Origin of the sequence: Frigidibacter sp. ROC022 (assembly GCF_024723735.1) — a bacterium.
GTDB lineage: Bacteria > Pseudomonadota > Alphaproteobacteria > Rhodobacterales > Rhodobacteraceae > SLM-1.
On record NZ_JANQDU010000004.1, the window covers coordinates 394,548 to 450,733 of the forward strand.

Annotated in this window: 49 protein-coding genes (2 of these 49 cut by a window edge); 23 read left to right on the forward strand and 26 right to left on the reverse strand. The window is 68.5% G+C overall.

The features are described 5' to 3' along the window. The 5 genes from NUW50_RS17865 to NUW50_RS17885 form a co-directional block, all read left to right on the forward strand. On the forward strand, positions 1 to 144 hold the end of the coding sequence (locus NUW50_RS17865; RefSeq protein WP_258290524.1) for a sugar ABC transporter ATP-binding protein. 1,395 nt of this gene lie to the left of the window's left edge; 144 of the gene's 1,539 nt are visible here — the last part of the coding sequence; its start codon lies beyond the left edge, outside the window; its stop codon occupies positions 142 to 144. 184 nt (positions 145 to 328) lie between these two features. Continuing rightward, complete coding sequence (locus NUW50_RS17870; protein WP_258290525.1) at positions 329 to 1,312, forward strand: ABC transporter permease; 984 nt, start codon at positions 329 to 331, stop codon at positions 1,310 to 1,312. Next, a complete protein-coding gene (locus tag NUW50_RS17875) occupies positions 1,309 to 2,310 on the forward strand; it encodes an ABC transporter permease (protein WP_258290526.1) in 1,002 nt (333 codons plus the stop codon). Before NUW50_RS17870 ends, NUW50_RS17875 begins: the two co-directional genes overlap by 4 nt. Next, complete coding sequence (gene rhaM / locus NUW50_RS17880; protein WP_258290527.1) at positions 2,310 to 2,624, forward strand: L-rhamnose mutarotase; 315 nt, start codon at positions 2,310 to 2,312, stop codon at positions 2,622 to 2,624. The genes NUW50_RS17875 and rhaM overlap by 1 nt, the downstream gene beginning before the upstream one ends. Continuing rightward, positions 2,621 to 3,997 carry an FGGY-family carbohydrate kinase gene (locus NUW50_RS17885; RefSeq protein WP_258290528.1) on the forward strand — a complete coding sequence of 459 codons (1,377 nt, stop codon included), beginning with the start codon at positions 2,621 to 2,623 and terminating at the stop codon, positions 3,995 to 3,997. Before rhaM ends, NUW50_RS17885 begins: the two co-directional genes overlap by 4 nt. Positions 3,998 to 4,042: 45 nt before the next feature. On the opposite strand, the gene NUW50_RS17890 is transcribed toward NUW50_RS17885, so the two are convergent. After that, the gene (locus tag NUW50_RS17890) at positions 4,043 to 4,816 is read right to left on the reverse strand and encodes a cyclase family protein (protein WP_258290529.1); all 774 of its coding nucleotides are present in this window, start codon (positions 4,814 to 4,816) and stop codon (positions 4,043 to 4,045) included. Positions 4,817 to 4,843: 27 nt separating this feature from the next. Continuing rightward, positions 4,844 to 5,593 carry an SDR family oxidoreductase gene (locus NUW50_RS17895; RefSeq protein WP_258290530.1) on the reverse strand — a complete coding sequence of 250 codons (750 nt, stop codon included), beginning with the start codon at positions 5,591 to 5,593 and terminating at the stop codon, positions 4,844 to 4,846. Positions 5,594 to 5,810: 217 nt separating this feature from the next. Between NUW50_RS17895 and NUW50_RS17900 the strand changes: the two genes are divergently transcribed. Beyond that, a complete protein-coding gene (locus NUW50_RS17900) occupies positions 5,811 to 10,583 on the forward strand; it encodes a CHAT domain-containing protein (RefSeq protein ID WP_258290531.1) in 4,773 nt (1,590 codons plus the stop codon). After that, entirely contained in the window at positions 10,583 to 11,269 is a 687-nt protein-coding gene (locus NUW50_RS17905; protein WP_258290532.1) for a peptidoglycan-binding protein, read from the forward strand. Before NUW50_RS17900 ends, NUW50_RS17905 begins: the two co-directional genes overlap by 1 nt. A 200-nt stretch (positions 11,270 to 11,469) precedes the next feature. Here NUW50_RS17905 and NUW50_RS17910 read toward each other — a convergent pair whose 3' ends face one another. The 8 genes from NUW50_RS17910 to NUW50_RS17945 all read right to left on the reverse strand — a co-directional run bounded on the left by NUW50_RS17910 (position 11,470) and on the right by NUW50_RS17945 (position 20,273). Then, positions 11,470 to 12,468 carry a P1 family peptidase gene (locus NUW50_RS17910; protein ID WP_258290628.1) on the reverse strand — a complete coding sequence of 333 codons (999 nt, stop codon included), beginning with the start codon at positions 12,466 to 12,468 and terminating at the stop codon, positions 11,470 to 11,472. A 162-nt stretch (positions 12,469 to 12,630) separates the two neighbouring features. Then, positions 12,631 to 13,377, reverse strand: coding sequence for an SDR family oxidoreductase (locus tag NUW50_RS17915; RefSeq protein WP_258290533.1), 747 nt, complete (start codon positions 13,375 to 13,377; stop codon positions 12,631 to 12,633). Positions 13,378 to 13,589: 212 nt separating this feature from the next. Then, positions 13,590 to 15,197 carry an ABC transporter ATP-binding protein gene (locus NUW50_RS17920; RefSeq protein WP_258290534.1) on the reverse strand — a complete coding sequence of 536 codons (1,608 nt, stop codon included), beginning with the start codon at positions 15,195 to 15,197 and terminating at the stop codon, positions 13,590 to 13,592. Further along, a complete protein-coding gene (locus NUW50_RS17925) occupies positions 15,194 to 16,054 on the reverse strand; it encodes an ABC transporter permease (RefSeq protein ID WP_258290535.1) in 861 nt (286 codons plus the stop codon). Before NUW50_RS17925 ends, NUW50_RS17920 begins: the two co-directional genes overlap by 4 nt. Continuing rightward, positions 16,051 to 16,992 carry an ABC transporter permease gene (locus tag NUW50_RS17930; RefSeq protein WP_258290536.1) on the reverse strand — a complete coding sequence of 314 codons (942 nt, stop codon included), beginning with the start codon at positions 16,990 to 16,992 and terminating at the stop codon, positions 16,051 to 16,053. The genes NUW50_RS17925 and NUW50_RS17930 overlap by 4 nt, the downstream gene beginning before the upstream one ends. A gap of 42 nt (positions 16,993 to 17,034) precedes the next feature. Next, positions 17,035 to 18,501 (reverse strand): ABC transporter substrate-binding protein, encoded by a 1,467-nt coding sequence (locus NUW50_RS17935; RefSeq protein WP_258290537.1) that lies wholly within the window; start codon positions 18,499 to 18,501, stop codon positions 17,035 to 17,037. A 112-nt stretch (positions 18,502 to 18,613) separates the two neighbouring features. Beyond that, a complete protein-coding gene (locus NUW50_RS17940; protein ID WP_258290538.1) occupies positions 18,614 to 18,991 on the reverse strand; it encodes a DUF488 domain-containing protein in 378 nt (125 codons plus the stop codon). Then, entirely contained in the window at positions 18,984 to 20,273 is a 1,290-nt protein-coding gene (locus tag NUW50_RS17945) for an acetylornithine deacetylase/succinyl-diaminopimelate desuccinylase family protein (protein ID WP_258290539.1), read from the reverse strand. Before NUW50_RS17945 ends, NUW50_RS17940 begins: the two co-directional genes overlap by 8 nt. 133 nt (positions 20,274 to 20,406) lie before the next feature. On the opposite strand from NUW50_RS17945, the gene NUW50_RS17950 reads away from it, so the two are divergent. Then, a complete protein-coding gene (locus tag NUW50_RS17950; RefSeq protein ID WP_258290540.1) occupies positions 20,407 to 21,465 on the forward strand; it encodes a YeeE/YedE family protein in 1,059 nt (352 codons plus the stop codon). A gap of 231 nt (positions 21,466 to 21,696) precedes the next feature. Here the strand turns inward: NUW50_RS17950 and NUW50_RS17955 are convergent, their stop codons facing one another. The 11 genes from NUW50_RS17955 to NUW50_RS18005 form a co-directional block, all read right to left on the reverse strand. Beyond that, on the reverse strand, positions 21,697 to 22,593 hold the full coding sequence (locus NUW50_RS17955; protein WP_258290541.1) for an MBL fold metallo-hydrolase: 897 nt from the start codon (positions 22,591 to 22,593) through the stop codon (positions 21,697 to 21,699). 31 nt (positions 22,594 to 22,624) lie between these two features. Next, positions 22,625 to 23,881, reverse strand: coding sequence for an NAD(P)/FAD-dependent oxidoreductase (locus tag NUW50_RS17960; protein WP_258290542.1), 1,257 nt, complete (start codon positions 23,879 to 23,881; stop codon positions 22,625 to 22,627). A gap of 52 nt (positions 23,882 to 23,933) precedes the next feature. After that, complete coding sequence (locus tag NUW50_RS17965; protein ID WP_258290543.1) at positions 23,934 to 24,986, reverse strand: c-type cytochrome; 1,053 nt, start codon at positions 24,984 to 24,986, stop codon at positions 23,934 to 23,936. Next, positions 24,970 to 26,256, reverse strand: a complete 1,287-nt coding sequence (gene soxC, locus NUW50_RS17970) for a sulfite dehydrogenase (RefSeq protein WP_258290544.1) — start codon at positions 26,254 to 26,256, stop codon at positions 24,970 to 24,972. Before soxC ends, NUW50_RS17965 begins: the two co-directional genes overlap by 17 nt. 40 nt (positions 26,257 to 26,296) lie before the next feature. Further along, entirely contained in the window at positions 26,297 to 27,988 is a 1,692-nt protein-coding gene (gene soxB, locus NUW50_RS17975; RefSeq protein WP_258290545.1) for a thiosulfohydrolase SoxB, read from the reverse strand. Between the two features lie 131 nt (positions 27,989 to 28,119). Further along, positions 28,120 to 28,977 carry a sulfur oxidation c-type cytochrome SoxA gene (gene soxA / locus NUW50_RS17980; RefSeq protein WP_258290546.1) on the reverse strand — a complete coding sequence of 286 codons (858 nt, stop codon included), beginning with the start codon at positions 28,975 to 28,977 and terminating at the stop codon, positions 28,120 to 28,122. A gap of 83 nt (positions 28,978 to 29,060) precedes the next feature. After that, a complete protein-coding gene (gene soxZ / locus NUW50_RS17985; RefSeq protein WP_258290547.1) occupies positions 29,061 to 29,390 on the reverse strand; it encodes a thiosulfate oxidation carrier complex protein SoxZ in 330 nt (109 codons plus the stop codon). A 21-nt stretch (positions 29,391 to 29,411) separates the two neighbouring features. Beyond that, positions 29,412 to 29,828 carry a thiosulfate oxidation carrier protein SoxY gene (gene soxY, locus NUW50_RS17990; protein ID WP_258290548.1) on the reverse strand — a complete coding sequence of 139 codons (417 nt, stop codon included), beginning with the start codon at positions 29,826 to 29,828 and terminating at the stop codon, positions 29,412 to 29,414. Between the two features lie 76 nt (positions 29,829 to 29,904). Next, positions 29,905 to 30,375 (reverse strand): sulfur oxidation c-type cytochrome SoxX, encoded by a 471-nt coding sequence (gene soxX, locus NUW50_RS17995; RefSeq protein ID WP_258290549.1) that lies wholly within the window; start codon positions 30,373 to 30,375, stop codon positions 29,905 to 29,907. 109 nt (positions 30,376 to 30,484) lie between these two features. Then, complete coding sequence (locus tag NUW50_RS18000) at positions 30,485 to 31,045, reverse strand: SoxW family protein (RefSeq protein WP_258290550.1); 561 nt, start codon at positions 31,043 to 31,045, stop codon at positions 30,485 to 30,487. Between the two features lie 10 nt (positions 31,046 to 31,055). Continuing rightward, complete coding sequence (locus tag NUW50_RS18005; protein ID WP_258290551.1) at positions 31,056 to 31,793, reverse strand: cytochrome c biogenesis CcdA family protein; 738 nt, start codon at positions 31,791 to 31,793, stop codon at positions 31,056 to 31,058. Positions 31,794 to 31,867: 74 nt separating this feature from the next. Here NUW50_RS18005 and NUW50_RS18010 point away from each other — a divergent pair, with 74 nt between their 5' ends. The 3 genes from NUW50_RS18010 to NUW50_RS18020 all read left to right on the forward strand — a co-directional run bounded on the left by NUW50_RS18010 (position 31,868) and on the right by NUW50_RS18020 (position 33,855). Continuing rightward, positions 31,868 to 32,284, forward strand: coding sequence for a thioredoxin family protein (locus NUW50_RS18010; RefSeq protein WP_338001367.1), 417 nt, complete (start codon positions 31,868 to 31,870; stop codon positions 32,282 to 32,284). Positions 32,285 to 32,385: 101 nt separating this feature from the next. Further along, entirely contained in the window at positions 32,386 to 32,781 is a 396-nt protein-coding gene (locus tag NUW50_RS18015) for an ArsR/SmtB family transcription factor (protein ID WP_258290630.1), read from the forward strand. A 27-nt stretch (positions 32,782 to 32,808) separates the two neighbouring features. After that, the gene (locus NUW50_RS18020; protein ID WP_258290552.1) at positions 32,809 to 33,855 is read left to right on the forward strand and encodes a YeeE/YedE family protein; all 1,047 of its coding nucleotides are present in this window, start codon (positions 32,809 to 32,811) and stop codon (positions 33,853 to 33,855) included. Between the two features lie 3 nt (positions 33,856 to 33,858). Here NUW50_RS18020 and NUW50_RS18025 read toward each other — a convergent pair whose 3' ends face one another. Next, on the reverse strand, positions 33,859 to 34,722 hold the full coding sequence (locus tag NUW50_RS18025) for a LysR substrate-binding domain-containing protein (protein WP_258290553.1): 864 nt from the start codon (positions 34,720 to 34,722) through the stop codon (positions 33,859 to 33,861). A 122-nt stretch (positions 34,723 to 34,844) separates the two neighbouring features. Here NUW50_RS18025 and NUW50_RS18030 point away from each other — a divergent pair, with 122 nt between their 5' ends. The 8 genes from NUW50_RS18030 (at position 34,845) to NUW50_RS18065 (ending at position 45,324) form a co-directional block, all read left to right on the forward strand. Continuing rightward, the gene (locus tag NUW50_RS18030; protein ID WP_258290554.1) at positions 34,845 to 36,032 is read left to right on the forward strand and encodes a 2-aminoethylphosphonate--pyruvate transaminase; all 1,188 of its coding nucleotides are present in this window, start codon (positions 34,845 to 34,847) and stop codon (positions 36,030 to 36,032) included. Positions 36,033 to 36,102: 70 nt separating this feature from the next. Then, positions 36,103 to 37,347: a phosphonoacetate hydrolase gene (gene phnA, locus NUW50_RS18035; protein ID WP_258290555.1), complete on the forward strand. Its 1,245-nt coding sequence runs from the start codon at positions 36,103 to 36,105 to the stop codon at positions 37,345 to 37,347. Beyond that, a complete protein-coding gene (gene phnY, locus NUW50_RS18040) occupies positions 37,344 to 38,792 on the forward strand; it encodes a phosphonoacetaldehyde dehydrogenase (protein ID WP_258290556.1) in 1,449 nt (482 codons plus the stop codon). Before phnA ends, phnY begins: the two co-directional genes overlap by 4 nt. Before the next feature lie 110 nt (positions 38,793 to 38,902). Beyond that, complete coding sequence (pbfA, locus tag NUW50_RS18045) at positions 38,903 to 40,264, forward strand: (R)-1-hydroxy-2-aminoethylphosphonate ammonia-lyase (protein WP_258290557.1); 1,362 nt, start codon at positions 38,903 to 38,905, stop codon at positions 40,262 to 40,264. A 203-nt stretch (positions 40,265 to 40,467) separates the two neighbouring features. Further along, positions 40,468 to 41,487: a putative 2-aminoethylphosphonate ABC transporter substrate-binding protein gene (locus NUW50_RS18050; protein WP_258290558.1), complete on the forward strand. Its 1,020-nt coding sequence runs from the start codon at positions 40,468 to 40,470 to the stop codon at positions 41,485 to 41,487. A gap of 93 nt (positions 41,488 to 41,580) precedes the next feature. Next, a complete protein-coding gene (locus tag NUW50_RS18055; RefSeq protein WP_258290559.1) occupies positions 41,581 to 42,714 on the forward strand; it encodes a putative 2-aminoethylphosphonate ABC transporter ATP-binding protein in 1,134 nt (377 codons plus the stop codon). Beyond that, positions 42,711 to 44,723, forward strand: a complete 2,013-nt coding sequence (locus NUW50_RS18060; RefSeq protein WP_258290560.1) for a putative 2-aminoethylphosphonate ABC transporter permease subunit — start codon at positions 42,711 to 42,713, stop codon at positions 44,721 to 44,723. Before NUW50_RS18055 ends, NUW50_RS18060 begins: the two co-directional genes overlap by 4 nt. Before the next feature lie 76 nt (positions 44,724 to 44,799). Then, on the forward strand, positions 44,800 to 45,324 hold the full coding sequence (locus NUW50_RS18065) for a winged helix DNA-binding protein (RefSeq protein ID WP_258290561.1): 525 nt from the start codon (positions 44,800 to 44,802) through the stop codon (positions 45,322 to 45,324). A 100-nt stretch (positions 45,325 to 45,424) separates the two neighbouring features. On the opposite strand, the gene NUW50_RS18070 is transcribed toward NUW50_RS18065, so the two are convergent. From NUW50_RS18070 to NUW50_RS18080, 3 genes are read right to left on the reverse strand one after another with little or no spacing between them, the layout of a single operon-like run. After that, complete coding sequence (locus NUW50_RS18070; RefSeq protein ID WP_275982208.1) at positions 45,425 to 46,732, reverse strand: TRAP transporter large permease; 1,308 nt, start codon at positions 46,730 to 46,732, stop codon at positions 45,425 to 45,427. Continuing rightward, positions 46,729 to 47,253: a TRAP transporter small permease gene (locus NUW50_RS18075; protein WP_258290562.1), complete on the reverse strand. Its 525-nt coding sequence runs from the start codon at positions 47,251 to 47,253 to the stop codon at positions 46,729 to 46,731. Before NUW50_RS18075 ends, NUW50_RS18070 begins: the two co-directional genes overlap by 4 nt. A 51-nt stretch (positions 47,254 to 47,304) precedes the next feature. Further along, on the reverse strand, positions 47,305 to 48,261 hold the full coding sequence (locus tag NUW50_RS18080; RefSeq protein WP_258290563.1) for a TRAP transporter substrate-binding protein: 957 nt from the start codon (positions 48,259 to 48,261) through the stop codon (positions 47,305 to 47,307). A 66-nt stretch (positions 48,262 to 48,327) separates the two neighbouring features. On the opposite strand from NUW50_RS18080, the gene NUW50_RS18085 reads away from it, so the two are divergent. Together NUW50_RS18085 and NUW50_RS18090 are read left to right on the forward strand one after the other, a co-directional pair. Continuing rightward, positions 48,328 to 51,960 carry a hydantoinase B/oxoprolinase family protein gene (locus tag NUW50_RS18085; RefSeq protein ID WP_443135120.1) on the forward strand — a complete coding sequence of 1,211 codons (3,633 nt, stop codon included), beginning with the start codon at positions 48,328 to 48,330 and terminating at the stop codon, positions 51,958 to 51,960. Between the two features lie 105 nt (positions 51,961 to 52,065). Further along, positions 52,066 to 52,884 (forward strand): HpcH/HpaI aldolase/citrate lyase family protein, encoded by an 819-nt coding sequence (locus tag NUW50_RS18090; RefSeq protein ID WP_258290565.1) that lies wholly within the window; start codon positions 52,066 to 52,068, stop codon positions 52,882 to 52,884. Positions 52,885 to 52,899: 15 nt separating this feature from the next. Here the strand turns inward: NUW50_RS18090 and NUW50_RS18095 are convergent, their stop codons facing one another. Beyond that, positions 52,900 to 53,337 carry a globin domain-containing protein gene (locus NUW50_RS18095; protein ID WP_258290566.1) on the reverse strand — a complete coding sequence of 146 codons (438 nt, stop codon included), beginning with the start codon at positions 53,335 to 53,337 and terminating at the stop codon, positions 52,900 to 52,902. A gap of 279 nt (positions 53,338 to 53,616) precedes the next feature. Here NUW50_RS18095 and NUW50_RS18100 point away from each other — a divergent pair, with 279 nt between their 5' ends. Both NUW50_RS18100 and oppB read left to right on the forward strand, forming a co-directional pair. Further along, on the forward strand, positions 53,617 to 55,245 hold the full coding sequence (locus NUW50_RS18100) for a peptide ABC transporter substrate-binding protein (RefSeq protein ID WP_258290567.1): 1,629 nt from the start codon (positions 53,617 to 53,619) through the stop codon (positions 55,243 to 55,245). 74 nt (positions 55,246 to 55,319) lie between these two features. After that, positions 55,320 to 56,186 carry the 5' portion of an oligopeptide ABC transporter permease OppB gene (oppB, locus tag NUW50_RS18105; RefSeq protein ID WP_258290568.1) on the forward strand. It continues 57 nt past the right edge of the window, so the window shows 867 of its 924 coding nt (coding positions 1–867); the start codon lies at positions 55,320 to 55,322; its stop codon lies beyond the right edge, outside the window.

A 56,186-nucleotide genomic window follows, 5' to 3' on the forward strand; every position in this document is an offset into this window, starting at 1 on the left:
TCGGAAATCCCCGAGGTGCTGGGCATGTCCGACCGGGTGATCGTGATGCGCGAAGGCCGGATCGTGGCCGAGCTGGAAGGCGAGGAACTGACCCCGGAAACGCTGGTGCGCCATGCGGCGGGGATTTCGGAGGCGGCGGGATGAGCGACCATTTGGCAAGGGGGTCACTCGGAACAAGCGCCGCGCCTGCCCGGGCGGACGCGTCGCGCCTGCCGGGGGGCTGGCGGCCGCTATCGCGTCCTCCCCGTCGGGTCGGCCGTTGCCCCTCGCGCCGGGCGCGACCGGGATGCCGGCGCCATTGGACCCCTGACCAGACCGGACTCCGCCCATGCTGACCCGTTTCCTGAAGTCCCGCGAGGCGATCCTCACCGGCGTGTTGCTGGCCCTTCTGGCCCTCATCGCCATAAGGGCGCCGGAATTCGTCGCGCCCGGCAACCTTGCCAATGTGCTCAACGATTCCGCACCGCTGATCATCCTTGCCCTCGGCCAGATGGCGGTCATCGTGACCCGCTGCATCGACCTGTCGGTCGCCGCCAACCTGGCCCTCTGCGGCATGGTCGCGGCGATGCTGAACGCGGCGCTTCCGGGCGTGCCGATCATCGCCATCCTGCTGCTGGTGGTGGTGCTGGGCGCCGCCCTGGGCAGCATCAACGGGCTTCTGGTCTGGAAGCTCGACATCCCGCCGATCGTCGTCACCCTCGGCACGATGACCATCTTTCGCGGCGTGATCTTCCTGATCTCCAAGGGCCAGTGGGTAAACGCGCATGAGATGAGCGCCGTCTTCAAGGCCTTTCCGCGCGCCCAGATCCTCGGGCTGCCGGTGCTGACCTGGTGCGCGATCCTGACCGCCGGCGCCTTCCTGCTGCTGATCTCCCGCACACCGCTGGGCCGGGCCTTCTTCGCCACCGGCGGCAACCCGCGCGCCGCCGTCTATGCCGGGATCAATACCGGCCGCACCCAGTTCGCCGCCTTCACCCTGTCGGGCGCGCTGGCGGGGCTGACCGGCTACCTCTGGGTCTCGCGCTACGCGGTGGCCTATGTCGACATCGCCAGCGGTTTCGAGCTCGACGTGGTGGCGGCCTGCGTCATCGGCGGGGTCTCGATCGCCGGCGGCATCGGTTCGGTCGGCGGCGCGGTGCTGGGGGCGCTGTTCCTCGGCACCATCAAGAACGCCTTGCCGGTGGTGAACATCTCGCCCTTCTGGCAGATGGCGATTTCCGGCTCGGCGATCCTCATCGCCGTCGCCTTCAACGCCCGCGCCAACCGGCGCCAGGGCCGGGTGATCCTCAAATCCGCCGAGCATGCCGCATGACCGATACCGCCGCCACCGAGCGTCACATCCCCGATCGCCTGTCGCGCCCCGGTGTTCGGCTGCTGCGCAGCTGGGAGGCGCTCCTGCTGATCGTCGCGGTGCTGATCTTCACCGCCAACAGCTTTGCCTCGCCCTATTTCCTCGATGCCTGGAACCTCTCGGACGCCACCTTCAACTTCACCGAAAAGGCGATGATCGGCTTTGCCATGGCGCTTCTGATCGTCTCGGGCGAGATCGACCTCTCGGTCGCCGCGATCATCGCCCTGGCCTCCACCGCGATGGGCGCCGCCGTGCAGGCCGGGGCCGGCACGCCCGAACTGCTGGCGATCGGCCTTGGCGTGGGGCTTCTGTGCGGCACCTTCAACGCGGTCTTCGTCACCGTGCTGGGCCTGCCCTCGATCGTCGTCACCATCGGCACGATGAGCCTGTTCCGCGGCCTCTCCTCGATCGTCCTCGGCGACCAGGCCTATGGCGGCTATCCCGCGGATTTCGCCTGGTTCGGCCAGGGCTATGTCTGGTGGGTGTTCTCGGTCGAGCTGGTGCTCTTCGCCCTGCTGGCCGTCGGTTTCGGTGCGCTCCTGCACCTGACCAATTTCGGCCGCGCCGTCTATGCGATCGGCAACAACCAGACCGCGGCGCTGTTCTCCGGCATCCGGGTCCGGCGGGTGAAGTTCCTGCTGTTCCTGATGACCGGGCTGATGTCGGGACTGGCCGCGATCTGCCTGACCTCGCGGCTCGGCTCGACAAGGCCGACCATCGCGCTCGGCTGGGAGCTGGAAGTGGTCACCATGGTCGTCCTTGGCGGGGTCAACATCCTGGGCGGTTCGGGCACCATCCCCGGCGTGGTCATCGCCGCCTTTGTCATGGGGCTGGTGACCTTCGGGCTTGGCCTGCTGAACGTTCCGGGTATCGTCATGCAGGTCTTCATCGGCCTCTTGCTGATCGGAGTGATTGCCCTGCCGCGGCTCTGGTCGCGGATCGGCGCGCGGAGGAGATAATGCAGAAATACGCCTTTCGAATGCGGCTGAACCCCGGCCAGGCCGAGGAATACCGCCGCCGCCATGACGCGATCTGGCCCGAGCTCGTGGCACTGCTGAAAGAGGCCGGGGTCAGGGACTACTCGATCCATCTCGACCCCGAGACCAACCTGCTGTTCGGCGTCCTCTGGCGCAGCGACGGTCATGGCATGGACGATCTGCCGGCGCATCCGGTGATGCAGCGCTGGTGGGCACATATGGCCGACATCATGGAGGTCCGGCCGGACAACGAACCGGTCGCGGTGCCGCTGGAAACCCTGTTCCACATGCCATGAGCACCCCGCGCCATATCGCGGTGATCGACATCGGCAAGACCAATGCCAAGCTGGCGCTGGTCGATCTGGAGACGCTGACCGAATCCCAAGTCACCACCCGGCCGAACCATGTGCAGCCCGGCCCGCCCTATCCGCATTTCGACATCGAGGGGATATGGGGCTTCCTGCTCGACGGGCTGGCCACCATGCAGGCCCGGCAGGGGATCGAGGCGATTTCGGTCACCACGCATGGCGCGTCGGCGGCGCTGCTGGCCGCGGACGGGCGTCTGGCCGCGCCGGTGCTGGACTACGAATATGACGGCCCGGATGCCACGGCCGCGGCCTATGATCTGCTGCGCCCCGATTTCGCGCAGACCGGTTCGCCGCGATTGCCGGTCGGGCTGAACCTCGGCGCGCAGCTGCACTGGCAGGCCCAGCAGGACTCCGACCTCCTGCATCGGGTGGCCAGGATCGTCACCTACCCGCAATACTGGGCGGCCCGGCTGACCGGCGTGACGGCGACCGATGTGACCTCGCTCGGCTGCCATACCGATCTCTGGAGCCCGGGGGCGGGCGCGTTCTCGGATCTTGTGGACCGTCTCGGCATCGGCGCGAAACTGGCGCCGCCCGAACGTCCGGGGACGATCCTGGGCCCCGTCCTGCCCGATCTCGCGGCGCGGATCGGATTGCGCGGATCGGTGCCGGTGGTGGCCGGGATTCACGATTCCAACGCCTCGCTCTATCCGCATCTGCTGTCCCGCAAGCCGCCCTTCGCCGTGGTCTCGACCGGCACCTGGGTGGTCGCCATGGCGGTCGGCGGGGCGAAGCAACGGCTCGATCCCGCCCGCGACACGCTGGTCAATGTCGATGCCTTCGGCCAGCCGGTGCCCTCGGCGCGTTTCATGGGCGGACGGGAATACGACCTGATCCGGCAGGGCGCATCCGCCACCGATGCCGGGGCCGCCCTGGCCTCGGTCCTCTCCGACGGCCTGATGCTGTTGCCTGCGGTGGAGCCGGGCTCCGGTCCCTTCCCGGGCCGCAAGGCGCGTTGGATCGGGCAGGAACCACCCGTCGGATCGGCCCGGCGCGAGGCGGCGCTGAGCCTCTATCTGGCCATGATGACCGCCGAGTGCCTGGGCATGATCGGCGCCGAGGGGCCGGTGGTGGTCGAAGGGCCCTTTGCCCGCAACGCGCTGTTCCTGCGGATGCTCTCGGCGGAGACCGCGCGCCCGGTCATCCGCGCGGCTTCGGCCACCGGCACCGCATTGGGCGCCGCGCTGCTGTTCGCCGGCGAAGGGACCGGCGCCCTGCCGCCCGATCCGGCACCGGTGGTCGAGAGCGACCCGGCGATGCGGGCCTATGCCCGGGCCTGGCGCGAGCGCTGCCGCCCCTAGGGGTCTGTCCCGACTCCCGGCCGGCAAGCTCGATCCCGGCCGGGCTCAATCCAGGATCGCCACCGCGCGGCACCAGCCCGCCGAGGCGGCCTCGATCTTCACCGGCAGGCAGGAGATCGTGAAGCCGGTGGCGGGCAGCACTTCCAGGTTGTGCAGCTTCTCGATGTGGCAATAGGCCTGATGCCGTCCCGCCTTGTGCCCCTCCCAGATCAGGCTGGCATCGCCGGTCTCGGCAAAACGCTTCTGCGTGTGGACAAAGGGCGCATCCCAGCTCCAGCCATCGGTGCCGGTCACCCGCACCCCCTGTTCCAGCAGCCAGAGCGTCGCTTCGCGCCCCATGCCGCAGCCGCGCGATACATAGTCATCCCGGCCATAGGCCCGCCCGGCCGAGGTGTTCACCACGACGATCTCCAGCGGCGAGAGCCGATGCCCGATCCGCTCCAGCTCGGCCTGCACCTCGGCGGCGCTGACCACATGGCCGTCCGGCAACTGGCGGAAGTCCAGCTTGACCCCCGGCTGCAGGCACCAGTTCAGCGGCACCTCGTCAATGGTCCAGGCCCGCTCGCCCCCGTTCATCGTCGGGTGGAAATGCCAGGGCGCGTCGATATGGGTGCCGTTGTGGGTCGATAACCGGACCTGCTCGACCGCCCAGCCCTGACCGTCCGGCAGGTCCTCGGAGCGCAGGCCGGGAAAGCTGGCGACCAACCCGGCGACCCCTTCCTCGTGCCCGACATAGTCGATCGTCGGCTCCATTCCCGGCGGGTCGGCCTTGACCTCGTTCTGCAGCGGGACAGAAAGGTCGATGATCTGACGTGTCATTGCCGGCACTCTCCCCGGCCCCGTGGCCTATGCATTCATCCGGGCCAGAAAGGTCTCGTCGCGGATATCGACTTCCTGACCCGACAGGTCTTCCGGCGCCTCGGCAATCAGCCAGGCGATCCCCGCCGCGGGCACTTCGGGCGGTGCCAGCGATTCACGCGGCAACTGGCTGACCGGGTTGATTCCCGAGGCCCGGATCGAGACCTGCATCCCGGTATCGACCACCCCGGGCCGAAATCCATAGCACCGGACGCCCTCGGCGCCATATTCGTGATGCACCGAGCGGGTCAGCATCGCCATCCCGGCCTTCGAGGCGCAATAGGCGCTCCAGCCCTCCATCGGCGCGCTGGCCGCGCCGGACGAGATATTCACCACCGCGCCGCCCCGGGCCAGCCGGGGCAGGGCGGCGCGCAACCCGTGATAGGCACCGGTCAGGTTGACCTGGATCAGATGCGCCCAGGCGGCGGGGTCGGTCTCGGCCAGCCGGCCGATCGGCTCGATGATGCCGGCATTGTTGACCAGCCCGCCAAGCGCCCCCTTCCAGTCGCAGGTCGCGGCGACGGCGGCCTCGACGGCGGCAAAGTCGGTGACATCGACGGTCAGTGGCAGCGCCTGCGCCCCCGTTTCGGCCAGCCGCGCAGCGGCCGCTTGGGCATCCGCCGGTTTGCGGCAACCGAGCGCGACCGGGAACCCCCGGGCGGCCAGCGCCTCGGCTGCGGCCAGCCCGATGCCACGGCTGGCGCCAAGGATGAGGATGGGGCGGGATGTGTCGGGCATGGGATTGTCCTTCCGTTTTGCGCCGAACCTCGCCCAGCCGGCCCCGGGCCGCAACCCCTTGCCCGGCCGCTCCTGCGCCGGCCATGCGGCCCGGATCCCGCAACGCACTGTTTTCCAGACCGGACTTGATGGGCCGGGCCCGCTGCGAATACCCTTGCCCAAGGGTTAAGGGGGCGATCAGGCTTTGCGTTGGGGCGCGCCGATCAGGACGGTCTTGTTGGGCCTGGCACGGGTCTGTCTGCTTTCGGCGGCCGCTCCGGTCGTGGCGCAGGACGCTTCGGCGTCGGCGCCGCCCTCGCAGATCGATGCCTGGGCCTCGGTGATCGACTCCCAGACCTGCGGCTGGGACCTCGAACGATCCGACCTGGCCGGCGAATTCGACTATGAAGATCTGATGCTCTTCGCCCTGTCCTGGGGCGATCTCGGCGCCGAGCAGCTGGCCGGCTGGGTCGAGGCCGGGATGACCGACTACCTCCTGCGCGGCGGCCATGTCGGGCGGATGGAGAATGCCCGCGACTGGGTCGAGTATTTCCTGGCCCAGCTTGGACCCGCACGCGACCGGATGCAGGCCGAGGCCGAGGCCCTGGGGCCGGCGCTCTGCCCGATGCAGAACGCGATTGCCGCCGACAGCCTGGCGAGATTCGCCGCGGCCGACCGGGAGAAGCCGGGCCGCTACCGGACCCATTACCGGCTCGCGCAGGAAATCCTCGCCCAGCATGGCTGCCTGGAGGGCGAGATCGACGGCGCCTTCGGCCCGGTCAGCCGCACCGCCTGGAACAAGGCGATCCGGCAGGCATCCCGGACCCAGCAGGATGCGGCGCGCAAGCTGCGGATGCGCGGCACCGCCAAGCCGACTCCGGGAGAGGTGGTGCAGCTGGCGGCGTTGCAGGCCCGCGGCGGGCTCTGCGCCGAAGACCCCGAGGCGCCCCTTCAGGACAGCCGCGCGGCGCTGGCCCTGGCCGCCGAATGTGCTGCCGGGCGCGACCCGCGTGACGGCACGATGGCGCTGGTCCGCCCCTTCCTGATCGAGGCCGCCCGTTCCGGTCCGGCCCATTTCTCTTCGGCGCTGGCCAGCCTGCGCCGGTTCTGCGCCCGTCCCGATCTCTGGTCGGAACCCGGCGGCACCCTGCCTGCCTTTCTGGTCGAAGGCCTGCCGCCGGTTTCGGGTCTCCAGGCGCGGGATCGGGCGCGCCTGCTGGTCGAGGCGCTGATGCCCGATCCAGAGGCGCCGCCCCCGGCCAATCCGATCGAGCGGCGCGACATGGTTCTCGGTCTCGGCTGGGCCGCCGAGCAGGCCCTGCAACGGCCCGAGGTCGCCGCCCATCCCGATACCGCCGTCGCCCTGCTGGGGCTGGTGCTGGACCTGCCCGGGGAACTCTCGGTCGGTGAAGTCTCGGTGCAGCTCGACCTGATCGCCGCCGGGATCGACAGCTATCCGCTCGACCCCGAACTGCGGGCCGACATCATCCGGCGCTACAACGCCCGGGGGCTTGCCGCCCATAACCTGCGCTCACGTCAGGTCCGGGCGGCCCGGTTCCTGCAGGCCCGCGACGACGGCACCGGCGCCGGGGAACTGGCGGCGGGGCTGGTGGCGATGGCCAATGCCGGCGGCGACTCCTTTTTCGTCTCGCAGGCCTACGGCGGCTATGGCGATGTTCCCGACGGGCTGATCCGGGTCGAAGCGACGCTCACCTTCGACGGGCTTCTGGCGATGAACCAGCTGGCGACGCTCACCGCGCTCTGGCCCGAGGCGCGGCAAGCGGTGATCGACAAGGCCGACCCCTTCGTCGCCTTCGCCACCGCCAGCCTGATGCTGGAAGGCTATGCCGAGGCCCCGAAGAGCCCCGAGCTTGTCGCCAACGCGATCGGCCTGATCGCCCATGCCGCCGGGCAGGGGCTGGGGCTGGCGCAGTTGCGCTATGCTCAGGCGCTGGAACAGGGCTATGGCGTCGCCGCCGATCCGCAGGCCGCGCTGGCGCAGTATCGCGCCGCAGCGGACTCGGGCCAGCCCGCGGCGCATCTGGCGCTGGCCGGGTTCTACGAACGCGGCATCCATGTGCCGCAGGACTGGCTCGCCGCCGAACGGCATTGGCGCGCCGGGCTTGGCCTGGACCCCGAACCGGGCAGCCGGCCCTGGGTGGAGGGGCTGGCGCAGGTCCGCGCCGGTCGCGCTGCCGGCCGGCCGTTCTTCACCGAAGGGCCGGGGGCGGAACTCTCCGCCGCCGCCCGGGAAAGGTTGCGCGACTGGGTCGCGGAAGAGGACTATCGCGCCTTCGACGGCCAGGACACCGCCCGCAGGATGGGGCTGGCCTATATGGCGCCCGATGCCGGACTGGCGCCGGATTTCGCCGAAGCCGCCGAATGGTTCCGGCTGGCGCTCGAATTTGCCAGCGACCGCGAACAGGGCGCCCCGGCCAGCCGTGCCGGTCTGGCGCATATCCTGCTGGCCCGGCCCGATCTGAAACACCCCGACGAGGACCCGGTGGCCCTGCTCGACGGCACGCTGGAAGGCATGTGGCTGCGGCAGCACGATCCGCTGCGGCTGGCCCGGCATATCGAGTCCGGCTGCAGTTTCGAGATCGCCGATTGCGTCACCTTCCAGCACCGCGCCGCGGTGGGCGGCATCGACCCGGCGCTGATCGCCCCGGCCCATGACTGGCTGCGGGCTGCCGCCGCGGCCGAGGCCGAGGCCCGCAAGACGGTTCCGGAATTCGAGCCGATCCCGACCGCCGCCACCGAGGCCCTGCTCGACGTGCAGAGCTTCTTCGGGGATTTCGCCGGCGCCCGCGCCACTGTCGCCACGCTGCCGCGCCTGGCTCTGGCGCCCGGATACAATGGCGGCCTCGACCAGCCGCGTTTCGCGACCCGCAACGCCGCCTTCCGCCGCATCGTCTCGCGCATCGTCGGCGGCGGCACACCGCAGGACATGGACGGGTTCCGGGCCCTGCTGGCCGCGCTCGGCGCCCATGGCGACCGCAATGCCCGCGGATTCCTCGAACTGGTCGGCGATCCCGACCTCGCCCGCCGCCCCGAAACCTCGTCGCTGACGCTGGAGCAGGCCCGCCGCGCCTATGACATCGCCGAGCCGCTCGGCCGGGAGAGCCGGGGCCTGGCCTTCGCCGCCCGGCGGCTTTCGACGCTGGAAGCGGCGGCGGGGCAGGGCAGCCGGGCGCTGGAACTGGAACTCATCGCCATGGGCAGCGACCTCGCCAGGGCCGAGACCACGGCGGTTCTCGACGGCGCCCTGCCTGCCGATCTCACCCGGGTCTGCGCCTGGTCCACCGCTTCCGAGCGGCTGGCCGCGCTTGGCCAGGGAGAGATGGCGCTGAGCCTCGCCCGCCGCGCGGTGAACCGGCTGCAAGGTATCCGCGCCAGTCTCGCCGGGTTGCCCGAACATCTGCAGCTGTGCTTCCGCGACCAGGTCTCGGACCATTACCGCTGGCTTGCCGACCTGCTGATCCGCCAGGGCCACCCGGCCGAGGCCGACCGGGTGCTGATGATGCTGAAGAGCTTCGAGACCTATCGCTTTGCCGATCGTGACCCGGCGTTGCGCAGCGACAGTCTGGACCGGCTGCCGGAAACCGCCGAGGAGCAGGCGCTGGTGACCCGTCTCGGCGACATCGCGCCCACCGTCACCGGACAGGCGCTGCGGCGGCGCGAATTGCTGCTGCTGTCGCGCGATCGCGCCCTGAGCGAAGCCGAAACCGCCGAACTCTCGGCGCTCGACGCCGCACTGGCCGCCGGGGCGGCCGAACGCGATGCGCAACTGGCCAGCCTGGTCGCGGCGGTGAAGGCGCAGGGCCAGTCGAAGGATGCCCGGCAGCTGGCCGCCGGGGCGACGATCAAGCGGCATCTGCGGGCCCTCGCCGGGCGCCGGGCCGCGGCGCTGCAATATGTCGTCCTGCCCGACCGCATCGGCCTGATCCTGACCACCCCGGTCTCGCAACGCGCCTTCGTGCTGGACCGGATCGGCGGCGAACCGCTCTCGGCCGAGGCCCTCTCGGCCAGCGTCGACAGCCTGCGCGCCGCGCTCCGCGATCCGGCCAGCGACCCGCGCCCCGCCGCCCGGCAACTGGGCAACCTGCTGCTGCCTCCCGAAGCCGAGGCCGAATTGCAGGCGGCCGGGATCGACACGCTGATCCTCTCGCCCGACGGCCCGCTGCGCTATCTGCCCTTCGCGGCGCTGCGCAACGACGCCGGCTGGCTGGTCGAAAGCTATGCCCTCAGCCTGGCCACCGAGGCACGGATCGGCGGCCCCGGCCAGAGCCTCACGCGGATCGCCGCCTTCGGGGCCGCACAGGGCGGCGACGGCTTCGCGCCCCTGCCCGGGGTGCGCCGCGAACTGGCGGCGCTGGTCCGGACCCCGGACAGCGACACCGGCCTGCTCGACGGCGTCGCGCTGCTCGACGCCGCCTTCACCCGTGCCGCGCTGGCCCGCTCGCTGGTCTTCGGCGATGCCTTCGCGCCCGAGTTCGGCATCCTGCACATCGCCTCGCATTTCCATCTCGGTGCCAGCGAGGACGACTCCTTCCTGTTGCTCGGTGACGGCAGCCGTCTCACCGTCTCCGACCTGCGCGACGGATTCGGGGTCGATCTGGATTTCTCCGAGGTCGGCCTGCTGACGCTTTCGGCCTGCGACACCGGCTATGGCCTGCCCGGCGCCGACGGGTCCGAGCTGGAGAGCTTCGCCGCCATTGCCCAGGACGAAGGCGCCCGGGCGGTGCTGGCGACGCTCTGGCCGGTCGCCGACGGCGCCACCGCTGCCTTCATGGAGGGGCTCTATGCCCGTCAGCTCGCTTCGGATGCGCCGGCGCTCGACCTGGCCCTGGCCGAGACCCAGCGGAGCTTTCTTGACACCGACGCCGGGTCTGCGACCCTGACCCTGCGCGGCGGAATCGCCCTGAAGCCGCGCCCCTCGACCGCCCTCTTCCCCGGCTACAGCCACCCGTTCTTCTGGGCGCCGGTGATCTTGCTGCAAGGAGCTTCGTGATGCCCCCGTCCGGTTCCCGCGCCGCCCTGCGGTGGCCCGCGCTCCTCCTGGCGCTCGCCGGCCCGGCGCTGGCCCAGGACCCGGGCCGGGACGCCTGCTACAGCCTGCCCGATGCCGCCGATCCGGGTACCGTCGAAAGCCTGACCGTCACCGGCGCCGGCGAGATCGCCCTGACCCTGCCCGGTGCCCCCTATGTGCGATTCGAATTCACCTGCCCGCTGGATGACGAGGGCCATGCCTCCTGCGGCGTCGAATGCGACGGCGGCAACGTGACGCTCGACACCGAGGATGGACGGCTCACCGCCGATTTCGAACATCTGCGCTTCGAATCCGCCCGGATCGAAAGCCTCAGCTTCGGCCTGGTGCAGTTCGACGCCGACGGGCTGGGCTTCACCGGCCGCTATCAGCTCGACCCGGCCCCGCCCGAGGCCTGCGACGGCGCCGGGCAGGCGCAGCCCTATCTGCTCGAGCCGGGCGATTTCTACCCGGCGGTGGCGCGGATCGAATCCTATCTGGCGGCGGGCGGTTATCTCGCCGAGCCGCCCGACTGGTACTACACCGCCGAGACAGCCGCCGCCGTCGCAGCATTTCAGGCCGAGGTCGGCCTGCCGCAGACCGGCAAGTCCGATGCCGCCCTGCTGCGCCGTCTCGGGGTCTTCACGGGCTACGCTCTGGGGGGCTGCTAGGGTCGGCGTTCCCTCGCATCTACGGGTCTGCAAATACTCCCGCCGGAGGCTCCCGCCGCGTCCGGCCGGCGCTGCCGTCAGCCCCGATTCCGGGCCAGCACGGCCTCGGCCCGGGCCCGCGCCTCGGCGACCTCCGGCGACAGGCCGGCGGGCCGGCGCCTTCGCGCGCGTGCTGCGGCGAGCGCCCGTTGACCGCGATCTCAGGCACCGCCATTTCTCCAGCAGGGCAGACGGTCGTTCGGGGCGGGTTCGGCCAGATAGACGGCGCGGGCGATGGCGCGGGCCAGGCAGAGCGCGGCGGCATGGCCGATCCCGAACAGCGCCATCGGGTCATCGGCCGGCAGCGGCCGGGCGCCGGTCGAGACCGAGAACACCAGATCGCCGTCATGCGGGGTATGGGCCGGGACCACGGCGCGCGCGATCCCGTCATGCGCGGCGATCGCCAGGCGCTTGCATTCGGCCTTGCTCAGCGCCGCGTCGGTGGCGACGATGGCGATGGTGGTATTGGCGCGGGCAGAGCCCATCTTGCGGCTTTCGAACGCCGTGCCCAGGCCGGCACGGGGATCGGGGCCGAGCCCGCCGAACTCGTCGCCCTGCTCGAAGGGCGCCGCCCAGAAATGGCGTTCGCCCGGGGTGGTGACGCTGCCGACCGGGTTGGCCGCGACCAGCGCGCCGACGGTCACGCCCGAGGCCAGGCGGAACGAGGCCGAGCCGAGACCGCCCTTCAGCATCCCGGTCAGCGCCCCGGTTCCGGCGCCGGCGCTGCCGAGCCGGAACTCTTCCGCCGCCGCGGCGAAGGCGGCGCGGCCGAGCGCCGGGTAGGGGTTCGTCTGCCAGTCCTTGGCGCCGCCGTTCAGCAGATCGAAGAGGATCGCCGCCGGGACCAGCGGCACCCGCGCCGGGCCGACCTGAAAGCCGCGACCGGCCTCGCGCAGCGCATCCGAGACGCCGGAGGCGGCATCCAGACCAAAGGCCGAGCCGCCGGAGAGAACCAGCGCATCGACCGCGCCGACCGAGTTCTCCGGCGCCAGCAGATCGGTCTCGCGGGTGCCGGGCGCGCCGCCGAGAACCGCGACCGAGGCGGCGAAGGGCGTCGCCGAGGTCAGCACCGTGACGCCGGATTTCAACCCGGCATCCTCGGCATTGCCGACCAGAAGGCCGGGCACGTCGGTGATCAGATTGCGGGGTCCGGGCTGCATCTGGAGGCGCATCACAGGAGCTTTCCAGGGCGTCCCCATGGGGACGGGGGGTCAAGTTGTTGATATTGCAGGAGAACCGAAATACGGCCCCATCGTGGTAAACGGGTTCTCAAGATTCGGCCGGGCATTGTCAGGCCCCTGCCGACCGGGCCGGAGCGCGGCTCATATGCAGCGGCCCCCGTCCACTTCCATGGCGACGCCGGTGATCATGCCCGCCTCGTCCGAGCAGAGGAAACAGGCGGCATTGCCGAGGTCTTCCGGGGTCGAGAACCGGCCCAGCGGGATCGTCGCCAGGAACTTGGCCCGCATCTCCGGCGTATCCTCGCCCATGAAGCTCTTCAGCAGCGGCGTTTCCCCCGCCACCGGGTTCAGCGCGTTGACCCGGATGCCCTTCGGCGCCAGCTCCACCGCCATCGCCTTTGTCGCGGTGATGACCCAGCCCTTCGAGGCATTGTACCAGTTCAGGTTCGGCCGCGGGCTGACCCCGGCGGTCGAGGCGATGTTGAGAATCGCGCCGCTGCCGTTGGATTTCATATGCGGCACGATCTCGCGCGCGGTCAGGTAGATCGCCTTGACGTTGACCGCCAGCACCCGGTCGAAATCGGCCTCCGACACGGTCTCCATCGGCGCCGGAAGATGGGTGACGCCGGCATTGTTGACCAGGATGTCGAGCCGGCCGAAGGTCTCGAACGCGGCTTCGGCCATGGCCTTCACCTCGGCCCCGTCGGCGACATTCACCTGCCGCGCCAGCGCCCCGTTGCCGATCCCGGCCGCCGTGGCCCGGGCCCCGGCAAGGTTCAGGTCCACCACCATCACCCGGGCCCCCTCGGCGGCGAATTTGGCGGCGATCCCGGCGCCGAACCCCTGCGCCGCGCCGGTCACGATGGCGGTCTTTCCCTTCAGTCGCATGGCGTCCCCCGATTGTTCGGGGCCGAGTGTTCGACAGCCGGGGCGGAATGGCAAGACGTCGGGACGGAAGGAGAGGGCGGGAGCCTCCGGCGGGAGTATTTGAAACCCGAAGATGGGGGGCGTGCGCGGCGGCGGGAGCGGTGGGCGCCTTTGCCGGGGGGCGTGTGTGGCCGGGGGGCGGTGCGGCGCGATCCGGGGAGCTGCGGGCGCTGTCAGCCCCCGGCCCGCAGCATGTCCAGATCCGGCAATCTGGGCGCCGCCTCCAGCAGCGCCCGCGTATAGGGGTGTTCGGGATGTTCCAGCACCTGCGCGGTCGGCCCCTGTTCGACGATCTTGCCGCGCTGCATGACCAGCACCCGGTCGGTGACGCCGCGCACCACGCTGAGATCGTGGCTGATGAACAGATAGGCCAGGTTGTAGCGCCCCGAGAGATCGGCCAGCAGGTCGAGTATCTGCGCCCGGACCGAGACATCCAGCGCCGAGACCGCCTCGTCGAGCAGGATCAGCTCGGGCTTGATGATCAGGGCGCGGGCGATGGCGATCCGCTGTCGCTGGCCGCCGGAGAACTGGTGGATGTATTTCCCGGCATCCTCCGGGCTCAGCCCGACGGCGGTGAGCGCCTCGGCGATGGCGGCCCGGCGGGCGGCGCCCTGCGGCGGGCTGTCGAGCAGGTGGAACGGTTCGCAGATCAGCCGGGCGACCCGGTGCCGCGGGTTGAAGCTGCCGTAGGGGTCCTGGAACACCACCTGCATCTTGCGGCGCACGGCGCGGTTGGCGTGGTGGTCGATGAAGACCGGCTGGCCGTCGATGGTGATGCTGCCGGACCGGATCGGGTCCAGCCCCAGGATGGCGCGGGTCAGGGTGGACTTGCCGCAGCCGGATTCGCCGACCAGGCCGACGCGCTCTCCGGCCTGGATCCGGAACGAGACCCCGTCGACGGCGCGGATCGGCGGGGCGCGGCCGATCAGGCCCCTGCGCGGGCCGGGATAGTCGCGGGTGACGTCGCGCAGTTCCAGCAGCGGCGCCGGGCTGTCGGGGGCGGGGGGCATGGCCACCGCATGGTCCGAAGCCTCGAAGAGCATCCTCGTATAGGGGTGGGACATATGCGCCAGCAGCTGGCGGGTCGGGCCCTGTTCCACCACCTCGCCGGCGCGCATCACCGCGATCCGGTCGGCGAGGCCGGAGACCACGGCAAGGTCATGGGTGATCATCAGCAGGCCCATGCCGTCGGTTTCGACCAGCCGTTGCAGCAGCCGCAGGATCTGGGCCTGGGTGGTGACGTCGAGCGCGGTGGTCGGCTCGTCGGCGATCAGCAGGTCGGGGCGCAGGGCGATGGCCATGGCGATGACGACCCGCTGGCGCTGGCCGCCGGACAGTTCGTGCGGGTAGCGCGAGGCCGGGAAGCGGTCGGGCGGCAGCTCGGCGCGGGCCAGGGCGTCGCGGGCGCGGGCGGCGGCCTCGGCCCGCGAGGCGCCGGCGTGGATGCGGATCGTCTCGGCCACCTGGTCGCCGATCCGGTGGACCGGGTTGAGCGCCGTCATCGGCTCCTGGAACACCATCCCGACCCGGTTGCCGCGGATTTGGCAGAGCTCGGGCTCGGAGGCGGCGAGAATCTCGGTGCCGCCGAGCCGGATCGAGCCGCGGGCCTCGGCGCCCTGCGGCAACAGCCCCATCACCGCATAGGCGGTCATCGACTTGCCCGAGCCGCTTTCGCCGGTGACGGCGACGATCTCGCCGGGCGCGACGGTCAGGTCGATGCCCTTCAGGATCGGCTGGCCGTGGATCGAGACCCGGAGGTCCTGGATGGCAAGCAGGCTCATCTCTGCCGCCTCAGCCGCGGGTCGAGCAGGTCGCGCAGCCCGTCGCCCATCAGGTTCAGCCCCAGCACGGTGAGGACGATCGCCATGCCGGGCATCAGCGCCAGCCAGGGGGCGAAGGAGATCATCGTCTGGCTCTCGGCCAGCATCCGGCCCCAGGAGGGGGTGGGCGGCTGGGCGCCGAGACCGACATAGGACAGGCCCGCCTCGGCCAGGATGCCGAGCGAGAACTGGATCGTGCCCTGGACGATCAGCAGGTTGGCGAGGTTGGGCAGGATATGTTCGGCGGAAATCCGGGTGGCGCCCTTGCCGGCGACGCGGGCGGCGAGGATGAAGTCGCGTTTCCAGAGGCTGAGCGCCGCGCCGCGGGTCAGCCGGGCGAAGACCGGGACGTTGAAGATGCCGATGGCGAGGATGGCGTTGACGGCGCCGGGGCCGAAGACGGCGGTGATCAGGATCGCGATGACCAGCGAGGGGAAGGCGAAGACGAGGTCGTTGGCGCGCATGATCAGCTCGTCCAGCCAGCCGCCGCGGCGGGCGGCGGCGGCGAGGCCGAGCGGCACCCCGAGCCCGACGCCGATCCCGACCGCGACCACGGCCACGGCGATCGAGGTGCGGGCGCCGACCATGATCATCGACAGCACGTCGCGGCCGAAATGGTCGGTGCCCAGCCAATGCGCGGCGCCGGGGGGGCGGAGCTTGGCGGCGATGTCGAGCGCGGCGACGTCGTAGGGGGTCCAGAGGAACGACAGCAGGGCGGCGGCGAGGAATACCAGGCTGAGCAGGGCGCCGAGGATCAGCGACCGGGCGCGGAAGGCCTGGCGCCAGAGGCCGGGGCGGGGATCGGCCGGCAGGGTCATCGCCGCAGCCTCGGATCGACCCAGGCATAGGCCAGATCGACGGCGAAATTGACCACGATGACGGCGAAGACCAGCAGCATGACGACCGATTCGACCACGATCAGGTCGCGGCTGGAGATCGACTGGAAGATCAGCCGGCCGATGCCGGGCAGGAAGAAGACCTGCTCGATGATGATCGCGCCGGCCATCAGGAACGAGAACTGCAGGCCGATGATGGTGAGCACCGGGATCAGCGCGTTGCGCAGCGCGTGGCGCCAGAGCGCCTGGCGGCGGTTGAGACCCTTGGCGCGGGCGGTGCGGATGAAGTCCTCGGACAGGGTGTCGAGCAGCGAGGAGCGCATGACCCGGGTCAGGATGCTGGCCTGCGGCAGGGCCAGGGCGATGGCGGGCAGGGTCAGGGCCCTGAGCGCCGGCCAGAAGCCGTTCTCCCAGCCCGGGAAACCGCCGGCCGAGACCCATCGCAGCTTTACCGCGAAGAGCAGCACCATCAGCATGGCGAACCAGAAATTGGGGACCGCGACACCCAGCTGCGTGACCCCCATCACCCCCAGATCGGTGGCCGAGCCGCGTCGTGAGGCGGCCAGGATGCCGGCCGGAAAGGCGATCAGCGTCGAGAGGGTCAGCGCATAGAGCGCCAGCGGCAGCGATATCCACATCCGCTCGCCGATCATCTCGGCGACCTCGGTGCGATAGGTGTAGGAGGTGCCGAAGTCGCCGTGCAGCATTCCGCCGACCCAGGCCAGGTAGCGGGCGGTCTTCGAGACATCGAGCCCGAGTTCGCTGCGCAGTGCCGCCACGGTGTCGGGCTGGGCGTTGATCCCCAGCATGTAGCTGGCCGGGTCGCCGGGGATCACCTCGATGACCAGGAAGATCACCAGCGAGGCGACCACCAGCGAGACCGCCAGCGACAGCAGGCGTCGGAGTGCGTAGCGCAGCATGGCGTCAGCAGGGCGCCGAAGCCGGGTCCGGCGCCGGGCCCGTCACTCGTCCCAATAGACCGCCGTCAGGTCGGTGGCCTGGGTCGGCGCGTCCTTCCACAGGCCGCGGATATCGGCCTTGGCGACGGTGGCGACGGCCAGTTCGAAGAGGAAGCCGTTGACGTAGTCCTTGGCCATGATCTCTTGCGCCTGTCTCATCAGCTCGGTCCGTTTCGCCGGGTCGGTGGTCAGATCGAGAGTCTTGATCAGCTCCTGATAGGCGGGGTTGTCATAGCCGAAATAGTAGTCGGGATTGGCGTAGATGCCGAAATCCATCGGCTCGGTATGGCTGACGATGGTCAGGTCGAAGTCGTGGCCCTTGAACGTGTTTTCCAGCCATTGTGCCCATTCCTGGTTCTCGATCCGGGTCTCGATCCCGACCGCGCGCAGCTGGCTGGCGATGATTTCGCCGCCGCGCCGGGCATAGGAGGGCGGCGGCAGTTTCAGCGACAGGGTCAGGTTCTCGACCCCGGCCTCGGCCAGCAGCGCCTTTGATTTCTCGGGGTCATAGGCCGAGAGCGCGGTGAGATCGACATAGGCCGGATTGTGGGGCGCGAAATGGGCGCCGATCGGGGTGCCGAGGCCGAACATGGCGCCGTCGATGATCGCCTGCCGGTCGATGGCATGGGCGATGGCTTCGCGCACCCGCACGTCGTTCAGCGGTTCGCGGCGGTTGTTCATCGCCAGGATGGTCTCGCCCTCGGTATTGCCGATGATGACCTGGAAGCGCGGATCGGCCTCGAACTGGGGCAGGTTCTCGGGTGCCGGATAGCCGGCGAAGACATCCACGTCCTCAGCCATGACGGCGGCGAAGGCGGCCGTCGGGTCGGAGATGAAACGGAAGGTCACATGGTCCAGCCTGGCCGGCGTGCCCCAGTAATCCTCGTTCTTCGCCAGTTCGATCTTGTCGCCCTGGACCCAGTTGACGAAGCGGAAGGCGCCGGTGCCGACCGGGTTGGTCTTGATGTTCTCGATGCTTTCGGGGGCCACGATCACCGCGTCGCCCCAGGCGAGGTTGAAGGGCAAACTGCCGTTCGGCGCCGAGAGCGTGACCTTGACGGTCAGCGGATCGACCACCTCGACATCCGCGATGCCGGCGAAGAGCGCCTTCTGCGCATTGGTCGAATCCTCGGCCCGGGCCCGGTCGAGCGAGAATTTCACGTCCTCGGCGTCCATCGTGGTGCCGTCGTGGAACTTCACCCCGTCATGCAGATGGAAGGTATAGACCAGCCCGTCGTCCGAGATGTCCCAGCTCTTGGCCAGGCCGGGGACGATCGAGCCGTCCGAGGCAAAGCGGGTCAGCCCTTCGAAGACGTTGGAATAGAGCACCGAGTCGATGGCCCCGGCAGCGGCCGAGGTGGGGTCGAGATGCGGCGGCTCGAGCTGGATGGCCACGGTGAGATCGGCGGCAGCGGCGCCCGAGGCACCGATGGCCAGCGCGGCGAAGGCGAGTTTGAGGCGATCGAACATGAGGTATCTCCCGGTGATCCCTGTGCCCGCGTTCGGTCCGGCGGGCGGCGCGGTTGACGTTAACGGCAAGACCGCGACGGGGGAAGCACTTAGCGGGTCGGCGGCGCCGCGTTCAGGGCGTCAGCAGCAGCCCGCGCAGCACCACGGCCTGGTTGTGCGCCCGGTCGCGGGCGCCGAAGACCAGCGTCACCACGCCCTGCCGGGCGAGGCCGCGCAATTCCTCCAGCGCTGCGCCGTTGGGGCGCAGTTCCTCGGCATAGAGGCGCTGGAATTCCTCCCATTTCGCGGGGTCGTGACCGAACCATTTCCGCAACCGGGTCGAGGGGGCTAGTTCCTTCATCCAGTGGTCGATGGCGGCGGCCTCCTTGCGCACCCCGCGCGGCCAGAGCCGATCGACCAGAACCCGGGTGCCGTCGCCCGGTTCCGGCGGGTCATAGGCGCGCTTCAGCCGGACGCGGCCTTCCGGCCCGGGTTGCGCCGGCCTAGCCATTGCCCAGCAGGTCGATCAGGCCGCGGCCCATGACCCGGGCGGAATCGAGCATGTCCGCGACCCCGACATATTCGTCGGGCTTGTGCGCCAGTTCCAGAATGCCCGGCCCGTAGGCGATGCAGTTCTTCAGCTTGCCGATCCGGTCGATGTGCTTCTGATCATAGGTGCCGGGCGAGACGACGTAATGCGGCTCGTGGCCGAAGACCTGGAGGATCGCCCTGGCGACGGTGGCGACGACCGGGGCGTCGCGGTCGGTCATGGTCGGCAGGACCCGGTGCAGCTCGCGCAGGGAATAGTCGAAATCGGGGCGGGTGGCGCGGAGACCCTCCAGCAGGCCGCTGATTTCCGCCTCGACATCCTCGATCGACTCCTCGATCAGGAAACGGCGGTCGATCACCATGCGGCAGCTGTCGGGCACCACCGGCGAGGGCAGGCCGGTGTAGCCGTCTCCGGGTTCGGCCTGGCCGCCGTGGACCGAGTTGATGTTCAGCGTCGATTGCCGGGCGCCGGGTGGGATCACCGGCATCGCGGTGCGCTTGCGGGCCAGGGCGGGGAAGAGATCGGCCTCCATCGCCGAGATCACCGCGCCCATGTGGCGCACCGCGCAATCGCCGAGGAAGGGCATCGAGCCATGCGCGATTTCGCCCCTGGTCTCGATCTCGGCCCACCAGACTCCGCGGTGGCCGAGACAGATGTGATCCTTGTTCAGCGGCTCGGGGATGATGACATGCTGGACCCGCTCGGGGTTGAACCAGCCCTTTTCGGCCAGATAGGCGACGCCGCCGAAGCCGCCCGATTCCTCGTCCGCCGTGGCCGAAATCTCGACCGCGCCGGCATGGTCCGGGCAGACTTCCAGGAAAGCCTCTGCCGCGATGATCGAGGCGGCCAGCCCGCCCTTCATGTCGCAGCTGCCGCGGCCATAGACCCTGCCGTCCTTCAACTCGCCGCCGAACGGGTCGGTGGTCCAGCCCTGGCCGACCTCGACCACGTCGATATGGCTGTTGAAATGGACGCAGGGGCCGGGACGGGGGCCGTCGCGGCGGGCGATCAGGTTCCAGCGCGGATAGCGGTCGCTGTCGCCGGGGGTGTCGAAGGCGCGGACGAATTCGCAGGCAAAGCCGCTTGCGCCCAGACGGCGTTCGAGGAATTCGCAGATCTCGCGGTAGTTGTCGCCGGGCGGGTTCAGCGTCGGGATCCGGATCAGGTCACGGGTCAGCGTGACGAGGTCGTGTTCGCGCGCCGCGATGGCGCGGTCCAGCCGATCCGTCAGAGCTTCGCCCATATCCATCCGCCTTCCGCCGTCGGGGCGATCATGGCCCCTTGCCGGGCGGCGTGCAAGCCGGGCTGACATGGATCAAGGCATGGCTAGAGTGGGGCCGTAGGATCGGCGGAACGCCGATGGGCCGGGAGGTGGCATGGATATCGTGAGCTTGATCGACTGGCTGGGCGAGCGGCCGCTGGCGGCGCTGTTCGGGCTTCTGACCGGCGGGGTCTTCGGGGTGGCGGCGCAGCGTTCGGCCTTCTGCCTGCGGGCGGCTTCGGTGGAGTTCGCACGGGGCCGGCTGGGGCCGAAGGTCTCGGTCTGGTTCCTGACCTTCTCGACGGCGCTGGTCTGGGTGCAGGCGGCGCGGCTGGCGGGGCTGTTCCGGCCCGAGGAGGCGCGGATGATGGCGGTCACCGGCAGCCTGTCGGGTGCGGTGATCGGCGGGCTGATGTTCGGGGTCGGGATGGTCCTGGCGCGAGGCTGTTCGGGGCGGTTGCTGGTGCTGGCGGCGACCGGCAACCTCAGGGCGCTGATCGCCGGGCTGATCTTCGCGGTGGTGGCACAGATGAGCCTGCGCGGCTGGCTGTCGCCGCTGCGCGACTGGCTGGCGCAGCTCTGGGTGACGCCGGACGGGCGCAACCTGGACATCGCCGCGATGCTGCATCTGCCGGCATACAGCGGCCTGGCGGTCGGGCTGGCGACGGTGGTGCTGGCGCTGGTGCTGTCGCTGCGCAACCGGATCGGGCCGCGCACCCTGATCTTCGCCTCGGGGGTCGGCTTCTCGGTCGCGGTGGGCTGGGTGCTGACCTACATGCTGGCGCAGATGAGTTTCGAGCCGATGAGCGTCACCTCGGTCACCTTTACCGGACCCTCGGCCTCGACGCTGATGTTCTTCCTGGTTCCGGCGCCGGAGCTGGATTTCGACATCGGCCTGGTGCCCGGCGTCTTCATCGGCGCCTTCCTGTCGGCGGCGGCGGTGCGCGAGTTGCGGTTTCAGGGCTTCGAGGGCGAGAGCCAGTTGCGGCGTTCGATGACCGGGGCGGTGCTGATGGGCTTCGGCGGGATGCTGGCCGGGGGCTGTTCGATCGGCAACGGGGTGTCGGGCAGCTCGATCCTGGTGGCGACCGCCTGGCTGGCGCTGTTCTGCATCTGGGTCGGAGCGATGCTGACCGACTGGCTGGTCGATCAGCGCGGCGCCGTGGCGGGGTAGGGCGGGGCTGTCCGGCTTTGTGCCAAGGCGGATCGTGGTCAGGCTCCTTGTCCCGGAATGGCGGCTTGATGCCCTGAGCGCCGAGGGCAGCGGTCGGCTCGCCGGGGAGGTCGCGAAAGCGGCCGCCCCGGGGGGGCGGGACGGCCGCTGCCCGGCCCGGGGCCGGGCAAGAATCCGGGATGACGCGCCGACCCGTGTCCAGGGGCGATCGCGGGCAGTCCGGGACGATCCTCAGCCCTCGGGCACGAAGCGATAGGCGGCGCCGGCCGTCTCGACCCGGCCGATACCGCCCTCGGGCAGGTGGAAGCCGACCATGACCCGCCCCGACGCCGCCAGATCGGCCAGCAGCCGGGCCCGGGTCTCGCGGCCCGTCTCGGGGTCCTGATCGGTGCCCGAGATCGCCTGCGGCTGCTCGAAGGCGATATGGCCGTTGCCGATCGCGTCGCCGACCAGCAGCGGCCCGTCGGCGATGTCAAAGGCAATATGGCCCGGGGTGTGCCCATAGGTGGCGCGGGCGGTGATGCCGGGCAGCACCTCGGTCTCGGGATCGAACAGATCCACCATGTCGCCCAGCGTCTCCAGCCGCCGCGCCGCGCCGACGGCAAATGTGGTGCGGCCCGGGTCGATGCTGTCGACCGTCGCCGGGTCGGTCCAGTAGGCGTGTTCGGTGGCGCCCATCTGGTGCCGGGCGTTGAGGAACAGCGGGTCGTCGAATCCGTCCAGCACGCCCCAGAGGTGATCCGGGTGGCCGTGGGTGAAGATCACGTCGGTCACGTCCTCGGGCGTCAGGTCGAGCGCCGCGAGCGCCTGGTCCAGCCGTCCGGCGGTGGCCTGGAAATCCGGCCCGGCGCCGGCGTCGAACAGCACCACGCGCGCGCCGTCGCGCAGCAGCGTCAGGTTGCAGGGCGATTGCATCGGGCCGCTGCCCAGATCATGCGCGGCGCGGAAGGCCGGGCGGTCGGCCTCGGGCAGGCCGGCCAGAAGCATCGAATCGGGCAGTTCCAGATGCCCGTCCGACAGGGTGTCGAGCTGAATCCCGCCGCCGAGGTCGAGCCTGGTTCCGGCCCAGAGCCGGGCCGGGACAAGGGCGGTGGCGGCGGTCAGGAAGTGGCGGCGGGTGAGGCGCATGGCGGTCTCCGTGGAATGGGCCGGGGCCGTTTCAGCCGAACATGTCGGCGGTGGCGTTGTCATACCAGCCCATGCCCTCGGCATAGGTGGCCTGCCGGGTCTCGGCGTCTTCGTTCATCTGGCTGATGAACCCGTGCACCGAGCTGATCTTGTCGTCCTGCGGGGCATAGACCGCGCCGACCTTGACGCTGTCGCCCGGCGCCAGCACCGACCAGCAGATGCTGGCGTATTCGGCGGGTGGCACCGCGCGCCCGGTCAGGGCGCCGAGGATCGCCTGGACCGCGACCCGGGCCTGCGAGTTGGCGGCAAAGCCGGATTTCGGCATGTCGCCCTGCAGCGCCGCGTCGCCCAGCACATGCACCGAGTCGTCGAGCCGCGAGGTCATGTCCTCGGGCCGCACCGGGGCCCAGCCGCTGTCGTCGGTCAGGCCTGCCTCGGCGACGATCCGCCCGGCGACCTGCGCCGGGATGACGTTGCAGACATCGACCGGCTCGGCCTCGCCGTCGATCACCACTTCCATGGTCTGGGGCCGGACTTCGATCAGATCGCCGCCCATGTCAGGGCCGATCCGCTCGATCATCCCGGTGTAGTGGTTCTGCCAGCCTTCCTCGAACAGGGCCTGTTTCGAGTATTTCGGCTTCGGGTCGAGGATCAGGATCCTGGCGGTCGGATTGCGCTGTTTCAGCACATGGGCGATCATCGATATGCGCTCGTAGGGGCCGGGCGGGCAGCGGTAGGGATCGGGCGGGGTGACGATGCAGAAGGTGCCGCCCTCGCGCATCGACTCGATCTGCGCCTTCAGAAGCGTGATCTCGGGCCCGGCCCTGTAGCCGTTGGGCATGATCTCGGCCATCGCCGGGGACCAGCCCGGAACCGAGTCCGGCACGAAATCGATCCCCGGGGAAAGCACGAGCCGGTCATAGGGCAGCACCGCGCCCCCGGCCAGGGTGACGGTGCGGGCCAGGCGATCGACGCCGATGGCCCGGTCGGGGACCAGCGTGACCCCGGCCGCCGCCAGTCCGCCATAGCCGTGCTGCAGGCTGTCGAGGCTGCGCAGCCCGCCGATATAGTGGTTCGAGAAGAAGCAGGTGGTGTAGATCGGGTTCGGCTCGACCAGGGTCACATCCAGCGCGCCGGCGGCCTGCCGGGCCAGGTGCAGCGCCGCCGTGGCGCCGCCGGCGCCGCCGCCGACCACCACGACCCGGGGCGTCCCCTGCGCCAGCGAAGGCGCGGCGAGTGCCGCGCCGAGCGCCGCAGCCGAGCCCAGAAATCTGCGTCGCGTCTGCATGGGGCCTCCTGTTGGTTGCGGTCGGGGCCGGTGGCGCCGGGCGGCGCCGCCGCTATTGGCTGAAGCTCTGCAGATAGGCGATGACCGCGGCCCGGTCCGCGTCTTTCCGCAGCCCGGCGAAGGCCATCCTGTTCTTCGGCAGGAAGGCCCGCGGGTCGGCGAGATAGGCGTCGAGATTGTCGTGATCCCAGACCAGCCCGGCCTCTCCGGCCTCCTTCATCGGATTGGAATACTTCTTGAAGCCATCGGCGGTGGCGGCCTGGCGTCCGAAGACGCCGGTGAGGGCCGGGCCGACGCCGTTCTTGGCGCCGTCGCCGATCTTGTGGCAGGCGGCGCATTTCTTGAACACCTTGGCGCCCTTTTCGACCAGTGCCGGATCGGGGGCCTCGACCAGAGCGACCGGCTCGGGTTCGGGCGCCGGGGGTTCGACCGCCTGGGCCTGATCCTCGGGCGCCGGTTCCACCGCTGCGGCGTCATCGGTGCCGTCGTCGGGGGTCACGTCCAGCACCGAGGCATGGGCGGTGATCTCGACGCTGTCCTTGCAGTTCTCCATGCAGGGCGGCTGCGAGAACAGCGGCAGTTCCACGGCCTCGCGGTCGTCTTCGATGAAGCCGGCGGCGTTGGGCATCTCGACGCTCAGGAAATTCTCGTTCGAGAGGGTGAAGTCCTCGTCCACCAGATCGTTGGAATAGAGGATATAGGCGACGATCGCATAGGTCTCGTCATTGCTCAGCGTCTGGGCGTTGCCGAAGGGCATTGAGTGATGGACATAGTCCCAGACCGTCGAGAGATAGGGCCAGTAGCTGCCCACGGTCTTGACCGGGTCCTTGCGGTCGAGCGTGTCGAAACCGCCGGCCAGTTTCGGCCAGTTGTCGACGCCTTCGGCAAATTCGCCGTGACAGGCGGCGCAGTTGTCCGAGAACAGCTCTTCGCCGGTCAGCACGTCTCCCGAACCCGGGGGCAGGCCCTGGCCGTCGGGCCGCACGTCATGGTCCCAGGCGGCGATTTCCTCGGGCAGGGCCGGGCGGCCGAGACCCAGCGGTTCGGCAAGGGCCGGCCCGGCGAGCAGGGCGATGACTGCGGATGCCTCAAGAAATTTCGACATTCTCGGCCTCTCCGTTCGGCTTGACCCACCAGGTCTGGATGCAGTTGTTGTGATAGACCGAGTTCTCGCCGCGGACCTCGCGCAGCGCTTCCTTGGTCGGCTGGACATAGCCGGTCGAGTCCATCGCCCGGCTCTGGATCAGCATCTCGCCGCCGTCCCAGTCATGTTCCAGGTAGAAACGGTGCAGCGCCTTGTCGGCGGCCTGCGGAACCAGGCGGGCGGTCTTCCAGGACTTGCCGCCGTCGATCGTGACATCGACCCGCTCGATGGCGCCGCGGCCCGACCAGGCCAGGCCGGTGATGACCATCGGCCCCGGTCCGTGCTTGATCGGCATCTGCGGACTGGGCGAGGTGACGACCGACTTGGCGTCCATCACCCAGGTCCATTTCCGGGCGGTGCCGTCGGCCAGCGTGTCGGTATATTTCGAGGTTTCCTCGCGGGTCTCCCAGGGCTGGTCGCCGACTTCGATCCGGCGCAGCCACTTGACCCACATGTTGCCTTCCCAGCCCGGCACCACCAGCCGCACCGGGTAGCCATGCTCCTTGCGCAGTGCCTCGCCATTGGCCTTGAAGGCGACCAGGCAGTCGTCCAGAGCCTTCTCGATCGGCAGCGAGCGGCCGTTGGACGAGGCATCGGCGCCCTCGACCAGCAGCCACTTGCCCTCGGGCTTCAGGCCGGCCTCTTCCAGCAGCAGCCGCAGCGGCACGCCGGTGTATTCCATGTTGTGGATCATGCCATGGGTGAACTGGGCGCCGTTGAGCTGCGCCCCGGCCCATTCCATCCCGGTATTGGCGGCGCATTCCAGGAAATGCACCCGGCTTTCGCGGGGGAAGCGTTCCAGGTCCTCGTAGGTGAAGACCAGCGGCCGTTCGACCAGCCCGTTGATCATCAGCCGGTAGTCCGGTTTCGCCAGTTCGATGGCCCCCGAGTGGTGGCGCTCGAAGGCGCAGCCCTGCGGGGTGATGGTGCCGTCGAGCGCGTGGATCGGGGTGAAGTTGATCGACGAGATCACATCCGCGGTCAGCCAGGGCACGTTGCGGCGGATCACGTCGCCTTCGAAGCGGATCGGCAGCCCGTAGGGGGTGGCGTCGACGCCGTCACCAAAGCCGTTCGCCCAGGGCTGAACCTCGGTGATCAGCGGATCGGCCCCTTCCGCGCGGGCGGCCGAGGCCAGGGCGCCGCCGGCGGCAAGCCCGCCCAGAACGGTGCGGCGGCTGGGGCCCGAGGGGCTGGTTGCGGCGCGGTCGCCGCTGTCTTGGTCATCGCTCATGATGCCTGTCCTTCCTGATGCCGCGGCAAGGCGCGGGTCTTCAAAGTCCGGTGACGGTGACGGTTTCGGCGGGGTCGCGGCGGACCGTGCCGAGCTTGCGGACGTGATCCTCGATCACCTCCCATATCTGCGGTCCCTCGGTGCCCTCGTTGACGCTGGCCCAGCCGGCGACGGTATAGCTGGTCGCGGGGTCGATCGCGGCGCCGGTATCGGTCAGGGTCAACTGGTCGATCCGCTTGCCGATCTCCTGCGAGATGTCGATCCGGTAGCTGAGACCGCCGACCCGCACCATGTCGCCGCCCTGCTGGTAATAGGGATCGGTGTTGAACAGGTTGTCGGCCACGTCCTCCAGGATCAGCTTGAGATCGGCGCCGGTCATCTCGGTCCGGTAGCACTGGCCGTAGGTCATCGCCGTGACGCCGAGGATGTCCTCGCGGGTGATGTCCTCGCCCGGCAGCAGGGTCGGCCCCCAGCGGACCCCCGGCGACAGGGCGATCTGGGCGTCGCGCTCGCTGCGCACCGCGTCGCAGATCAGGTCGTCCCAGGTGCCGTTGAAATTGCCGCGACGGTAGAGCAGGCTCTCGGTGGTGCCGATCACCTCCTCGGCCTCGTCCCGGTAGGGCGCACGGCCGGCCTCGATCACCGCGGTGATCTCGGGATCGGCTTCGATCACGTCCGAGAAGATCGGGATCAGCCGGGTGCGGAAGCCCATCATCCTGCCGTCGCGCACGTCGAGATCGACGCGGGAGACGAATTTGCCGTTCGAGCCCGAGGCGATCAGGATCGTGTCGCCGACCAGCACCGGTTCCGGGATCGCGTCATGGGTGTGGCCGGTCAGGATCACGTCGATGCCCTGGACCCGGCCGGCCATCTTGCGATCGACATCGAAGCCGTTGTGCGACAGGCAGACCACCAGATCGGCGCCGGCGGCGCGGACCTCGTCCACCACTTCCTGCATCCGTTCTTCGCGGATGCCGAAGGAGTATTCCGGGAACATCCATTTCGGGTTGGCGATCGGCAGATAGGGGAAGGCCTGGCCGATGACGGCGATCTTGACGCCGCCGCGTTCGAACATCTTGTAGGGTTCGAAGGCGGGTTCGTCCCATTCGACGTCGAAGATATTGGCGCCGAGGAAGGGGAAGGGCAGGGAGTCGACGATCTCCATGACCCTTTCGGTGCCGAGCGTCCATTCCCAGTGGCTGGTCATCGCCTCGACGCCGAGCGCGTTCATCACGTCCACCACGTCCTGCCCCTGGCTCTTCAGCGCCGTCAGGCTGCCGTGCCAGGTGTCGCCGCCGTCGAGCAGCAGCGCCTCGGGGCGGGCGGCGCGGATCGCCTTGACGACGGTCGAGACCCGGTCCATGCCGCCCATCCGGCCATAGCCCCTGGCCAGGGCCTGGAAGTCGTCGGAGGTCAGCGCATAGGCCATGGTCGAGCCGGGTTCGATGCCGAAGGTCTTCAGGAACTCGGCGCCGGTGACATGCGGCGGCAGGCCCTTGACCTCGCCCACGCCGAGATTGATCGACGGCTCGCGGAACCAGACCGGGCGCATCTGGGCGTGAATGTCGGTGATGTGGATCAGCGTGACATTGCCGAAATCCTCGAAGGCCAGCAACTGGTCCTGGGTCAGCGCCTGCTGTGCGGCCAGTCTGCCCCAGTTGCCCAGGCCCGAGGCCCCGACGATGGCAGATGCCGCCATTCCAGCCTGCCAGAATTCGCGCCGCGAAATCATCCTGCGTTCTCCATGCCTGTCAAATGGGCGCCGCGCTTCTTCAGCCTGTCATGCGCCGGATCGGGCCCGGTCCCCGCCGGGCGGTAATCGAACGGCGGCGCGCCGAATGACCGACGCGCCGCAGGCACTCGTTACGGGCGGACGCCCACGCCTTCGATGGACAGTCCTTCGCCGCGGGAGGCGACGTACAACTCGAGGGCCCGGAACTCGGGCGAACCTTCGGCATAGGTTTCGGCCCGGGTGTCGCGCACACAGCCCTTGAAGCGATTGTGGATCGAGACCAGCTTGGCGTTCTTCAGCCGGTAGACCGGGAAGCCCGAGAGCTGCCCCTGGCTGAGGTGGTCGGCCCGGATGTGATTGCCATAGTTGTCTTCGTGGCAATTGGCGCAGCTGAGTTCCAGCTGACCGGTCCGGGTGTAGTACATTTCCTTGCCCTTGGCCCACCATTCGGCGGCCGGACCGTCGATGGCGACGCTCATCGGCATGCCGCGCGACTGCAGCGAGATCGCCCCGGTCATCGCGGTCATCTCGCTGCCCGACCATTTCCAGGCATCGGCGCCCATCCGGTTGGTCCGGCAATCGTTGATGAAGTTCTCCATCGACCAGAGATCGTCGCCGGCGGCGTTCATCTTGGGCAGCTTGGCGCGCAGGCCCTTCATCGAGGAAATGTCGCCGTGGCAGGAGGCGCAGCTCTTGCCCTCGGAGCCGTCAACGGTGTCCCAGAGTTCCAGCCCGACATCGACCGCCAGCATCGCCGGGTTGTCGAAGTCGTCCATTTCCATGGCCCGTGTGGCCTCGTCCCGGAACAGCCAGCCCGAGAGCACCTCGGGCAGCGCATCCGCGACCGAAGCGGCGGGGGCGACGCGGGTGACCAGAGTAATGTCGCCGTTGATGACCAGTTCTTCGCCTTCCACCGGATCGGCAGAGGCCGCCCCGGCGACGCAGACGGCCAGCGCCGCCGCGAGAAATGTTCTGCCCTGACGCAGCATTCGGTTCCCTCCCTCAGGTGATGCCGACCGGGTTGTGCCGGTCGGCCCTTTGTCGCGCAGTTCCGATGTCCGGAGCCCCGGCATCAACCGACCGCGATCGACTTTTCTTCCGTGTAGACGTCGCCGTCGTCGTCGTACCAGGTGAACGCGAAGGTTCCCTCGGCATCGACCTTGGCGTCGAATTCGAAATAGGGGTTGGTCGAGATCGCCGGCTCCAGCGTGATGTCGATCACGTTGACGCCGTTGAAGTCGCAGGTGAAGCGGTTGATGATCGAGCGCGGGATCAGGTTGCCGTCGCCGTCCTTGCGCTGGCCCGATTCCATCGGATGCGAGATCAGGGTCTTGATGGTCACGACCTCGCCGGCCGAAGCCGACTTGGGAACCTTGACGCGCGGTTTGACGTTCTTCGCCATGTTGTTCTCCCTATACCTGGCTCAGCCGCCGCAGCCGCCGATGGTGACTTTCACGGTCGAGCGCGCCTCGACGAAAGAGCCGTCCGCCATCTTGGCGATGGCCAGAACCTCCTGCGTCTTGGCCAGACGGATCCGGGTGGAGGCGGATTGCGACCCTGCGGCCGGACCGAAGTTGAAGGTCGCCACGGGCGGGGTCGGGTTGCCGAGGGCGAGCACCAGGATGGCGCTGGCACCGGGCGCATCCACCGAGATCGGCACCGTGTTGCCGTTCTCGGCAATCTCGGGCGCGGTCAGCGTCAGGCCGCCGGTGCCCGGTGTCGCGCCGCCGGTGAAGGCGGCGATCGCCTCTTCCGCGGCCGCCATCGCGGGCAGCGGCAGCGCCGCCGCCGCGACCCCGCCCAAGCCGAGGATCAGCGTCTCTCGTCTGGATAGTCTCATGCCTCTCCCTCCAGAGTATCTGGGGCCGCCTGTGCGGCCGTGTTCCTTGCCTTCCGCCGGGGACCGGCGGCGGCGCTCATTCCTTCAATGTCACCAGATAGGCGACCACGTCCTCGACCTGCTCGGCGGTCAGGATCGGCGGCAGGGTGCCTTCGAACCCCTTGCCGGTGTAGCCGTCGCCCTGGCGGATATAGGGGCCGGTCTTGTAGAACGAGGGCATCATCGAGCCTTCGAACGTGTGCTTGGCATCGGCGACGATGCCGCGCAGCTCGGCCTCGGTCCAGCGATCGGCGGCGCCATCCAGCGTCGGGCCGATATTGCCCTGGAAGGGCACGTCCGGCATCGCGCTGATCACATGGCAGGCCACGCAGTTGCCCTGACCCCGGTTGGTCATCACCTTGGCGCCCGCCGCGGCGTCGCCCGGCGCGCCGGTCAGCGACTCGGCGATGGCGCCATCGACATACTTGACCTCGGCAACCGGGGTTTCGGCCATGGCCGGCAGAGCCGCCAGCACCAAAGCCGCCCCGAGCATCATTTGCTGCTTCATTCCGGTCCTCCCAACTGTCTCCCGACTCGCAGGATAGGTCCGGATGCCGTGCCATGCAACAAAACATTTGAATTTGCGAATATGCAAAGACGCTGCCCCGACGTCAGGCTCACTTCGTCACCTCGGTTCGCGGCACCATGTATTCCTGCAGGCCGACGCCGGTGTCGTAGACATGGTCGCGCACCCAGGTCAGCAGCGCCAGGGTGGTGCCCTTGCCGAAGGCGCCGGGCATCACCGCGACGGCGGCGCTGACCGCGGTTTCGCCCTCGGGCACCTCTTCCGGCAGGAAGATCATCGTCGGGGTGAACATCAGCCCCCAGCGGCGGGCCATGGATTTCTCGTCCAGCGTGGTGCCGTCGAAATCGGTGACCTCGGTGCTGCCGAACATGTTCAGCTGCACCACGAAATAGGTGTCGCGGATCATCGCGTCGATCTCGGGGATCGGGAAGATCTCCTCATGCATCCTGGTGCAGTAGATGCAGCCGCGCTGCTCGACGATGATCATCAGGCGCTTGCCTTCGGCATTGGCCTCGTCGAGGTCGTCGCGCAGATCCTTGAAGGTCTCGCGCAGCCAGTCGGGCTTGTGCAGGCCGTCGTCGCCCAGTTCGACCGCCTGGGCAGGCAGCGCGAGGGCCAGGACGGTAGCGAGTGCGGCGATAAGTCTGGTCATGGGTGTCCCCTCATTTCAGCGTCGAACTCCAGTCGAAATTTCGGATCAGCCAGTCGGCAATCAGGTTGACGCTGTCGGTGGCGATCAGGACCGCGAAGAGCAACAGCATGGCACCCATCACCTTTTCGACATAGCCCAGGTATTTCCGATTGCGACCGACCCAGCCGAGAAACGGCTTGGCGAAGAGGGCGGCGATGACGAAGGGCGCGGTCATCGCCAGCCCGTAGACCAGCAGCAGCGTGCCGCCGTGCCAGAGCGTGTCCGAGGCCGAGGCGACGAACAGGATCGCCGCCAGCGCCGGGCCGACGCAGGGCGTCCAGCCGAAGCCGAAGGCCAGCCCCATGATATAGGCGCCGATCAGGCTGGACGGCTTCGCCGGGCCTTCGAGCCGCGCCTCGCGGTAGAGGAAGGGCACCCGGATCACCCCCAGGAAATGCAGGCCGAACACGGCCAGCACCGCCGCCGCGACATAGGCCAGCGGCTGGCGCCATTGCGCGAAGGCCTGGCCCAGGGCGGTGGCGCCCAGCCCCATCAGCACGAAGACCGAGGTGACGCCGAGCGCGAAGGCGAGGGCCTGGATCACCAGCCGCCGCTGTGCCCCCCGGGGCATGGTGGTTTCGCCGCGCAGTTCCTGCATCGACAGGCCGGCCATGTAGCTCAGGTAGAAAGGCACCATGGGCAGCACGCAGGGAGACAGGAACGAGAGCAGCCCCGCAAGTGCCGCGCCGCCATAGCCGATTTCGAGCATCCATTTCCTCCCCATCCCCGCAGTGCCGCCCATCGGGCTTGCGCGGAGCGTCGAATACATTAGTATATTCGGATATGTCTCAATGGTCGTCAATCGCCATTCTTCCGCAGCGGCGCGGCGCGGGCGTCGCGCTGCGGTCTCTGCGCGGCCTGATGATCGTGCTGCTGCTGGCGGTTCTGCCCGGCACGGCGCTGGCGGAACTGCGCCTGCTGATGTTCGAACGGCCCGGCTGCATCTATTGCGCCAAGTGGGATCGAACCATCGCGCCGGTCTATCCGAAGACCACCGAAGGCCAGGCCGCACCGCTGACCCGGCTCCAGATATCCGAGCCGCTGCCCGAGGGCATCACCCTGACCCGGGCGCATCCTGTCTTCACCCCAACCTTCGTGCTGTTGCGGGACGGAGTTGAACAAGGCCGGATCGAAGGGTATCCCGGGGAGGACTTCTTTTGGGGGCTGCTGGACCAGATGCTCGAGGCGGCGAGGCAATGACCGAGATCAGCAAGGCACGGCTTCCGGGTCTGGGCGGGTTTTCCCTGGCCGAGGGCCGCGGCCCGTGGCAGGGCCCGCAGCGAAGCGGAACGGACGGGGCGATGCCGGAAGATCTGACGGGCGTGGATGCGGCGGATGCTTCGGGGCAGGCGTTGCCCGGTCTCGCGGATCTGGTCGCCAACGCCAATGCCGCCGCCGGGTTCCTCAAGGCGCTGGCGCATGACGGCCGGCTGCTGATCCTCTGCCATCTCTCGACCGGCGCGAAGAGCGTGACCGAGCTCGAAACCCTGCTGTCCTCGCGGCAATCGGCGGTCAGTCAGCACCTGGCCCGGCTGCGTCATGAAGGCATGGTGCAGGCCCGGCGCGACGGGCAGGCCATCTATTACTCGATCCTCGATCCCAGGGTGGCGCGGGCGGTGGCGCTTCTGGCAGAGTTGTTCTGCGAGACGCCGGACGAGCCGGTCGATCGCCAAGAGGACGGCCGGCGGGGCCGCTAGCCCCCGCCTTCGGAAATGGGGGGAGCCATGGACGGGATGTCCTACGGAATGATCGCTGCGCTGATCGGTCTGGGCGGCGGGCTGTTGCTGGGCCTTGCGGCGCGGCTGGGCGAGTTCTGCACCCTCGGGGCCCTGGAGACCGCGGTCTATGGCGGCGACCAGCGCCGGTTGCGGCTGTGGGGCGTGGTGCTGGGCGTGGCCATTCTCGGCACCCAGCTGGGTGCCGCGGGCGGCTGGATCGCGTTGCCCGGCACAATCTACCATACGGTTGCCTGGAACCCATGGGCCTCGATCGCGGGCGGGCTGATCTTCGGCTACGGCATGGCGATGGCCGGGAACTGCGGCTTCGGAGCCCTGGTGCGCTTCGGCGGCGGCGATCTGCGCTCGCTGGTCGTGGTCGTGGTGATGGGGCTGTTCGCCTATGTCGCCCTGTCGGGGCCGCTGGCGCCGCTGCGGGTGCTGCTTTTTGCACAGGAACCGGCGACCGGGCCGCAGGGCGTGCTGCATGACATCAACCGGCTGACCGGGCTGCCGCCGCTGGTGGTGGCGGCAGCGCTGTCGGCGGCGGTGCTGGCCTGGGCGCTGTCGCATGCGCCGCTGCGCGCCCGGCCGGGGATGATCGCCTGGGGCGTCGCCGCCGGGGTGGCGGTGGTCTGGTGCCTGGCGGCGACTTCGGGTCTGAACCGCGAGAGCTTCGGCGAGATCGGGATAGAAGGCCCGTCCTTCACCGCGCCGGTCGGCCGCTCGCTTCTGTTCCTGATGACCTCGACCGCCGGCGGGCTGAGCTTTTCGGTCGGTCTGGTTGCCGGGGTGATGGGCGGAGCGCTGGCCGGGTCGGTCTGGCGCGGGCTGTTCCGCTGGGAGGCCTGCGAGGACCCGCGCGAACTGGGCCGGCAGGTCGGCGGCGCGGCGCTGATGGGGGTCGGCGGCGTGCTGGCCATGGGCTGCTCGGTCGGGCAGGGGCTGACCGGCTTTGCCACCCTGGCCTGGTCGGGGCCGGTGACCCTGGCGGCGATCGTGCTGGGCGCCCTGGTCGGGCTGCGGCAGCTGATCGCCGGGTTCCAGCCGGAATAGCCGCTACCCTTCCCGGGCCAGGTCGAAGAAAGCCTGCACCAGCTTGCCGTTGCGCCGCTCGCGCAGGCAGATCATCGCCTCGTCCATTTCCATCGGCAGCCGGCTGGCCACCGGGATCGCCACCAGCCGCGCGTCGGCGCCGAATTCCGCCGCCGAGACAAAGCCGACCCCGGCCCCGGAGGCGACGATCTCGCGCACGGCCTCGCGGCTTTCGGCCTCGATCGCGGCGGTGAGGCTGACACCCTCGGCCGCCGCAGCCTGTTCCAGCTTCAGCCGGGTCTTCGAGCCGCGCTCGCGCAGCACCAGCGGCAGGTCGGCCAGCTCGGCAAAATGCAGTTCGCGGCGCTCTGCCAGGGGATCGCTGCTGGCCACGAAGGCGATGATCGGGGTCCGGTTCAGATGCACGAAGTCGAAGGCCGCGCCCTCGGGCACCTCGCCCAGCACGCCGATATCGGCCTCGTAGCTGCGCAGGCTCTGGATCACGGTTTCCGAGTTGCCGGCCCTGAGCGTCACCTGCACTCCGGGATAGGCGGCGCGGAACCGGGCCAGGATATGCAGCACGTGATGCGCGGCATCGGCGACGATCCGCAGCGTTCCGGCCCTGAGCGCCCGGCTTTCCGACAGCAGGTCCAGCGCCTGCGCCTCGGCATCGAAGAGCCGCCGGGTGATCGTCAGCAGCCGTTCGCCGGCGCCGGTCAGCGCCACCTGCTTTTTCGAGCGGTTGAACAGGAGCACGTCATAATCCTGTTCCAGTTTCCTGACCTGATCCGAGATCGCCGGCTGGGTCAGCCGCAGATGCTCGGCGGCCCGGGAAAACCCGCCCTGCACGGCGACATGGTGAAAGGCGCGAAGCTGGACATAGCGCATTGGGTGGCCCTTCCGGCGCGGTGCGCCCCTGTGAAACTTATGAAAGGATATGAAATAACGATTTTACATATGCAAGGTCCCATGGAACAAGCCGAGAAACCCGCCCATTCGGAGTCGCCGCGATGTCCACCGTCCCCGCTTCCGCCTTTCCCGACCCCGAGATGGGGGAACCCTTCCTGCTGACCCCGGGGCCACTGACCACGGCGCTGTCGGTGAAGCAGGCGATGCTGCGCGACTGGGGCAGCTGGGACGGAGATTTCCGCGCCATGACCGCCGATATCCGGGGCCGGCTTCTGGCGCTGGCCGGGGATGACGGAAGCTACACCTGCGTGCCGATGCAGGGGTCGGGCTCCTTCGCGGTCGAGGCGATGCTGGGTACGCTGGTGCCGCGCGACGGCAAGGTGCTGGTGCTGGCCAATGGCGCCTATGGGCTGCGCGCCGCCGAGACCTGCCGGACCATCGGGCGCGCCCATGTGCTGATCGACAAGGGCGACTACCTGCCGCCGCGTGGCGCCGAGGTGACGGCGGCGCTGCGGGCCGATCCGGCGATCACCCATGTGGTCGCCATTCATTGCGAGACCTCCTCGGGCATCCTCAACCCGCTGGCCGAGATTGCCGAGGCGGTGCGGGCCGAGGGCCGCGAACTCCTGGTCGATTCGATGTCGGCCTTCGGGGCGCTGCCCTGCGAAGGCCCGGAGCTGGGCTATACCGCCATGGTCTCTTCGGCCAACAAATGCATCGAGGGCGTGCCGGGCTTCGGCTTCGTCATCGTCCGCAAGGAGGCGCTGGCGGCGGCCAAGGGGAACTGCCATTCGCTGGCCTTGGACCTCGAGGCGCAGGGTCGCTACATGGAGGCGACCGGCCAGTTCCGTTACACTCCGCCGACCCATGCGGTGGCGGCCTTCCAGGAGGCGCTGCGGCTGCATGCCGAGGAGGGCGGCATCGCCGGGCGCGGTGCCCGCTATGCCGCGAACCGCGACAAGCTGGTCGCCGGAATGCGGGCCCTGGGCTTCGAAAGCCTGCTGAGCGACCGCTGGCTGTCGCCGATCATTGTCACCTTCTTCTGCCCCGCCGATCCGCGCTTTGCCTTCCAGGCCTTCTACGACGGCATGAAGTCGCGCGGCTTCATCATCTATCCCGGCAAGCTGACGGTGGTGGAGTCGTTCCGGATCGGCTGCATCGGGCGGATGGATGCCGCGGTCATGGACCGCGTCACCCTGGCCGCCGCCGAGACCCTGGCCGAGATGGGCGTCACCAATGCCGCGCCGCCCGAGGCCGCGATGGCCGAACGCGCCCGGCTGGCCGCCTGATCCGCCCCCGTCACCTGCCGCCGGGCCCCGGGCCCGGCCTTTGCCCCGAAGTCAGACCCAAGGACCGCACATGACCCATCCCGACGCCGTCACCGCCAATGGCCGCAGCTATCCCTGGCCGCGTGTCCCCGCCATTGCGATCTGTCTCGACGGCTGCGAACCGGCCTATCTCGACGTGGCCATCGACAAGGGCCTGATGCCGACCCTGAAGCGGCTGCGCGAGACCGGGACCGAGCGGCGGGCGCATTCGGTGATCCCGTCCTTCACCAATCCCAACAACCTGTCGATCGCCACCGGCCGCCCGCCCGCGGTGCACGGCATCTGCGGCAACTACCTGTTCGAGCCCGAAACCGGCGCCGAGGTGATGATGAACGATGTCCGCTTCCTGCGGGCGCCGACCGTGTTCAGCGCCTTCCATGACGCCGGCGCGCGGGTGGCGGTGGTCACCGCCAAGGACAAGCTGCGGGCCCTGCTGGGCGCCGGGCTGACGTTTGACCAGGACCGGGCGATCTGCTTCTCGGCGGAACGGTCGGACCAGACCACCAAGGCCGAGAACGGGATCGACCGGGCCAATGACTGGCTCGGCTGGCCGGTGCCCGAGGTCTATTCGGCGGAACTGTCGGAAATGGTCTTTGCCGCCGGGGTGAAGCTGCTGGCCGAGTGGAAGCCGGACGTCATGTATCTGACCACGACCGACTATGTGCAGCACAAATATGCCCCCGAGCAGCCCGAGGCGCAGGCCTTCTATGCGATGTTCGACCGCTACCTGACCCAGCTCGACGCGGCGGGGGCGGCGATCGTGGTGACGGCGGATCACGGGATGAAGCCCAAGCATCTGGCCGATGGCTCTCCCGCCGTGGTCTATGTCCAGGACCTGCTGGACGACTGGCTGGGCGAGGCGGCGGCGCGGGTGATCCTGCCGATCACCGACCCCTATGTGGTCCATCACGGGGCGCTCGGCAGCTTTGCCACCGCCTACCTGCCCGCCGGGGCCGATACCGCCGCGATCATCGCCCGGCTGCGGGCGGTGCCCGGCATCACCCATGTGCTGACCCGCGACGAGGCCGTGGAACGGTTCGAGCTTCCGGCCGACCGGATCGGCGACATCGTTCTGGTCTCGGGCGAGACGATGACGATCGGCACCTCGGCGCATCGTCACGATCTGGCGGCGCTGAACGAGCCGCTGCGCAGCCATGGCGGGCTGACCGAACAGGAAGTGCCCTTCATCGTCAACCGCAGGATCGAGCTGCCTTCGGCCCCCGATCTGCGCAATTTCGACGCCTTCTTCTATGCCACCACGGCGGCAGCCCGATGAGCGCGCCGATCCCGATGCGGCACGAGGCGATGCGGATCGCCGGGCGCAGGGTCGACAGCCCCGAGCGGGTGCCGGTGCACTATCCCTATACCGGCGAGCAGATCGGTTCGGTTCCGGCGGGCACCGCCGAACATGCCCGCGAGGCCTTCGCCATCGCCGCCGCCTACCGGCCCCGGCTGACCCGTTACGAGCGCCAGCAGATCCTGCTGAACGCGGCCCGGATCATCGCCGAGCGCAAGGCCGAACTGGCGCCGATCATCGTTGCGGAACTGGGCATCTCGCATGCCGACGCGCTCTATGAATGCGGCCGGGCCTATGACGTCTACACGCTGACCGGGCAGCTCTGCATTCAGGACGACGCCGAGACCTTCTCCTGCGACCTGACCCCGCATGGCAAGGCGCGGAAGATCTACACGATGCGCGAGCCGCTGCGGGCGATCTCGGCGATCACGCCGTTCAATCACCCGCTCAACATGATCTCGCACAAGATCGCCCCGGCGATCGCCACCAACAACTGCATCGTCTGCAAGCCGACCGAACTGACCCCGCTGACCGCGATCTGGCTGGCCGATGCGCTCTACGAGGCCGGGCTGCCGCCGGAAATGCTCTCGGTCGTGACCGGCTGGCCGGGCGATATCGGCGAGGAGATGATCACCAATCCGGACTACGAGCTGATCACCTTCACCGGCGGGGTGCCGGTGGGCAAGATGATCGCCGCCAAGGCGGTCTACAAGCGGCAGGTGCTGGAACTGGGCGGGAACGATCCGCTGATCGTCTGCTCCGACCTTTCCGATGCCGATCTGGCCCGGGCCGCCGATCTGGCGGTGGCCGGGGCGACCAAGAACTCGGGCCAGCGCTGCACGGCGGTGAAGCGGATCCTGGTGCAGGAGAGCGTGGCGGAGCGTTTCGTGCCGCTGGTGCTGGAGCGGGCCAGGGCGCTGCGCTTCGGCGACCCGATGGACCCGGCGACCGAGCTGGGCTGCGTGGTTCACGAACGCGCCGCCGAGACCTTCGAGGCGCGGGTGGGGGCGGCCGAGGCGATGGGCGCCAGGGTGCTCTATCATCCGGCGCGGCAGGGCGCGCTGCTGCCGCCGATCGTGGTGGATCATGTCCCGCACGAAAGCGAGCTGGTGATGCAGGAGACCTTCGGCCCGATCATTCCCATCGTCCGGGTACCGGATGACGACGCGGCGACGCAGGCGGTGTCCAATGCCACCGCCTTCGGCCTGTCGGCGGGGGTCTGCACCAACGACTGGCGCCGGATGCGCGCCTATATCGAGGGGCTGGTGGTCGGCACGGTGAACATCTGGGAAGTGCCCGGCTACCGGATCGAGATGTCGCCCTTCGGCGGGATCAAGGATTCGGGCAACGGCTACAAGGAAGGCGCCATCGAGGCGATGAAATCCTATACCAACGTCAAGACCTACTCGCTGCCCTGGGGGTAGGTCGGAGAGATCGGCCCGCCGCCCTTCGCGCAAGACCTCGGAACATGGGCGTCATGGAATACCCGGGCGGCGACGGACCGCGCCCCGGCAGCACAAAGGACCCCCGCGCCATGCAGCACACCGAAGGCGACGCCAACACCTCTCCGGCCCGGGTCCGCTGGGCCGAAGGGCTGGACGATCCGGCCACCGCCCGGCTGCTGGAACGCGACAGCCGCGCCTTCCTGCACCAGTCGCTCTCGACGCCCTGCCTTTCCACCATCGCCAAGGCCGAGGGGATCTGGATCGAGGACACTGCCGGGCGGCGCTTCATGGATTTCCACGGCAACTCCGTGCATCACATCGGCTACGGCCACCCGCGCCTTGTCGCCGCGCTGAAGGCACAGCTGGACGGGCTCACCTTCTCGCCGCGCCGCTTCACCAACGAGGTCTCGGTCGAACTGGCCGAGCAGCTGGGCGGGCTGGCGCCCGGCGGGCTGAGCAAGGTGCTGTTCACCACCGGCGGCTCGGATGCCAACGAGGTGGCGCTGAAACTCGCCCGCGCCGCGACCGGCCGGTTCAAGACGCTGAGCTTCTGGGATGCTTTCCACGGCGCCGGTTTCGGCGCCTCCAGCGTCGGCGGCGAGGCGACATTCCGCTCGGGTATCGCCGGGCCGCTGCTGCCGGGTGCCGAACATGTCGCGCCGTTCCACTGCTATCACTGCCCCTATGGCCATCCCGGCCCGGACAGCTGCGCCCTCGCCTGCGCGAAGATGCTCGATTACGTCCTGGGCCGCGAAGGCGATATCGCCGCCGTCATCGCCGAGCCGATGCGCGCCACCCCGGTGGTGCCGCCACCGGGCTTCTGGGCCGAGGTCCGGGCCGCCTGCGACCGGCACGGCACGCTGCTGATCTTCGACGAAATCCCGACCGGTCTCGGCAAGACCGGCAGGATGTTCGCCTTCCAGCATGACGAGGTGCAGCCCGACATCATCACGCTCGGCAAGGCACTGGGCGGAGGTATCCTGCCCGTTGCGGCGGTGCTGGCCCGGGCCGAGCTGGATGTCGCCGGCGACTTCGCCATCGGTCACTACACGCATGAGAAGAACCCGGTCACCGCCCGCGCCGCGCTGACCACGCTGGACATCATTCGGGACGAGGGCCTGGCCGAGCGCGCCGACAGGCTGGGCCGGGCGGCGATGGAGCGGCTGCGCGGCCTGCTTTCGATCCCGCATGTCGGCGACGTCCGGGGCAGGGGGCTGATGTTCGGGGTCGAGATCGTGGCCGACCGCGACAGCCGGACCCCGGACCCCGACCGTGCCGAACGGGTATTCTACCGCTGCCTCGATCAGGGCCTGAGCTTCAAGATCAGCGCCGGCAACGTGCTGACCCTCTCGCCTCCGCTGACCATCCCCGAGCCGGATCTGGACCGGGCGCTGGCCATCGTCGAGGCGGCGGTCCGGGCCGAGAGCCGAGCCGGGCCGGGCGACCTATAAGTCTGGATGTCCGGATCATCAGACAAATAGATTTCCCTTATCGGTCCTCTCGCCTACACTCGGGCGATGGAAGGGCCTGCAATCGCCCTCTCTTGTCATGTGCCTGTAACAAAGACCGTCACATAAGACGGCGCTGCGGGACCGACAGAGGTGAAGGGGCGCAGGCGAATTGCGATGAAGAACGACTACAACAGGGGACAATCATGACACCGATCAAAACGCTGATCCCGGCGGCCATTCTGGCCATCCTGGGGGCCGAGGCCGCGCTGGCCGAGACCGAACTGACGGTCTACACCGCCGTCGAAGCCGAGGACCTGGAGCGCTACGCTGCCACGTTCAACGAGGATCACCCGGACATCAAGATCAACTGGGTCCGCGATTCGACCGGCGTCGTGACCGCCAAGCTGCTGGCCGAAAAGAACAATCCGCAGGCCGACGTGGTCTGGGGCCTGGCCGCGACCTCGCTGCTGGTGCTCAAGACGGAAGGCATGCTCGAACCCTATGCCCCGGCGGGTCTCGACAAGCTCTCGCCGCAGTTCCGCGACAGCGACACGCCGCCCTCCTGGGTCGGCATGGACGCCTGGGTGGCGGCGCTGTGCTACAACACCGTGGAAGGCGAGAAGCTGGGCGTTCCGGCGCCGACCTCCTGGGCCGACCTGATCAAGCCGGAATACAAGGGCCATGTGGTGATGCCGAATCCGGCCTCGTCCGGCACCGGCTTCCTCGATGTCTCGTCCTGGCTGCAGCTGATGGGCGAAGAGGGCGGCTGGGCCTATATGGACGCGCTGCACGAGAACATCGCCGCCTATACCCACTCGGGTTCCAAGCCCTGCCGGATGGCGGGTGCCGGGGAAGCGGTCGTCGGCGTGTCCTTCGCCTTCCGCGGCGCCAAGACCAAGATCGAAGGCGCGCCGATCGAGATCATCATTCCTTCGGAAGGCATCGGCTGGGACATGGAAGCGACGGCAATCGTCGCCGGAACCGCCAATGAAGAGGCCGCGAAGACCCTTGTCGATTGGTCGATCAGCCCGAAGGCGATGGAGATGTACAACGTCGGTTACGCGGTCGTCGCGATCCCCGGCATGGCCAAGCCGGTGGAGCACTTCCCCGACAACATCCCCGAGATGATGATCGACAACAACTTCGAATATGCGGCCAACAACCGCGAGAAGATCCTGTCGGAATGGACCGCGCGCTACGACGGCAAGTCCGAACCCAAGTAAGCGGGTGCCGCCCGGCCCGTGTCTCGGCTATGATGCAGGGGCACGGGTCGGGCGTTGCCTTGCCTACCCTTTCTCCAGCTTGCCGGAGTTCCGATGAGTGTGACGACCACCGATGCAGCGGCTGATCCGGCCGAGCCTGCAAAGACGCCGCCCGAAGCCTATCTGACGATCCGGGGGCTGTGGAAAAGCTTCGGCGACTTCATTGCCTTGCGGGACATCTCTCTGAGTGTCGCGCAGGGCGAGTTCATTTGTTTCCTGGGCCCTTCGGGCTGTGGCAAGACCACGCTGCTGCGGGCCATCGCGGGGCTGGACCCGCAATCGCGCGGCACCATCATCCAGGGCGGGCGCGATGTTTCGGTGCTGCCGGCTTCGGCCCGCGACTATGGCATCGTGTTCCAGTCCTATGCGCTGTTTCCCAACCTGACGGTCGAACGCAACGTGGCCTTCGGGCTGGAAAACACCGGCGTGCCGCGGGCCAAGGTCACGGCGCGGGTGGCCGAACTGCTGGAACTGGTCGGCCTGCCGGAACAGGCGCAGAAATACCCCGCCCAGCTTTCGGGCGGGCAACAGCAGCGGATCGCGCTGGCCCGGGCCATCGCCATCGGTCCGGGGTTGCTGTTGCTGGACGAGCCGCTGTCGGCACTGGACGCCAAGGTGCGGGTCCATCTGCGGCACGAGATCAAGGAATTGCAGCGCAAGCTGGGGGTGACGACGATCATGGTCACCCATGACCAGGAAGAGGCGCTGTCGATGGCCGACCGGATCGTGGTGATGAACCATGGCGGGATCGAGCAGATCGGCACCCCGACGGAAATCTACCGGCATCCGGCCACGCTCTTCGTGGCGGATTTCATCGGCGAGACCAATCGTGTCTCGGCCACGCTCCGGGGCGGCAAGGTTGCGCTTGGCAAGGCCGAGCTGCGGGCCGAGACCGACCTGCCCGAGGGCACCGGCGTGACCGTCGCGGTGCGGCCCGAGGACATCCTGCCCCATGCCGGCGGCCATGAGGCGGCGGGCGAGAACCGGCTGGCGGTGACCATCGCGGACATGGAGTTTCTCGGTTCCTACTGGCGGGTGCATCTGAGCGGCGAGGCGCTGGAAGGCGTGCCGCTGGTGGCGAATTTCTCGATGAACGCGGTGCGGCGGTTGCGGCTGTCGGTCGGGCGCGCGATCACCGTGGAACTGCCCGCGGACCGGGTGCTGCTGTTTCCGGAGTCGCGGAAATGAGCGTGACCGGGGCCGAGACGCTTCCGCCGGGCCGCGAGCCGAGGATCCGGCTGGACCGTGACGGGATCGTCAAGCGGCTCTTCATGGGGATCATCGCGCTCTACCTGCTGGTGGCGCTGGCGCTGCCGCTCTACGCGATGCTGTCGAAGAGCTTCGTCACCTATCGCTTCGACCTGACCGCCTATGAATTCCAGGTGTCCGACGAGGACCGGGTCTTCGGCGAACCGGTCAGCGCCGCCGATCTGAACGAGGAATTGCAGGTCTTCACCGATCAGCAACTGCATTCCTCCTCGGACGGCAGGCTGACGGCGGTGGACCTGTTCCCCGAGTTCAACTTCCGCAGCAAGGTGCTCTACCGGATGCGGGGCACCAAGGAGCACGCGCCGTGGCTGGTCGGGCTCGACCCGCAGGACACGACCGAGTGGCAGGAATACGATTCCAACACCTTCCGCCGGATCAACCTGCGGCCGGTGGCGTCGGTCGGGGTGCAGAACTACCGGGCCTATTTCTCGAACCCCTCGCTGGTCTCCTCGATCGAGAATTCGCTGTTCATCGCGACGATCTCGACCGTCATCACGGTGTTGGCGGCCTTCGGCTTTGCCTATGCGCTGAGCCGGACCTGCATGCGGTTCAAGTCCACCTTCCGGCTGATCGCGATGATGCCGATCCTGGTGCCGTCGCTGCTGCCGGGGATCGCGCTGATCTACCTGTTCGGCAATCAGGGCATGCTGAAGAACCTGCTGTTCGGGCATAGCATCTACGGCCCGCTGGGGATCGTCATCGGCTCGGTCTTCTTCACCTTTCCGCATGCGATGATCATCATCACCACGGCGTTGTCGATCTCGGACCAGCGGCAATACGAGGCGGCCGAAAGCCTGCGCGCCTCGGCCTGGCGGACCTTCTGGACCGTGACGGTGCCAAGCGCACGCTACGGGCTGATCTCGGCCGCCTTCGTGGTCTTCACCCTGGTGATCACCGATTTCGGCCTGCCCAAGGTGATCGGAGGCCAGTACAACGTCCTGGCAATCGACATCTACAAGCAGGTGATCGGCCAGCAGAATTTCGAGATGGGCGCGGTGGTCTCGGTGGTGCTGCTGGTGCCTGCGGTGCTGGCCTTCATCGTCGATCGGCAGGTGCAGAAGAAGCAGGTCTCGCTGCTCTCGGCCCGTTCGGTCCCGTTCCAGCCCCGTCCGAACCCCAGGAAAGACCGGCTGGCGCTGCTCTGGTGCCTGATCGTGGCGGTGTTCATCGCCGGGATCATCGCGGTCTGCCAGTTCGCGGCGCTGATCAAGTTCTGGCCCTATGACCTGAGCCTGTCGTTAAAGAACTATGCCTTCGACCGGATGGACGGCGGCGGCTGGGCGGCCTATCGAAACTCGATCCGGCTGGCACTGCTGACCGCCGGGATCGGCACCACGATCATCTTCATCGGCGCCTACATGGTCGAGAAGATCGACGGGTTCAGAACCGGGCGGGCGCTGTTCCAGTTCCTCGCCATGCTGCCGATGGCGGTGCCGGGCATGGTGCTGGGTCTGGCCTATATCTTCTTCTTCAACGATCCGGCCAATCCGCTGAATCCGATCTACGGCACGATGACCATCCTGGTCGTTTCGACCGTCACCCATTTCTACACCGTCGGCCACCTGACCGCGCTGACCGCGCTGAAACAGATCGACGCCGAGTTCGAGCCGGTCGCGGCCTCGCTCGGGCAGCCGTTCTGGCGGCTGTTCGCGCGGGTCACGGTGCCGGTCTGCCTGCCGGCCGTGCTGGACATCTCGATCTACATGTTCGTCAACGCGATGACGACGGTCTCGGCGGTGGTGTTCCTCTATTCGACCCATACCGCGCTGGCCTCGGTCGCGGTGCTGAACATGGACGATGCCGGCTTCATCGCCTCGGCGGCGGCAATGGGGATGATGATCTTCTACACCAACGCGGCGGCACGGGCGCTGCATGCGCTGGCCTCGCGGCGGGTGCTGCGCCGGACCCAGGCCTGGCGGGCCCGCTAGGCGGGCCTCCGATCTGGACAAGAGCCCGGCAAACGCCGACACTTCCCCGACAACTTGTCAGGGATATTTCAGCACTATGTCCGAGCAAAAGCCTGGAAACAGCCCGCCGATCGTCTCGTCCCGGCACCTGGCCGAGGGGGCGGGATGGGAATCATCGGAATTCGAATACGGGCTGATCATCGCCTACAACGGCTTTTCGCGCTGGATGACCCGTTGCATGGCCGCCGCCGGCCAGCCCGAGATGAGCGCGTTGGAAATCCTGGTGCTGCACAATGTCAATTCTCGCGACCGCGACAAGCGGCTGACCGACATCGCCTTTCTGCTGAATGTCGAGGACAGCCACACGGTGAACTACGCGCTGCGGAAACTGCTGAAGCTGGGGCTGCTGGAAAGCGAGAAACGCGGCAAGGAAGTGTTCTATCGCGCCTCGGCCCAGGGCCGGGCGCTGTGCGAGGCCTATCGGCAGGTGCGCCAGCAATGCCTGCTGGACGGGCTGGGGCGCATGGACATCACCGGCGAGGACCTGCGCGAGATCGCCGCCAGCCTGCGGGCGTTGTCCGGGCTCTATGATCAGGCCAGCCGGGCAGCGGCCTCGCTGTAGGGGCGGAAGGGAAGGGTGCGTGACATCGCGCACCCTGCGCGCCTCCTGCGGGTGGCATGCCGGCACCCTCCACGCCGTGCCGCCGATCCGTGCCGGATCATCACCCGCCCATCGCGTTCGGCAAATAGGTGACGATCTGCGGGAACAGGGTGATCAGCCCGACCGCCAGCAGCAGCAGGAAGAAGAACGGCAGCGCGGCGCGGGCGATCCGCAGCATGTTCAGCCCGGTCAGGCCCTGGATCACGAACAGGTTGAAGCCGACCGGCGGGGTGATCTGGCTCATCTCGACGACCAGCACCAGATAGATGCCGAACCACAACGGGTCGATGCCGACCGCCGTCACCATCGGCATGATGATCGAGGTGGTCAGGACCACCACCGAAATCCCGTCGAGAAAGCAGCCCAGCACCACGAAGAACAGCGTCAGCGCCGCCAGCAGCGCATATTGCGACAGGCCCAGCCCGGCGATCCAGGCGGCCAGGTTGCGCGGCAGGCCGGTGAAGCCCATCGCCACCGACAGCACCGCCGCCCCGGCCAGGATGAAGGCGATCATCGCCGAGGTGCGGGTCGCCGCCAGCAACGCGTCGAGCGCCATCCGGCGCGAGAACTCTCCGGTCACCTTGGCCAGCAAGAGCGCGAAGACCACGCCCAGGGCGGCGGCGTCGGTGGGCGAGGCGATGCCGGTGTAGATCGAGCCGATCACCGCCAGGATCAACCCGGCCACCGGCATCAGTCGGCGCGAGGCGCGGAGCTTGGCGGCGAAGCTCATCCGCGGCCCGCTGTCGGCCGGGATCAGCCCCGGATCGGCCCAGGAACGCAGCGCGACAAAGGCCGAGAACAGGCTGACCAGAAGCAGGCCGGGCAGCACCCCGGCGATGAACAGCCGGGCGATGCTCTGCTCGGTCGCCACGCCATAGACGATCAGGATGATCGAGGGCGGGATCAGCAGGCCCAGCGTCGCCGACCCGGCCAGGGTGCCGATCACCAGCGATTCGGGGTAGCCGCGGCGGGTCAGCTCGGGCACCGACATCCGCCCGATGGTGGCGGCGGTGGCGGCGGACGAGCCCGAGACGGCGGCGAAGATGGCGCAGCCCAGGACATTGACATGCAAAAGCCGCCCCGGCGCGCGCGACAGCCAGGGGGCCAGGCCCTCGAACATGTCGTCGGCCAGCCGCGAGCGCAGCAGGATTTCTCCCATCAGGATGAACAGCGGCAGCGCGGTCAGCGCGTAGTTGTGGCCCGAGCCCCAGAGCGTCGTCGCCAGCACCAGCCCGACCGGGGCGTTGGAAAAGGCTGCCATCGCGACCAGGGCCGTCACCAGAAGCGCCAGCGCCACCCAGAGACCCAGGGCCAGAAGCCCGATCAGCAGCGCCAGCAGGACCAGCGCCATCAGCGGGCCCGAGATCATGCCTCGTCTCCGCCGCGCAGGATCGGACGCCGGGCGCGCAGCGCCTCGACCCAGGTATCGGCCAGCGCCAGGACTAGCACCGCCAGCCCCAGGACCATCAGCGACTGCGGCAGCCAGAGCGGGATCGCCAGGATGCCGCTGGAGGTGTCGCCGTAGCGCAGGCTCTCGCGCAGAAGGTTGACCGAATAGCCGCAGGCAAAGACCGCGACGGCCAGGCCCAGCGTCAGGGCCAGGACCTCGGCCGCCCAGTGCAGCACCTGCGGCAGGCGGCCCAGCAGCAGCGTCACCCGGATATGGCCGCCGGCCCTCAGCGTCGGGCCGAGCGCCAGGAACGACCCGGCGGCCAGCAGATATCCGGCGATGTCGGCATAGGACGGGATGGTCCAGCTCCACTCGGGTCCGAAGGCACGGGCCACGAGGTTCAGCGAGACCTGCAGCGTCACAAGGGCCACGATGAGGCAGATCGCCAGCGCCGCGAGTGCCTGAGAGACGGCATAGATGAAGTCCAGGGCCTTGCGCATTGCGGTCCCCCCGAAGGCAGGTCGGGCCGGGGATGCCCCGGCCCGTTTCCCTTACATGTTATAGGCGTCGAGCACCGCCAGCGCTTCGGGCGAGGCGCTGGCCTTCCAGTTCTCGAGCATCTTGGCGCCGATCTCCTGCAGCCCGGCCAGCAGTTCCGGCGAGGGATCGTAGACCACCATGCCGTTGTCCTTCAGCACCTGAACCTGGGCCTCGGTCTCGGCCTTCGACATCTCCCAGCCGCGGGCCTCGGCGGCAGCGGCCGCTTCCAGCAGCTTGGTCTGGGTCTCGGCGTCCAGCGCGTCGAAGACCCGCTTGTTGATGACGACGATGTTCTTCGGCACCCAGGCGTTGATCGGGGTGTAATGGCTGACGAAGTCCCAGGCCTTGGAATTGGCGCCGGTCGAGGGCGAGGTGATCATCGCCTCGATCTGGCCGGTGGTGAAGGCCTGCGGGATGTCGGGGGCCTCGACCTGCACCGGGGCGGCCCCGGCCAGCGCGGCGAATTCCTCCAGCGCCGCGTTGTAGGCGCGGAACCGCAGCCCGTTCAGATCGGCCACGCTCTTGATCTCTTTCTCGGTATAGAGCCCCTGCGCCGGCCAGGCGACGGCGAAGAGCGGCATCAGATCCTGCTTGGCGAGCAGTTCGGTGATCACCGGCTTCTGCGCTTGCCAGAGCTTCCAGGCCTCGTCGTAGGAGGTCGCCAGGAAGGGCTGGCTGTCGATCCCGAAGGCGGCATCCTCGTTGGACAGGGTCGACAGGAAGAACTCGCCCAGCGGCACCTGCCGCGAGCGGACCGCGTTCTTGATCTCGGCATGCGGGAACAGGCTTCCCGCCGAATGCACGGTGATCTCGATCCCGCCGCCGGTGGCGTCCTTCAGGTCTTCGGCGAACTTGACGATGTTCTGGGTGTGGAAGGTGCTGTCGCCATAGGGTGTGGGCATGTCCCAGGTCTCGGCCAGGACCGGGGTGGCGGCGACAAGCGCCGCGGCCAGAGTGTAAAAGCGCATTGCGGGACCCTCTCTGTTGATGTTTATCGGAATATAATGGCATAACGTTGACAATTTGCAAGCGTTATGAAAGCAAAGCCGTCAGTTGATCGGAAAGGCGGGATCGTGCAGCGAGGCGAATGGGAGTTCTGGGTCGATCGCGGCGGCACATTCACCGACCTGGTGGGCCGGGCGCCGGATGGCGGGCTGCACACGCTGAAGCTCCTGTCGGAAAACCCTGAACGCTATGCCGATGCCGCGGTCGAGGGGATTCGCCGTCTGCTGGGCCTGTCGCCGGATCAGGCGATCCCGGCCGGGGTTCTGGGCGCGGTCAAGATGGGCACCACGGTTGCCACGAATGCGCTGTTGGAGCGCAAGGGCGACCCGACGCTGCTGCTGATCACCGAGGGCTTCCGCGATCTCCTGCGAATCGGCACCCAGGCGCGGCCGCGCCTGTTCGATCTGAACATCCGCTTGCCGGACCTGCTCTACAGCGAGGTCGCCGAGGTGCCGGGCCGGCTGGCCGCCGATGGCCGCGAGGTGGCGCCGCTGGACGAGGCCGCGGCGCGGGAAGCCCTGCAGGCGGCCCATGCCCGGGGCCTGCGCTCGGTCGCGATTGCATTCCTGCATGCCTGGAAGGACCCGGCGCACGAGTTGCGGATCGCCGAAATCGCCGCCGAGGTCGGCTTTACCCAGATCACCCCCAGCCATCAGGCCAGCCGGCTGATCAAGCTGGTGGCGCGCGGGGATACTGCGGTGGTCGATGCCTATCTCTCGCCGATCCTGCGCCGCTATGTGGATCGGCTGGCCGGGCCGCTGGGCGGGGCCGGGGGCCGGCTCTATTTCATGCGCTCGAGCGGGGCGCTGACCGACGCGGCGCTGTTCCAGGGCCGCGACGCGATCCTCTCGGGCCCGGCGGGCGGCGTCGTCGGCATGGCGCGGACCGCGGCGGCGGCGGGATTCGACCGGCTGATCGGCTTCGACATGGGCGGGACTTCGACCGATGTCTGCCATTTCTCGGGCACTTTCGAACGCAGCTTCGAGACCGAGGTGGCGGGGGTCCGGATGCGGGCGCCGATGATGGACATCCACACCGTGGCGGCGGGCGGCGGCTCCATTCTCGCGTTCCGCGACGGGCGCTATCAGGTCGGGCCGGACAGCGCCGGGGCCGATCCCGGACCCGCTGCCTATCGCCGGGGCGGGCCGCTGACGGTGACCGACTGCAACGTGATGCTGGGCAAGCTGTCGCCCGAACACTTCCCCGCCGTCTTCGGTCCGGGTGGTGACGAGCCGCTGGACCGGCAGGCAGTGGAAACCAAATTCGCCGAGATGGCGGAGGAGATCGCCACCCTTACCGGGGCGGCGCCGCTGTCCTGCGAGGATACCGCCGAGGGCTTCCTGAAGATCGCGGTCGAGAACATGGCAAACGCGATCAAGAAGATCAGCGTCGAGCGCGGCCATGACGTGACCCGCTACACGCTGCAGTGCTTCGGCGGTGCCGGCGGCCAGCACGCCTGCCTGGTGGCCGATGCCCTGGGGATGGAGCGGATATTCATCCACCCCCACGCCGGGGTTCTGTCGGCCTTCGGCATGGGGCTGGCCGATATCGGCGCCAGCCGCGAGCGTCAGTTCGGGCAGGGGCTGGACGCTCTCTCCGAGGCCGAGGAACTGGTCGCCGAGCTGACCGCCGAGACCCGTGCCGAGGTCGCGGCGCAGGGCATCGCGCCCGATCGCATCACCGTCACCGCCCGCGCGCATCTGCGCTACACCGGCTCGCATCAGACCCTGGACGTGGATTTCGGCCCCGCCGCCGCGATGACCCGCGCCTTCGAGGCGGCGCATCGGGCCCGCTTCGGCTTTGCCGCGCCGGATCGGGCGCTGGTGATCGAGATGATCGAGGTCGAGGCCACCGGGGCCACCCCCGACGCCGTCGCCATCGCGCCCGAGGGAACCGCCGACCCGGCGCCGCTGGACCATCTGCGCATCTATACCGGCGGCCAATGGGTGCAGGCGCCGCTCCATGACCGCACGACGCTCGGCCCCGGCGCAAGGGTCGTCGGCCCGGCGGTGATCTCGGAACCCACCGGCACCAACGTACTGGAACCGGGCTGGACGGGCCGGATCGACGCCATGGGCAACTTGATCCTGGAACGCCACGAAAAGCTGCAGCGCAGCGCCGCGCTCGGCACCGAGGCCGACCCGATCCTGCTGGAAGTGTTCAACAACCTCTTCATGTCGATCGCCGAGCAGATGGGCGCGACGCTGAAGAACACCGCCTATTCGGTGAACATCAAGGAGCGGCTGGATTTCTCCTGCGCCCTGTTCGATGCCCGGGGCAATCTCGTCGCCAATGCGCCGCATGTGCCGGTGCATCTGGGCAGCATGTCCGATTCGGTCCGCACCGTGGCGCGGCTGAACGCGGGACGGATGAAGCCCGGCGATGCCTTCATGCTGAACGCGCCCTTCAACGGCGGCACCCATCTGCCCGACGTGACGGTGATCACCCCGGTTTTCGGCAAGTCGGGCGAGATTCTGTTCTACACCGGCTCGCGCGGGCACCATGCCGACATCGGCGGCCGCACCCCCGGCTCGGCCCCGCCCGACAGCACCCATATCGACGAGGAAGGCGTGCTGATCGACAACTTCCGGCTGGTCGAGGCGGGCCGCCTGCGCGAGGCCGAAACCCGGGCGCTGCTGGCCTCGGGCCGTTATCCCTGCCGCAATCCCGACGAGAACCTGGCCGATCTCGAGGCGCAGGTCGCCGCCAATGCCACCGGAATCCGCGAGATCGAGCGGATGATCGACAGCTTCGGGCTCGACACCGTGCTGGCCTACATGGGCCATGTCCAGGCCAATGCCGAAGCCTCGGTGCGGCGGGTGATCGGCAGCCTGAAGGACGGCGCCTTCACCTATCCGCTCGACGACGGGTCCGAGATCAAGGTGGCGATCCGGGTCGATCCCGAGCGCGGCGAGGCCGAGATCGACTTCACCGGCACCTCGCCGCAGCATCCGGGAAACTACAACGCTCCCCTGTCGATCTGCCGGGCGGTGGTGCTCTATGTCTTCCGCTGCCTGATCGGGCGCGACATTCCGCTGAACGAGGGCTGCCTGAAGCCGCTGCGGCTGATCGTGCCGGAAGGGTCGATGATCAACCCGACCTATCCGGCGGCGGTGATCGCCGGGAATACCGAGGTCAGTCAGGCGATCTGCGATTGCCTGTTCGGCGCCCTCGGCGTGCTGGCCGGGTCGCAGGGGACGATGAACAATTTCGTCTGGGGCAACGACGATTTCCAGAATTACGAGACCATCGCCGGCGGCGCCGGGGCCGGGCCGGGCTTTGCCGGGGCCAGCGCGGTGCACAGCCACATGACCAACACGAGGATGACCGATCCGGAGGTGCTGGAAAGCCGCTTCCCGGTCCGGGTCGAACGGATGGCGATCCGCCACGATTCCGGCGGCGCCGGGCGCTGGAAGGGCGGCGAAGGCGTTGACCGGGCGGTGCGGTTCCTGGAACCGGTGACGGTCACGGTGCTGTCCTCGCATCGGGTCACGCAACCCGCCGGGCTGGATGGCGGCGGGCCGGGCGCGGTCGGCGAGAACTGGGTCGAGCGTGCCGATGGCCGGGTCGAGCGCCTGAAGGGCAACGATCAGGCCGAACTGGCGCCGGGCGATGTCTTTGTGATGCGCACCCCCGGCGGTGGCGGCTGCGGCGCCGTCTGACGCGGCCGGGCCGGTTTTCCGACCCGGTTCGCGAGGTTCCTGCTTGCATGCACGGGTCAGGGAATTAAGGGTGGCGAAAGCGGTCTGGCGGAAGAGGGTGCCGAGATGAAGCTGCGTTCGCTGCTCTATGTTCCCGCCGACAACGCGCGTTTCGTCGCCAAGGCGGCGGCGCGGCATGCCGATGCGGTGATTCTCGATCTCGAAGATACGGCCCCGGCCGAGGCCCGTCAGGCGGCGCGGGCCGGTCTGGCTGCGGCGGTGGCGACTGTCGGCGCGGCAGGGGCGCAGGTCATGGTCCGGATCAATGCCGGCGATCTGGACGATGCCCGCGCGGCGGTGGCGGCCGGGGTCACGATGCTTGTGGTGCCCAAGGTGCGGGCGGCCGGCGATCTGGTGCCGCTGGCCCAGGCGCTGGCCGAGGCCGAAGCCGGGACCGGGGCCGAGATCGGCCTGCTGGCGCTGATCGAGGATCCGGGCGCGGTGCTGGACGCCCGCGCCATCGCCCGCGGCCCGCGGGTCCGGGGGCTGCTGACCGGCGGCGAAAGCCTGGCCACCGCCATGGGGGCCACCGTGGCCGATCCCGAAGTGCTGCGGATGCCGCGGCTTCTGGTGCATTACGCCGCCAAGGCCGAGGGGCTGCTGTCCTTCGGTCTGCTGCGTTCCCTGGCCGACCTGACCGATCTGGCGGCGATCGCGGCGGCGGCGCGGGAGGCGCGGCGCTTCGGCTTCGACGGGGCGACCTGCGTGCATCCCACCGTGGTGCCGCTGCTGAACCGGGGGTTCGCGCCCGCGCGGGAAGAGATCGACTGGGCGAGGCGGGTGCTGTCGGGCGCGCAGGGGCGCACCGCCTATCGGATCGACGGCAGCCTGATCGACGAGGCGGCGATCGACCGGGCGCGGCGCATCCTGGACGACGCCCGCTAGGCCGGGCGGAACCGCTCAGGCAATCGCCCTGGGCGCCGCGAGCCTCATCTGCGCGATCATCAGCCCCGCCAGCTTGTCATAGGCCCGCTGCCAGGCGTCGCGCGTCTCGGCGTCGAATGCGTTGCCCAGCCCGTCCGAGAGCATCTGCAGCAGGGCCTCGCGCAGATAGGCGAAATGCCGGGGCCGCACGCCATATCCGGCGTGCCGCAGTCCCAGTTCGGCGGCGCTCTGCGCCAGCTTCTGCGGCTCACGCAGCGAATAGACGATCATCCCGAGCGCCGCCAACAGCTTGGTGCCCTGCAGCTCTATGTCGTTGCGGAACATCGGCCGCAGTTCGGGCGCGATCCGGAACAGGTGCTCGTAGAACAGCTGCGAGGCATGGTCGCGGATCGGGATGATGCGGGCAAAGCTGATCTGGACCAGCCGGATATCGGTATCCTCGATCAGGGACATGCTGTGCCCCTGGCTTGATGTGACATGGTGAGTCCTTCGCGCGTTTGCCCCCAATTCATGAAGGCAAACCGGTAAACAAAGCCTATAGAGGCCACGGCGGAGCCGTGCCGGGGGTCGGACGATCTGCCGCAGTTTCCGCCGGGGCGCGGCAGGGTAATCGCGAAGAAGGGCTTGCGTCGCAGTCGCGCAGTGGCAAGCTGGCGGAATTGGTCCGGAAGGACCCAACGACTCGGGGGCTGCGGCCCCCTGGGTCGGTATCTTGGAACAAGGGAGAACCTCATGATGATTTCTGCAAGACTGACAATCGCAGGCCTGCTCGCGTCGACCTTCCTCGCCAGCCCGGTGCTGGCGGCCGGCACCCACCCGGTGACAGGCGAACCGCTGGCCGACGATCAGACCTTCACCTATCGGGTTCTCGACGAACATTCCTCGGTCGATCCGCAGGTCGTCGAGGATGTCTCGGGTTCGGAAATCGTCCGCGACCTCTTCGAAGGGCTCTACAACCAGGATGCCGACGGCAACCTCGTCCCCGGCGTGGCGACCTCCTACGAGACCAACGACACCAAGGACGTCTACACCTTCCACCTCCGTCCCGAAGCCAGGTGGTCGAACGGCGACCCGGTGGTCGCGGGCGATTTCGTCTATGCCTGGCGCCGGCTGGTCGATCCCGAACTGGCCTCGCCCTACGCCTGGTTCGGCGAGCTGATGGCGCTGGAGAACGCCAAGGCGATCATCGCCGGCGAGATGCCGGTGGACCAGCTGGGCGTGAAGGCGGTCGATGACCACACGCTGGAAGTCCATCTGTCGCAGTCGATCCCCTATTTCCCGCTGATGACCACCCATGCCTCGACCTTCCCGGCGCCCAGGAAGGTGATCGAGAAATACGGCGCCGAATGGACCAAGCCCGGCAACATCGTCTCGAACGGCGCCTATGTGCTGACCGAGCATGTGCCGCAGGAACGCTCGGTGCGCGAGCGCAACCCGATGTACTGGGACAACGAGCATACGATCATCGACAAGGTCGTGGCGCTGGTCATCAATGACGAGAACGTCGCGCTGACCCGCTACCTGGCCGGAGAGCTGGACCGCACCGAAGTGCCCGCCGGGCAGTATCCGCGGCTCAAGAAGGAATACCCGGACGAGGCGATCAGCTTCCCGCGGCTGTGCAACTACTACTACACCTTCAACCTCTCGCCCTCGGGCCAGGAAGCAGTCAAGGACGTGCGGGTCCGTCAGGCGCTGAGCCTTGCGGTGGATCGCAAGATCATCACCGAGAACATCCTCGCCGGCGGCCAGCCCGAAGCCTATACCTTCACCCCGGCGGCCACCGCGGGCTTCACGGTTCCGGACGTCCCGGCGGCCAGCATGACCCAGGCCGAGCGTGACGCGAAGGCCAAGGAACTGATGGCGGAAGCGGGCTATGGCCCCGATCAACCGCTGTCGGTCAACCTGATCTACAACACCTCGGAAGCGCACGAGAAGATCGCCGTCGCGCTTGGCCAGATGTGGAAGCAGAAGCTGGGCGTGCAGGCGACCATCGCCAACATGGAATGGAAGACCTTCCTGGAAGAGCGCGGCAACCAGAACTTCGACCTGGCCCGCGGCGCCTGGTGCGGGGACTACAACGAGGCCTCGACCTTCCTCGACCTGATGACGACCGACTCGGGCTACAACGACGGCAAGTTCTCGAATGCCGAGGTGGACGCCCTGATGAACGAGGCCAAGACCGCGGACGATCCGCAGCCGCTCTACACCAAAGTCGAACAGATCATCGCCGAACAGGCGCCGATCATCCCGATCTACCACTATGCCGGGGTCTACATGTTGGACACCGACGTCGGCAACTGGCCGGTCAATAACGTCGAGCAGAACTGGTACTCGAAAGACCTCTACAAGAAAGCCGAATAGCCGCGATCCGATCGCGTCTCTGGTCCGGTCCCCTTCCGGGGGCCGGGCCCTCCGGCCATCCTGAAGGGGGTTTCATGCTTCGCTACATCTTCCGTCGCCTTCTCGTGGCGATTCCGACGCTGTTGCTGCTGATCATCATCTGTTTCCTGCTGATGCATGCGGCGCCCGGCGGACCGTTCACCTCGGAGCGCAAGCTTCCGCCCTCGGTCCTGGCCAATATCGAGGCCAAGTACGGGCTGAACCAGCCGCTCTTCGTGCAGCTCTGGGATTACCTGACCGGGATCCTCCTCCATTTCGATTTCGGGCCGTCCTTCCAGTACAAGGACCGCGACGTGAATGACGTGATCGCCACCGGTTTCCCGGTGACGCTGACCTATGGAACCATTTCCTTCGTCCTGGCCACTGTGGTCGGGGTGGCGCTCGGCGTCCTTGCGGCGGTGCGGCACAACACGCTGCTGGACTACATCGCGGTCGGCGTGACCTTCAGCGCCCAGGCCCTGCCGAACTTCGTCATGGCGCCGATCCTGGTGATCATCTTCACCTGGCAACTGGGCTGGCTGCCCGGCGGCGGCTGGAACGGCGGGCAGTGGCAATATGTGGTGATGCCGGTGATCGCGCTCTCGACCAGCTACATGGCCTCGATCGCGCGGATCACCCGGTCGTCGATGCTCGAGACCCTGCATTCCAACTTCATCCGCACCGCGCGGGCCAAGGGCCTGCCGACCCGGAAGATTCTCTGGCGTCACGCCCTGAAACCCGCCCTGATGCCGGTGCTCAGCTATCTCGGCCCGGTCTTCGTGGCGATGATCACCGGCTCGGTCATCATCGACATGTATTTCTCGACCGGCGGCATCGGGCTCAACTACGTCAACGCCGCCTTCAACCGCGACTATGCGGTGATGCTGGGGGTGACGATCCTCTACGGTGCGCTGACGGTGCTG

What these genes read in the sequence shown, in the direction of transcription:
- NUW50_RS17870 (WP_258290525.1), top strand. Translation starts at nt 329, where the DNA reads ATGCTGACCCGTTTCCTGAAGTCCCGCGAGGCGATCCTCACCGGCGTG.
- NUW50_RS17875 (WP_258290526.1), top strand. Translation starts at nt 1,309, where the DNA reads ATGACCGATACCGCCGCCACCGAGCGTCACATCCCCGATCGCCTGTCG.
- rhaM (WP_258290527.1), top strand. Translation starts at nt 2,310, where the DNA reads ATGCAGAAATACGCCTTTCGAATGCGGCTGAACCCCGGCCAGGCCGAG.
- NUW50_RS17885 (WP_258290528.1), top strand. Translation starts at nt 2,621, where the DNA reads ATGAGCACCCCGCGCCATATCGCGGTGATCGACATCGGCAAGACCAAT.
- NUW50_RS17890 (WP_258290529.1), bottom strand. Translation starts at nt 4,816, where the DNA reads ATGACACGTCAGATCATCGACCTTTCTGTCCCGCTGCAGAACGAGGTC.
- NUW50_RS17895 (WP_258290530.1), bottom strand. Translation starts at nt 5,593, where the DNA reads ATGCCCGACACATCCCGCCCCATCCTCATCCTTGGCGCCAGCCGTGGC.
- NUW50_RS17905 (WP_258290532.1), top strand. Translation starts at nt 10,583, where the DNA reads ATGCCCCCGTCCGGTTCCCGCGCCGCCCTGCGGTGGCCCGCGCTCCTC.
- NUW50_RS17910 (WP_258290628.1), bottom strand. Translation starts at nt 12,468, where the DNA reads ATGCAGCCCGGACCCCGCAATCTGATCACCGACGTGCCCGGCCTTCTG.
- NUW50_RS17915 (WP_258290533.1), bottom strand. Translation starts at nt 13,377, where the DNA reads ATGCGACTGAAGGGAAAGACCGCCATCGTGACCGGCGCGGCGCAGGGG.
- NUW50_RS17920 (WP_258290534.1), bottom strand. Translation starts at nt 15,197, where the DNA reads ATGAGCCTGCTTGCCATCCAGGACCTCCGGGTCTCGATCCACGGCCAG.
- NUW50_RS17925 (WP_258290535.1), bottom strand. Translation starts at nt 16,054, where the DNA reads ATGACCCTGCCGGCCGATCCCCGCCCCGGCCTCTGGCGCCAGGCCTTC.
- NUW50_RS17930 (WP_258290536.1), bottom strand. Translation starts at nt 16,992, where the DNA reads ATGCTGCGCTACGCACTCCGACGCCTGCTGTCGCTGGCGGTCTCGCTG.
- NUW50_RS17935 (WP_258290537.1), bottom strand. Translation starts at nt 18,501, where the DNA reads ATGTTCGATCGCCTCAAACTCGCCTTCGCCGCGCTGGCCATCGGTGCC.
- NUW50_RS17940 (WP_258290538.1), bottom strand. Translation starts at nt 18,991, where the DNA reads ATGGCTAGGCCGGCGCAACCCGGGCCGGAAGGCCGCGTCCGGCTGAAG.
- NUW50_RS17945 (WP_258290539.1), bottom strand. Translation starts at nt 20,273, where the DNA reads ATGGGCGAAGCTCTGACGGATCGGCTGGACCGCGCCATCGCGGCGCGC.
- NUW50_RS17950 (WP_258290540.1), top strand. Translation starts at nt 20,407, where the DNA reads ATGGATATCGTGAGCTTGATCGACTGGCTGGGCGAGCGGCCGCTGGCG.
- NUW50_RS17955 (WP_258290541.1), bottom strand. Translation starts at nt 22,593, where the DNA reads ATGCGCCTCACCCGCCGCCACTTCCTGACCGCCGCCACCGCCCTTGTC.
- NUW50_RS17960 (WP_258290542.1), bottom strand. Translation starts at nt 23,881, where the DNA reads ATGCAGACGCGACGCAGATTTCTGGGCTCGGCTGCGGCGCTCGGCGCG.
- NUW50_RS17965 (WP_258290543.1), bottom strand. Translation starts at nt 24,986, where the DNA reads ATGTCGAAATTTCTTGAGGCATCCGCAGTCATCGCCCTGCTCGCCGGG.
- soxC (WP_258290544.1), bottom strand. Translation starts at nt 26,256, where the DNA reads ATGAGCGATGACCAAGACAGCGGCGACCGCGCCGCAACCAGCCCCTCG.
- soxB (WP_258290545.1), bottom strand. Translation starts at nt 27,988, where the DNA reads ATGATTTCGCGGCGCGAATTCTGGCAGGCTGGAATGGCGGCATCTGCC.
- soxA (WP_258290546.1), bottom strand. Translation starts at nt 28,977, where the DNA reads ATGCTGCGTCAGGGCAGAACATTTCTCGCGGCGGCGCTGGCCGTCTGC.
- soxZ (WP_258290547.1), bottom strand. Translation starts at nt 29,390, where the DNA reads ATGGCGAAGAACGTCAAACCGCGCGTCAAGGTTCCCAAGTCGGCTTCG.
- soxY (WP_258290548.1), bottom strand. Translation starts at nt 29,828, where the DNA reads ATGAGACTATCCAGACGAGAGACGCTGATCCTCGGCTTGGGCGGGGTC.
- soxX (WP_258290549.1), bottom strand. Translation starts at nt 30,375, where the DNA reads ATGAAGCAGCAAATGATGCTCGGGGCGGCTTTGGTGCTGGCGGCTCTG.
- NUW50_RS18000 (WP_258290550.1), bottom strand. Translation starts at nt 31,045, where the DNA reads ATGACCAGACTTATCGCCGCACTCGCTACCGTCCTGGCCCTCGCGCTG.
- NUW50_RS18005 (WP_258290551.1), bottom strand. Translation starts at nt 31,793, where the DNA reads ATGCTCGAAATCGGCTATGGCGGCGCGGCACTTGCGGGGCTGCTCTCG.
- NUW50_RS18010 (WP_338001367.1), top strand. Translation starts at nt 31,868, where the DNA reads ATGTCTCAATGGTCGTCAATCGCCATTCTTCCGCAGCGGCGCGGCGCG.
- NUW50_RS18015 (WP_258290630.1), top strand. Translation starts at nt 32,386, where the DNA reads ATGCCGGAAGATCTGACGGGCGTGGATGCGGCGGATGCTTCGGGGCAG.
- NUW50_RS18020 (WP_258290552.1), top strand. Translation starts at nt 32,809, where the DNA reads ATGGACGGGATGTCCTACGGAATGATCGCTGCGCTGATCGGTCTGGGC.
- NUW50_RS18025 (WP_258290553.1), bottom strand. Translation starts at nt 34,722, where the DNA reads ATGCGCTATGTCCAGCTTCGCGCCTTTCACCATGTCGCCGTGCAGGGC.
- NUW50_RS18030 (WP_258290554.1), top strand. Translation starts at nt 34,845, where the DNA reads ATGTCCACCGTCCCCGCTTCCGCCTTTCCCGACCCCGAGATGGGGGAA.
- phnA (WP_258290555.1), top strand. Translation starts at nt 36,103, where the DNA reads ATGACCCATCCCGACGCCGTCACCGCCAATGGCCGCAGCTATCCCTGG.
- phnY (WP_258290556.1), top strand. Translation starts at nt 37,344, where the DNA reads ATGAGCGCGCCGATCCCGATGCGGCACGAGGCGATGCGGATCGCCGGG.
- pbfA (WP_258290557.1), top strand. Translation starts at nt 38,903, where the DNA reads ATGCAGCACACCGAAGGCGACGCCAACACCTCTCCGGCCCGGGTCCGC.
- NUW50_RS18050 (WP_258290558.1), top strand. Translation starts at nt 40,468, where the DNA reads ATGACACCGATCAAAACGCTGATCCCGGCGGCCATTCTGGCCATCCTG.
- NUW50_RS18055 (WP_258290559.1), top strand. Translation starts at nt 41,581, where the DNA reads ATGAGTGTGACGACCACCGATGCAGCGGCTGATCCGGCCGAGCCTGCA.
- NUW50_RS18060 (WP_258290560.1), top strand. Translation starts at nt 42,711, where the DNA reads ATGAGCGTGACCGGGGCCGAGACGCTTCCGCCGGGCCGCGAGCCGAGG.
- NUW50_RS18065 (WP_258290561.1), top strand. Translation starts at nt 44,800, where the DNA reads ATGTCCGAGCAAAAGCCTGGAAACAGCCCGCCGATCGTCTCGTCCCGG.
- NUW50_RS18070 (WP_275982208.1), bottom strand. Translation starts at nt 46,732, where the DNA reads ATGATCTCGGGCCCGCTGATGGCGCTGGTCCTGCTGGCGCTGCTGATC.
- NUW50_RS18075 (WP_258290562.1), bottom strand. Translation starts at nt 47,253, where the DNA reads ATGCGCAAGGCCCTGGACTTCATCTATGCCGTCTCTCAGGCACTCGCG.
- NUW50_RS18080 (WP_258290563.1), bottom strand. Translation starts at nt 48,261, where the DNA reads ATGCGCTTTTACACTCTGGCCGCGGCGCTTGTCGCCGCCACCCCGGTC.
- NUW50_RS18085 (WP_443135120.1), top strand. Translation starts at nt 48,328, where the DNA reads ATGAAAGCAAAGCCGTCAGTTGATCGGAAAGGCGGGATCGTGCAGCGA.
- NUW50_RS18090 (WP_258290565.1), top strand. Translation starts at nt 52,066, where the DNA reads ATGAAGCTGCGTTCGCTGCTCTATGTTCCCGCCGACAACGCGCGTTTC.
- NUW50_RS18095 (WP_258290566.1), bottom strand. Translation starts at nt 53,337, where the DNA reads ATGTCCCTGATCGAGGATACCGATATCCGGCTGGTCCAGATCAGCTTT.
- NUW50_RS18100 (WP_258290567.1), top strand. Translation starts at nt 53,617, where the DNA reads ATGATGATTTCTGCAAGACTGACAATCGCAGGCCTGCTCGCGTCGACC.